The 57535-nt window shown below is 72.1% G+C and carries 51 protein-coding genes and 1 riboswitch (2 of these 52 running past the window's edge); of the genes, 19 read left to right on the plus strand and 32 right to left on the minus strand.

The window, feature by feature from the left end; genetic code table 11:
- The 4 genes from AB0I82_RS08280 to AB0I82_RS08295 form a co-directional block, all read right to left on the minus strand.
- Nucleotides 1–218, minus strand: partial view of a Na+/H+ antiporter gene (locus AB0I82_RS08280; protein WP_363256906.1) — the start only. It extends 1381 nt beyond the left edge of the window; only the first 218 of its 1599 coding nucleotides appear in the window; the start codon lies at nt 216–218; its stop codon lies off the left edge, out of view.
- A gap of 135 nt (nt 219–353) precedes the next feature.
- A complete protein-coding gene (locus AB0I82_RS08285; protein WP_363256334.1) occupies nt 354–1295 on the minus strand; it encodes an RluA family pseudouridine synthase in 942 nt (313 codons plus the stop codon).
- An 80-nt stretch (nt 1296–1375) separates the two neighbouring features.
- A complete protein-coding gene (lspA, locus tag AB0I82_RS08290) occupies nt 1376–1987 on the minus strand; it encodes a signal peptidase II (protein WP_363256335.1) in 612 nt (203 codons plus the stop codon).
- 164 nt (nt 1988–2151) lie between these two features.
- A complete protein-coding gene (locus AB0I82_RS08295; RefSeq protein WP_363256336.1) occupies nt 2152–3243 on the minus strand; it encodes a TraR/DksA C4-type zinc finger protein in 1092 nt (363 codons plus the stop codon).
- A 609-nt stretch (nt 3244–3852) separates the two neighbouring features.
- On the opposite strand from AB0I82_RS08295, the gene ileS reads away from it, so the two are divergent.
- A complete protein-coding gene (gene ileS / locus AB0I82_RS08300; RefSeq protein WP_363256337.1) occupies nt 3853–6996 on the plus strand; it encodes an isoleucine--tRNA ligase in 3144 nt (1047 codons plus the stop codon).
- 80 nt (nt 6997–7076) lie between these two features.
- On the opposite strand, the gene AB0I82_RS08305 is transcribed toward ileS, so the two are convergent.
- The gene (locus AB0I82_RS08305) at nt 7077–7712 is read right to left on the minus strand and encodes a TetR/AcrR family transcriptional regulator (protein WP_363256338.1); all 636 of its coding nucleotides are present in this window, start codon (nt 7710–7712) and stop codon (nt 7077–7079) included.
- Between the two features lie 97 nt (nt 7713–7809).
- Here AB0I82_RS08305 and AB0I82_RS08310 point away from each other — a divergent pair, with 97 nt between their 5' ends.
- Nucleotides 7810–8931 carry a Gfo/Idh/MocA family oxidoreductase gene (locus AB0I82_RS08310; RefSeq protein WP_363256339.1) on the plus strand — a complete coding sequence of 374 codons (1122 nt, stop codon included), beginning with the start codon at nt 7810–7812 and terminating at the stop codon, nt 8929–8931.
- Between the two features lie 113 nt (nt 8932–9044).
- Here the strand turns inward: AB0I82_RS08310 and AB0I82_RS08315 are convergent, their stop codons facing one another.
- The 16 genes from AB0I82_RS08315 to rsmH form a co-directional block, all read right to left on the minus strand.
- Nucleotides 9045–10175 (minus strand): DivIVA domain-containing protein, encoded by a 1131-nt coding sequence (locus AB0I82_RS08315; protein WP_363256340.1) that lies wholly within the window; start codon nt 10173–10175, stop codon nt 9045–9047.
- A gap of 49 nt (nt 10176–10224) precedes the next feature.
- Entirely contained in the window at nt 10225–10518 is a 294-nt protein-coding gene (locus AB0I82_RS08320) for a YggT family protein (RefSeq protein WP_363256341.1), read from the minus strand.
- A gap of 65 nt (nt 10519–10583) precedes the next feature.
- On the minus strand, nt 10584–11204 hold the full coding sequence (gene sepF, locus AB0I82_RS08325) for a cell division protein SepF (protein WP_363256342.1): 621 nt from the start codon (nt 11202–11204) through the stop codon (nt 10584–10586).
- A gap of 124 nt (nt 11205–11328) precedes the next feature.
- Nucleotides 11329–12048, minus strand: coding sequence for a YggS family pyridoxal phosphate-dependent enzyme (locus tag AB0I82_RS08330; protein WP_363256343.1), 720 nt, complete (start codon nt 12046–12048; stop codon nt 11329–11331).
- A gap of 3 nt (nt 12049–12051) precedes the next feature.
- Nucleotides 12052–12780 (minus strand): peptidoglycan editing factor PgeF, encoded by a 729-nt coding sequence (gene pgeF, locus AB0I82_RS08335; protein ID WP_363256344.1) that lies wholly within the window; start codon nt 12778–12780, stop codon nt 12052–12054.
- Nucleotides 12781–12814: 34 nt separating this feature from the next.
- The gene (gene ftsZ, locus AB0I82_RS08340; protein ID WP_363256345.1) at nt 12815–14038 is read right to left on the minus strand and encodes a cell division protein FtsZ; all 1224 of its coding nucleotides are present in this window, start codon (nt 14036–14038) and stop codon (nt 12815–12817) included.
- 275 nt (nt 14039–14313) lie between these two features.
- On the minus strand, nt 14314–15159 hold the full coding sequence (locus AB0I82_RS08345) for an FtsQ-type POTRA domain-containing protein (RefSeq protein ID WP_363256346.1): 846 nt from the start codon (nt 15157–15159) through the stop codon (nt 14314–14316).
- A gap of 26 nt (nt 15160–15185) precedes the next feature.
- Complete coding sequence (gene murG / locus AB0I82_RS08350; RefSeq protein WP_031056921.1) at nt 15186–16277, minus strand: undecaprenyldiphospho-muramoylpentapeptide beta-N-acetylglucosaminyltransferase; 1092 nt, start codon at nt 16275–16277, stop codon at nt 15186–15188.
- A gap of 6 nt (nt 16278–16283) precedes the next feature.
- Nucleotides 16284–17624 carry a putative lipid II flippase FtsW gene (gene ftsW, locus AB0I82_RS08355; RefSeq protein ID WP_363256347.1) on the minus strand — a complete coding sequence of 447 codons (1341 nt, stop codon included), beginning with the start codon at nt 17622–17624 and terminating at the stop codon, nt 16284–16286.
- A gap of 60 nt (nt 17625–17684) precedes the next feature.
- A complete protein-coding gene (gene murD / locus AB0I82_RS08360) occupies nt 17685–19100 on the minus strand; it encodes a UDP-N-acetylmuramoyl-L-alanine--D-glutamate ligase (protein ID WP_363256348.1) in 1416 nt (471 codons plus the stop codon).
- Nucleotides 19097–20161 (minus strand): phospho-N-acetylmuramoyl-pentapeptide-transferase, encoded by a 1065-nt coding sequence (gene mraY / locus AB0I82_RS08365; RefSeq protein WP_030256539.1) that lies wholly within the window; start codon nt 20159–20161, stop codon nt 19097–19099. The genes murD and mraY overlap by 4 nt, the downstream gene beginning before the upstream one ends.
- Nucleotides 20162–20166: 5 nt before the next feature.
- The gene (murF, locus tag AB0I82_RS08370; protein WP_363256349.1) at nt 20167–21594 is read right to left on the minus strand and encodes a UDP-N-acetylmuramoyl-tripeptide--D-alanyl-D-alanine ligase; all 1428 of its coding nucleotides are present in this window, start codon (nt 21592–21594) and stop codon (nt 20167–20169) included.
- 62 nt (nt 21595–21656) lie between these two features.
- A complete protein-coding gene (locus AB0I82_RS08375) occupies nt 21657–23357 on the minus strand; it encodes a UDP-N-acetylmuramoyl-L-alanyl-D-glutamate--2,6-diaminopimelate ligase (protein WP_363256350.1) in 1701 nt (566 codons plus the stop codon).
- Between the two features lie 11 nt (nt 23358–23368).
- A complete protein-coding gene (locus tag AB0I82_RS08380) occupies nt 23369–25138 on the minus strand; it encodes a penicillin-binding protein 2 (RefSeq protein WP_363256907.1) in 1770 nt (589 codons plus the stop codon).
- Nucleotides 25139–25678: 540 nt separating this feature from the next.
- Nucleotides 25679–26182: a hypothetical protein gene (locus AB0I82_RS08385; protein WP_363256351.1), complete on the minus strand. Its 504-nt coding sequence runs from the start codon at nt 26180–26182 to the stop codon at nt 25679–25681.
- Nucleotides 26179–27141 (minus strand): 16S rRNA (cytosine(1402)-N(4))-methyltransferase RsmH, encoded by a 963-nt coding sequence (gene rsmH / locus AB0I82_RS08390; RefSeq protein ID WP_363256352.1) that lies wholly within the window; start codon nt 27139–27141, stop codon nt 26179–26181. The genes AB0I82_RS08385 and rsmH overlap by 4 nt, the downstream gene beginning before the upstream one ends.
- Before the next feature lie 470 nt (nt 27142–27611).
- On the opposite strand from rsmH, the gene AB0I82_RS08395 reads away from it, so the two are divergent.
- From AB0I82_RS08395 to AB0I82_RS08410, 4 genes are all read left to right on the plus strand, one after another.
- Nucleotides 27612–28169, plus strand: coding sequence for a carbonic anhydrase (locus AB0I82_RS08395; RefSeq protein WP_363256353.1), 558 nt, complete (start codon nt 27612–27614; stop codon nt 28167–28169).
- A 287-nt stretch (nt 28170–28456) separates the two neighbouring features.
- Nucleotides 28457–29455 carry a MoxR family ATPase gene (locus tag AB0I82_RS08400; RefSeq protein ID WP_363256354.1) on the plus strand — a complete coding sequence of 333 codons (999 nt, stop codon included), beginning with the start codon at nt 28457–28459 and terminating at the stop codon, nt 29453–29455.
- Entirely contained in the window at nt 29455–30924 is a 1470-nt protein-coding gene (locus tag AB0I82_RS08405; RefSeq protein ID WP_363256355.1) for a DUF58 domain-containing protein, read from the plus strand. Before AB0I82_RS08400 ends, AB0I82_RS08405 begins: the two co-directional genes overlap by 1 nt.
- Nucleotides 30921–33395 (plus strand): DUF3488 and transglutaminase-like domain-containing protein, encoded by a 2475-nt coding sequence (locus AB0I82_RS08410; protein ID WP_363256356.1) that lies wholly within the window; start codon nt 30921–30923, stop codon nt 33393–33395. Before AB0I82_RS08405 ends, AB0I82_RS08410 begins: the two co-directional genes overlap by 4 nt.
- A 193-nt stretch (nt 33396–33588) precedes the next feature.
- Here the strand turns inward: AB0I82_RS08410 and AB0I82_RS08415 are convergent, their stop codons facing one another.
- From AB0I82_RS08415 to AB0I82_RS08425, 3 genes are all read right to left on the minus strand, one after another.
- Complete coding sequence (locus AB0I82_RS08415) at nt 33589–34002, minus strand: DUF3040 domain-containing protein (protein ID WP_363256357.1); 414 nt, start codon at nt 34000–34002, stop codon at nt 33589–33591.
- A gap of 292 nt (nt 34003–34294) precedes the next feature.
- Nucleotides 34295–35050, minus strand: a complete 756-nt coding sequence (locus AB0I82_RS08420; RefSeq protein WP_363256358.1) for a methyltransferase — start codon at nt 35048–35050, stop codon at nt 34295–34297.
- A 403-nt stretch (nt 35051–35453) separates the two neighbouring features.
- Nucleotides 35454–35945: an SAV_6107 family HEPN domain-containing protein gene (locus tag AB0I82_RS08425; protein ID WP_363256359.1), complete on the minus strand. Its 492-nt coding sequence runs from the start codon at nt 35943–35945 to the stop codon at nt 35454–35456.
- 197 nt (nt 35946–36142) lie between these two features.
- On the opposite strand from AB0I82_RS08425, the gene AB0I82_RS08430 reads away from it, so the two are divergent.
- From AB0I82_RS08430 to AB0I82_RS08445, 4 genes are all read left to right on the plus strand, one after another.
- Nucleotides 36143–36997, plus strand: a complete 855-nt coding sequence (locus tag AB0I82_RS08430) for an ATP-binding cassette domain-containing protein (protein WP_363256360.1) — start codon at nt 36143–36145, stop codon at nt 36995–36997.
- Nucleotides 36969–39179 carry a YhgE/Pip domain-containing protein gene (locus AB0I82_RS08435; RefSeq protein WP_363256361.1) on the plus strand — a complete coding sequence of 737 codons (2211 nt, stop codon included), beginning with the start codon at nt 36969–36971 and terminating at the stop codon, nt 39177–39179. Before AB0I82_RS08430 ends, AB0I82_RS08435 begins: the two co-directional genes overlap by 29 nt.
- A 32-nt stretch (nt 39180–39211) precedes the next feature.
- Nucleotides 39212–39865, plus strand: coding sequence for a TetR/AcrR family transcriptional regulator (locus AB0I82_RS08440; RefSeq protein ID WP_363256362.1), 654 nt, complete (start codon nt 39212–39214; stop codon nt 39863–39865).
- A gap of 460 nt (nt 39866–40325) precedes the next feature.
- Entirely contained in the window at nt 40326–41867 is a 1542-nt protein-coding gene (locus AB0I82_RS08445; RefSeq protein ID WP_363256363.1) for an NAD(P)/FAD-dependent oxidoreductase, read from the plus strand.
- Between the two features lie 101 nt (nt 41868–41968).
- On the opposite strand, the gene AB0I82_RS08450 is transcribed toward AB0I82_RS08445, so the two are convergent.
- From AB0I82_RS08450 to AB0I82_RS08470, 5 genes are all read right to left on the minus strand, one after another.
- Nucleotides 41969–43015, minus strand: coding sequence for a hypothetical protein (locus AB0I82_RS08450; RefSeq protein ID WP_363256364.1), 1047 nt, complete (start codon nt 43013–43015; stop codon nt 41969–41971).
- Between the two features lie 36 nt (nt 43016–43051).
- Complete coding sequence (metF, locus tag AB0I82_RS08455) at nt 43052–43969, minus strand: methylenetetrahydrofolate reductase [NAD(P)H] (protein ID WP_363256365.1); 918 nt, start codon at nt 43967–43969, stop codon at nt 43052–43054.
- A gap of 179 nt (nt 43970–44148) precedes the next feature.
- Complete coding sequence (gene thiE, locus AB0I82_RS08460; RefSeq protein ID WP_363256367.1) at nt 44149–44799, minus strand: thiamine phosphate synthase; 651 nt, start codon at nt 44797–44799, stop codon at nt 44149–44151.
- A gap of 84 nt (nt 44800–44883) precedes the next feature.
- Nucleotides 44884–45249: an Rv2175c family DNA-binding protein gene (locus AB0I82_RS08465; protein WP_363256368.1), complete on the minus strand. Its 366-nt coding sequence runs from the start codon at nt 45247–45249 to the stop codon at nt 44884–44886.
- Between the two features lie 91 nt (nt 45250–45340).
- The gene (locus AB0I82_RS08470) at nt 45341–46588 is read right to left on the minus strand and encodes an FAD-dependent oxidoreductase (protein WP_363256369.1); all 1248 of its coding nucleotides are present in this window, start codon (nt 46586–46588) and stop codon (nt 45341–45343) included.
- A 128-nt stretch (nt 46589–46716) separates the two neighbouring features.
- A riboswitch (TPP riboswitch) is annotated at nt 46717–46830 on the plus strand.
- Here AB0I82_RS08470 and thiO point away from each other — a divergent pair.
- The 6 genes from thiO (at nt 46828) to AB0I82_RS08500 (ending at nt 53045) form a co-directional block, all read left to right on the plus strand.
- The gene (thiO, locus tag AB0I82_RS08475; RefSeq protein ID WP_363256370.1) at nt 46828–48057 is read left to right on the plus strand and encodes a glycine oxidase ThiO; all 1230 of its coding nucleotides are present in this window, start codon (nt 46828–46830) and stop codon (nt 48055–48057) included. (Overlaps the previous riboswitch by 3 nt.)
- Nucleotides 48054–48302, plus strand: coding sequence for a sulfur carrier protein ThiS (gene thiS, locus AB0I82_RS08480; protein ID WP_363256371.1), 249 nt, complete (start codon nt 48054–48056; stop codon nt 48300–48302). Before thiO ends, thiS begins: the two co-directional genes overlap by 4 nt.
- Before the next feature lie 9 nt (nt 48303–48311).
- On the plus strand, nt 48312–49163 hold the full coding sequence (locus AB0I82_RS08485) for a thiazole synthase (RefSeq protein WP_363256372.1): 852 nt from the start codon (nt 48312–48314) through the stop codon (nt 49161–49163).
- Between the two features lie 149 nt (nt 49164–49312).
- On the plus strand, nt 49313–51295 hold the full coding sequence (gene pknB / locus AB0I82_RS08490; protein ID WP_363256373.1) for a Stk1 family PASTA domain-containing Ser/Thr kinase: 1983 nt from the start codon (nt 49313–49315) through the stop codon (nt 51293–51295).
- Nucleotides 51296–51566: 271 nt separating this feature from the next.
- Complete coding sequence (locus AB0I82_RS08495) at nt 51567–52448, plus strand: deoxyribonuclease IV (RefSeq protein WP_363256374.1); 882 nt, start codon at nt 51567–51569, stop codon at nt 52446–52448.
- 114 nt (nt 52449–52562) lie between these two features.
- The gene (locus tag AB0I82_RS08500) at nt 52563–53045 is read left to right on the plus strand and encodes a DUF4396 domain-containing protein (RefSeq protein ID WP_363256375.1); all 483 of its coding nucleotides are present in this window, start codon (nt 52563–52565) and stop codon (nt 53043–53045) included.
- A gap of 10 nt (nt 53046–53055) precedes the next feature.
- Here AB0I82_RS08500 and AB0I82_RS08505 read toward each other — a convergent pair whose 3' ends face one another.
- Complete coding sequence (locus AB0I82_RS08505; RefSeq protein ID WP_223733721.1) at nt 53056–53679, minus strand: sulfite oxidase-like oxidoreductase; 624 nt, start codon at nt 53677–53679, stop codon at nt 53056–53058.
- 155 nt (nt 53680–53834) lie between these two features.
- On the opposite strand from AB0I82_RS08505, the gene bfr reads away from it, so the two are divergent.
- The gene (bfr, locus tag AB0I82_RS08510) at nt 53835–54311 is read left to right on the plus strand and encodes a bacterioferritin (protein WP_223733720.1); all 477 of its coding nucleotides are present in this window, start codon (nt 53835–53837) and stop codon (nt 54309–54311) included.
- A 16-nt stretch (nt 54312–54327) separates the two neighbouring features.
- Here the strand turns inward: bfr and AB0I82_RS08515 are convergent, their stop codons facing one another.
- Together AB0I82_RS08515 and AB0I82_RS08520 are read right to left on the minus strand one after the other, a co-directional pair.
- A complete protein-coding gene (locus tag AB0I82_RS08515) occupies nt 54328–54633 on the minus strand; it encodes a (2Fe-2S)-binding protein (RefSeq protein WP_363256908.1) in 306 nt (101 codons plus the stop codon).
- Nucleotides 54634–54776: 143 nt separating this feature from the next.
- A complete protein-coding gene (locus AB0I82_RS08520) occupies nt 54777–56126 on the minus strand; it encodes a class II 3-deoxy-7-phosphoheptulonate synthase (RefSeq protein WP_363256376.1) in 1350 nt (449 codons plus the stop codon).
- Nucleotides 56127–56226: 100 nt separating this feature from the next.
- On the opposite strand from AB0I82_RS08520, the gene AB0I82_RS08525 reads away from it, so the two are divergent.
- Both AB0I82_RS08525 and AB0I82_RS08530 read left to right on the plus strand, forming a co-directional pair.
- The gene (locus AB0I82_RS08525; RefSeq protein ID WP_223733736.1) at nt 56227–56283 is read left to right on the plus strand and encodes a trp operon leader peptide; all 57 of its coding nucleotides are present in this window, start codon (nt 56227–56229) and stop codon (nt 56281–56283) included.
- 105 nt (nt 56284–56388) lie between these two features.
- Nucleotides 56389–57535 carry the 5' portion of an anthranilate synthase family protein gene (locus AB0I82_RS08530; protein ID WP_363256377.1) on the plus strand. 710 nt of this gene lie beyond the right edge of the window, so the window shows 1147 of its 1857 coding nt (coding positions 1–1147); it begins with the start codon at nt 56389–56391; its stop codon lies off the right edge, out of view.

Raw genomic sequence — 57535 nt, forward strand, 5'->3', positions numbered from 1 at the left:
CAGGACGTGCGCTGCACCGCCGCGTACAGCAGCGGTGGCAGCAGCAGCGGGAGGATGTACTCCGGCGGCACGTGGACGTTCGGTACGAACGGCAGCAGGGCCAGCACGGCGCCCGCGATCGTCATCAGCACCGGTGACGGCAGCCCCAGCCGGTCACCGAGCGGGACCATGACCACGGCCCCCAGCAGCAGGACGAACATCAGGGCCAGCTGGTCCACGGCAGGCACGCTCCGGAGCTTCGAAATCAGTCGATCACTGATCAAGCCTGCCACGAAGCGCGGGAAACGCCCGCCGACGCCTCCTCCGGTGGCGGCCGTCCGCGGGCCTCGGACCCGCGGGGCCGCCCGCGAACCTCAGGCGCTCTCGGCGCGCACCCGGTCCAGGGCGCGCTGCAGGTCCTCCGGGTACTCGCTCTCGAACTCCACCCAGCGGCCGTCCGACGGGTGCTCGAAGCCGAGGCGCACGGCGTGCAGCCACTGCCGGGTGAGGCCGAGGCGCTTGGCGAGCGTCGGGTCGGCGCCGTAGGTGAGGTCGCCGACGCAGGGGTGGCGGTGCGCGGACATGTGCACCCGGATCTGGTGCGTGCGCCCGGTCTCCAGCTTGATGTCCAGCAGGCTGGCCGCGCGGAACGCCTCGACGAGGTCGTAGTGCGTGACGGACGGCTTGCCGTCGGCGGTCACGGCCCACTTGTAGTCGTGCTGCGGGTGGCGGCCGATCGGGGCGTCGATCGTGCCGCTGAGCGGGTCGGGGTGGCCCTGGACGAGGGCGTTGTACCGCTTCTCCGGGACGCGCTCCTTGAACTGCCGCTTCAGCGACGTGTACGCACGCTCGGACTTGGCCACGACCATCAGGCCCGACGTGCCGACGTCCAGGCGGTGCACGACGCCCTGGCGCTCGGCTGCGCCGGAGGTCGAGATGCGGTACCCGGCGGCGGCCAGGCCGCCGATGACGGTCGTGCCGGTCCAGCCGGGGCTGGGGTGCGCGGCGACGCCGACCGGCTTCATGATCACCACGACGTCGTCGTCGTCATGGATGATCTCCATGCCCTCGACGGGCTCGGCGACGATCTCCACGGGGGCCGGGGCCTGCGGCATCTCGACTTCCAGCCAGGCGCCGCCCTGCACCCGCTCGGACTTCATCACCTCGGCCCCGTCGACCCGGACCTTTCCGGCGGCGGCCAGCTCGGCCGCCTTCGTACGGGAAAAGCCGAACATGCGGGCCAGCGCGGCGTCGACGCGCTCGCCCTCCAGGCCGTCCGGTACGGGCAGGGTGCGGATCTCGGGAATCGTGCTCACCCCACGAGTATGGCAGTCCCCGCGGACACGTCCGTCGGCCCCGTCCCTGCCTGTGGATAACTCCGCGGGGGCGGGGAGGATCAGTCCTTGTGGACGGTGCCGTCCGGGTCCAGGCCGCGGAAGGAGAGCAGCACGATCAGGATGCCGCCGCACACGATCCCGGAGTCGGCGAGATTGAAGACCGCGAAGTGCGCGGGGGCGATGAAGTCGACCACCGCGCCCTGGAAGACGCCGGGCGAGCGGAAGATCCGGTCGGTGAGGTTGCCGAAGGCGCCGCCGAGCAGCAGGCCGAGCGCGAGGGCCCAGGGCAGGCTGTAGAGCTTGCGGGCGATCCGGAAGATCACCACGATCACCGCGGCGGCGATCAGCGTCAGGAAGATGGTCAGCGCCTCGCCCATGCTGAAGGCGGCACCGCGGTTGCGGATCACCTCGAACTGCAGCAGCGTCCCGATCACCTGGACCGGCTCGTGGTGCTCCAGCTTGGCGACCACCAGCAGCTTGCTGCCCAGGTCCAGGAGGTACACGATCAGCGCGACGAGCAACAGCGTGCCGATCCGCCGCGGCCCGCGCGGCGCGGCGCTCGCGCCCGTCGCGCCCGTCTCCGTGGCGCCCTGCTCGGCGTCCCCGCCGTCCCCCTGCCCGGGCTCCGGTTCGTTGCCCGGCGTACCGGTGATGCGCTCCGCCTCTGCCACGTGTGAGTCCCTCAGCCCGTTCCGAGTCCGCGGCCAGGCCCCCGCCTGGCTGAGCTCCGAGGGTACGGCACCGGTGCCGAGCGCAGGTGAGTACGGGTGGGGGTACGCGTACCGGAACGGCGCGGGGCCGGGGCGGCGTCACCCCGGCCCCCGTCCGTCCGTTCCTACCGGCGCTCGGTCTTCTGCTTGCACTCCACGCAGAGCGTGGCCCGGGGGAACGCCTGCATACGGGCCTTGCCGATCGGCTTGCCGCAGTTCTCGCAGAGCCCGTACGTGCCCGCGTCCAGCCGCTCCAGCGCCCGTTCGGTCTGGTGCAGCATCTCGCGCGCGTTGGAGGCCAGCGCCATCTCGTGCTCGCGGGTGATGTTCTTCGAGCCGGTGTCGGCCTCGTCACCCGTGCTGTCGCTGGAGTCCCGCATCAGCCCCGCGATGGCGTCCTCGGAGGACCGGATCTCCTCGCGCAGCCGGTTCTCCTCCTCCCGCAGCATCGAACGGGCCTCGTCGGCCTCGGCCTCCGACCACGGCTCCTCGCCCGGCCGTACGGGCAGCTCGGCGGCGGTCGCCGGGCCGGTACGCGCCTTGGGCAGGGCCGTCGCGGCGGCCGTCTGCTCACTGTCGTCCACCGCAGCGGCCGGTGCCCCGCCCGGAGTCTTCTTCGCCACCACCGTCTTGGCTCCCGTCTTCTTAGCGGGCACCGCCTCTTCCGGCGGTGCAGCCTTGCTGGCCGTGCTCTTGCCGGCGGCCGTCCCGGCGGTCGTCCCCTCGGCCTCGGTGTCCCCGGCGGACGCCTTCTTCGCCGTCGTCCGCCGAGCAGGCGCCTTCTTGGCCGCGGCCTTCTTGGCCGCGGCCTTCTTGCCCGTGGTCTTCTTGTGCGCGCTCTCCTTGGGGGGCGGATTCCCGGTCGCGGTGCTGTCCGTCCCGGAGCCGTCGGCCTCTGTGGAGGCGTGTCCCGTCGCGGCTTCATGGGCCGCGGCGTCCTCGGGCGCGTCCTCCCCCGCCGGCGCGTTCCCGGTCGCCGTCTTCTTCGCCGCGGCCTTCTTCGCCGTCTTTCCGGCCGGCGATCTCTTCGCGGCGGGCTGCTGCGACTCGTCCGCCCCGAGGGGCGCTCCGCCGGCCCGGGACGCCTCGTCCGGCCGGCCCGTCACGGGGTCGGGTGCGGGGTCCGTCGCCGGCTCCCCGGCCGCGGCTCCGTCCGGCGGCGTGCCTTGTCCGTTCGCCGCCGTGCTGTCGTGCGCGGCGGTCTCTTTCGCCACCATGGCCGCGATCCCTTCACGTATGTGATCTTGCTCGCGAATCGTGACCGGAACGATAAATCGACTCACAGCACGCGGCAACGGGACGCACCGCCCTCCACCGTCCGGTCTCCCCGCACGGGAGCCCGGTCTGCAACCGTTGTGCCCCGCTCCCCGCCCGGTAATCCGGCAGCGATCCGGCAGCCCATCAGGGGCGCGGCGGCTCCTTCGTACGCCTGCCGCATTCCGTCGCGTTGCGTATCGCCATTCGGGTCAAGCTTCCCGCCGCCGGTACCTCAGTCGGCGCAGCCGGGAAAACCGGTCGGCCGTCCCGTCCCGCGCCCCGTACACTGGCCACAGCGAAAGGCGTGGATGGGACGAGTAGCGCCGTACGCAGCCAAGAGCGACCCGGGGACGGTGGGAGCCCGGGGGTGTGCGCGACGTGAAGATCATCCCGGAGCCGCCGGAAGAACGCCCCAGGAAGCCCCCTGGGTGTCACTAGACCCGGCATCGCGACCCCAATGAGGGGGCCGAGGAGTTCCTTCTCGGCCAAGGAGGGTGGTACCGCGGGAGCAGCAGCTCTCGTCCCTCCGGTCGGAGAACGCAAGCGGTGTCCGCCGGAGGAAGCCCCCGATGAGTCCCACGCCCCAGTACAACCAGGTGCCCGCGCAGGTGGACCTGCCCGCCCTTGAGCACGCCGTGCTCGACTTCTGGCAGGAACAGAAGGTCTTCGCGCGCACTCTTGAGCAGTCCGAGGGACGCCCGGAGTGGGTGTTCTACGAGGGCCCGCCCACGGCGAACGGCATGCCCGGCGCGCACCACATCGAGGCCCGCGTCTTCAAGGACGTCTTCCCCCGCTTCCGGACCATGCAGGGCTACCACGTCGGCCGCAAGGCCGGCTGGGACTGCCACGGCCTCCCGGTCGAGCTGGCCGTGGAGAAGGAGCTGGGCTTCAACGGCAAGAAGGACATCGAGGCGTACGGCATCGCCGAGTTCAACGCCAAGTGCCGCGAGTCGGTGACCCGGCACACGGACGCCTTCGCCGAGCTCACCACCCGTATGGGCTACTGGACCGACCTGGATGCCCCGTACCGCACGATGGACTCCGACTACATCGAGTCGGTGTGGTGGTCGCTGAAGGAGATCTTCAAGAAGGGCCTGCTGGTCCAGGACCACCGCGTCGCCCCCTGGTGCCCGCGCTGCGGCACCGGCCTCTCGGACCACGAGCTGGCCCAGGGGTACGAGACGGTCGTCGACCCCTCGGTCTACGTCCGCCTGCCGCTGACCTCCGGCCCGCTGGCCGGCGAGGCGGCGCTGCTGATCTGGACGACCACGCCGTGGACGCTGGTCTCCAACACCGCGGTCGCCGCGCACCCGGACGTCACGTACGTCGTCGCGACGAACGGCGAGGAGAAGCTCGTCGTCGCGGAGCAGCTGGTCGAGAAGGCGCTCGGCGAGGACTGGAGCACCACCGGGCAGACCTTCACCGGCCGCGAGATGGAGCGCTGGGCGTACGAGCGCCCGTTCGGCCTGGTCGAGCTGGAAGGCGCCAACTTCGTCGTCAACGCCGAGTACGTCACCACCGAGGACGGCACGGGCCTGGTCCACCAGGCGCCCGCCTTCGGTGAGGACGACCTCAAGACCTGCAAGGGCTACGGCCTGCCGGTCGTGAACCCGGTCCGCCCCGACGGCACCTTCGAGGAGGAGCTCGCCCTGGTCGGCGGGCAGTTCTTCAAGAAGGCCGACGAGGCGCTGGTCGCCGACCTGGACGCGCGCGGCCTGCTCTTCCGTCACCTCGCGTACGAGCACAGCTACCCGCACTGCTGGCGCTGCCACACCGCGCTGCTGTACTACGCCCAGCCGTCCTGGTACATCCGCACCACGGCCGTCAAGGACGCGCTGCTGCGGGAGAACGAGAACACCAACTGGTACCCGGAGTCGGTCAAGCACGGCCGCTTCGGCGACTGGCTGAACAACAACATCGACTGGGCGCTGTCCCGCAACCGCTACTGGGGCACCCCGCTGCCCATCTGGCGCTGCGCGGAGAACCACCTCACCTGCGTCGGCTCGCTCGCCGAGCTGACGGAGCTGACGGGCACGGACCAGTCGGGCCTGGACCCGCACCGCCCCTTCATCGACGACATCACCTTCACCTGCTCCCACGAGGGCTGCTCGGCAGAGGCCGTACGCGTCCCCGAGGTCATCGACGCCTGGTACGACTCGGGTTCGATGCCGTTCGCGCAGTGGGGCTACCCGTACCGCAACAAGGACCTCTTCGAGAAGCGCTACCCGGCGCAGTTCATCTCCGAGGCCATCGACCAGACCCGCGGCTGGTTCTACACGCTGATGGCGGTCGGCACCCTGGTCTTCGACAAGTCCTCGTACGAGAACGTCGTCTGCCTGGGCCACATCCTCGCCGAGGACGGCCGGAAGATGTCCAAGCACCTGGGCAACATCCTCCAGCCGATCCCGCTGATGGACCAGCACGGCGCGGACGCGGTCCGCTGGTTCATGGCGGCCGGCGGCTCCCCGTGGGCCGCGCGCCGCGTCGGCCACGGCACGATCCAGGAGGTCGTCCGCAAGACGCTCCTGACGTACTGGAACACCGTCGCCTTCCAGGCACTGTACGCGCGCACGACCGGCTGGGCGCCGAGCGCCTCCGATCCGGCGCCTGCCGACCGCCCGGTCCTGGACCGCTGGCTGCTCGGCGAGCTGAACTCCCTGGTCGAGGAGGTCACCACGGCCCTGGAGGCGTACGACACCCAGCGCGCGGGCAAGGCGCTCTCCGCCTTCGTCGACGACCTCTCGAACTGGTACGTGCGCCGCTCCCGCCGCCGCTTCTGGCAGGGCGACGCGGCCGCGCTGCGCACCCTCCACGAGGTCATCGAGACGGTGACCCGCCTGATGGCGCCGCTCACCCCGTTCATCACCGAGCGGGTCTGGCAGGACCTGGTCGTCCCGGTCAGCCCGGACGCGCCGGACTCCGTCCACCTGTCGAGCTGGCCGGTGGCGGACAAGGACGCCATCGACCCGACGCTCTCCACGCAGATGGCCCTGGTCCGCCGCCTGGTGGAGCTCGGCCGCGCGACGCGTGCCGAGTCCGGTGTGAAGACCCGTCAGCCGCTGTCCCGCGCGCTGGTCGCGGCGGCCGGCTTCGAGACGCTCTCCGACGATCTGCGCGCCCAGATCACCGAAGAGCTGAACGTCTCCTCGCTGGCGTCGCTCTCCGAGGTCGGCGGCTCCCTGGTGGACACCACCGCCAAGGCCAACTTCCGCGCCCTGGGCAAGCGGTTCGGCAAGGGCGTCCAGGCGGTCGCCAAGGCCGTCGCCAACGCGGACGCGGCGGCGCTGTCGCTCGCGCTGCGCGAGGGCACCGCCTCGGTCGAGGTGGACGGCGAGACGGTCACCCTGGCCCCGGACGAGGTCATCATCACCGAAACCCCGCGCGAGGGCTGGTCGGTGGCGTCCGACTCGGGCGCGACCGTCGCCCTGGACCTGGAGATCACCCCGGAGCTGCGCCGCGCCGGCCTCGCCCGCGACGCGATCCGCCTCATCCAGGAGGCCCGCAAGAACAGCGGCCTGGACGTCGCGGACCGGATCGCGCTGCGCTGGGAGTCCACCGACGAGGAGGTCCGGACGGCACTGGCCGACCACGCCGGGCTCATCGCCGATGAAGTCCTGGCGGCGGAGTTCGTCTCCGGCGAGGCGGACGACACCTTCGGCGAGCCGTTCACGGACGAGCCGCTGTCCCTGACGTTCCGTCTGCGGAAGGTGTAATCACAAGGGCTGCCGCCCGCACACCGTTCCGAGGTCCCCGGTACACCCGTACCGGGGACCTCGGCGTGTCTCGACTCGCCTCAGCTTGGCGGGCTGCCCGGCAGCGGGACCGGGTCCGGAGTGCGCAGTCCATCGAGTACGACCCGGAGATGGCGTTCCCACTGCCGCTCGCCCGCGGTCAGCCCGACCGTGCGGCCCGTGGTCGCCACGGCCGCCAGCAGGAACGGCACGTCCTGCCAGGCCACATCGGCCCGCAGGACACCGGCTTCCTGGGCGCGTGCCACCAGCGCGCGCACCCGCCCCCTGAGGTCGGCCAGGGTCTGCTCGAAGACCTCGCCGCACGCCCCGCCGAGCGCCTCCCCGATCCCGCAACTCTCGGTGCGCAGGCCGACGTAGGCGGTGGCGAACGTCGTGAAGCCGTGCCAGGGGTCCGGGTCGGCCAGCGCCCGGTCGGCCAGCTCCATGACCTCGGCTAGCACGTCCTCCAGTACCGCTTCCAGCAGCGCTTCCCGGGACGGCACGCGGCGGTAGAAGGTCCCGACCCCCACCCCGGCCCGGCGCGCGATGTCGTGCGCGGAGACCTCGACGCCCACCTCGGCGACGGCGGTACGGGCCGCGGCCACCAGGCGTTCGACGTTGCGCCGGGCGTCGGCCCGCGGCCGGTTCCCCGAGCCGTCCACCAGCAGGCGGTCGACTGCCGTACGCGGTGTGTCCATGGACCGGATCCTAGCAACAAGCGGACAGATCTTGTCCGGTTAGCTAGTCTGAGTAAACGGACAAGATCTGTCCGGTTACTGCCCTGGAGTGGCGTGCATGGACTTGAACTCGAAGAAGATCCGGGTGGGCATCGTCGGCGCGAACCCCGACCGCAGCTGGGCGGCCCGCGCCCACGTCCCCGCCCTGCAGGCGCTGCCGGAGTACGAGATCACCGCGGTCGGCACGACCCGCGCCGAGAGCGCCCGGTCGGCCGCGCGGGAGTTCGGCGCCGCGCACGCCTTCACCGACGCGGCCGAGCTCGCCCGGCATCCGGACGTCGATCTGGTGGCCGTCACCGTCAAGGTGCCCGCACACGCCGAGCCGGTTCGCGCGGCGCTGGCGGCCGGGAAGCACGTGTACTGCGAGTGGCCGCTGGCCCGCACGACGGCCGAGGCCGCGGAGCTGACGGCGGCGGCGGAGGCCGCGGGCGTCCACCACACGGTCGGGCTGCAGGCCCGGCTCTCCCCCGCGCTGCGGCACGCCCGGGAGTTGATCGAGAGCGGCCGCATCGGGCGGGTCGTCTCCGCGAGCGTCCACGCCACCCGCGGCAAGGGCGCGGGCCGCCGGGTGCCGGCCTGGGGCGCGTACACCTTGGACCGTTCCAACGGCGCCGGGACGCTGGAGGTGGCCGGTGGCCACACCCTGGACGCCCTGCAGTACCTGCTCGGCGACATCGAGGACCTCTCGGCCACGCTCTCCGTGCAGCACCCCGTCGCCGTCGTCGCCGAGACCGGCGCCGAGGTGGCGGCCACCAGCCCCGACCACCTCCTGCTGCACGCCACCCTCACCGGCGGCGCGTCGGCTTCCGTACACCTCCACGACGCCAGATCTTCCAACGCCGGTACCCGAATCGACATCTCCGGCACCGACGGCGACCTGGCGCTCGTCTCCGCGGGGCCGTACGCACCGGCCGGCATCCAGATCGGCGACCTGCGGCTGTGGGGCGCCGCGGCCGGGGAGCACACCTGGCAGGAGATCCCCGTTCCCGGCGCGCAGGACATACCCGGGCTCGCCGACGAGACCGAGGGTGCCAATGTGGCGCGCCAGTACGCACGGCTCGCCGCCGACCTGCGGAGCGGCACCCGCGGCGGCACGGACTTCGCCGCCGGACTGCGGCTGCACCGGCTGCTCGACGCGGTCCGGCGGTCCGCCGCGTCGGGGACGCGGGTGACCGTATGACGTACGCGGGGAACACCTGACCGTACGCACAAAAGGGCCGGGCCCCCGGGGAAAGATCCCCGGGGGCCCGGCCCTGATTGCCGACTAAGTGCGACGCTGCCGCGTCAGCCGCGTCAGTTGTCGTCCTCGTCGATGAGGAAGCCACGCATCGGCGACGGAGCCTGCTGCATCTGCTGCTGGCCCTGCGGCCGGACCGGCGCCATCGGCTGGGTCATGGCGGGCGACATCTGCTGCTGACCGCCGTACGACGGGGCATTGCTGCCGTTCGAGCCGCCGTGGCCGCCCATGGACTGGTTGCCGCCCATGGTGTGGCTGGAGCCGCCGCCCATGGAGCCGGCACCGGCCGACGCCATCGACGGGGACGCCGGCAGCGAAGCGGCGGCCGGGGTCCGCGGCGGGGCGAGCGACTCGTCGGAGGAGTTCTCCAGCTGGCGCAGCTGGCTCTCCAGGTACGACTTCAGTCGCGTGCGGTACTCGCGCTCGAAGCCGCGCAGGTCCTCGACCTTGCGCTCCAGCGTGGCGCGGGCGGACTCCAGGGAGCCCATCGCAACGCGGTGCTTCTCCTGCGCGTCCCGCTCCAGCGCGTCGGCCTTGGCGCGGGCGTCCCGCTCCAGGCCCTCGGCGCGGCTGCGGGCCTCGCCGACGATCTTGTTGGCCTCGGAACGGGCCTCCGCGATCGCCTGGTCAGCGGTCTGCTGCGCGAGCGACAGCACGCGCGCGGCGCTGTCACCGCCCGGGCCGCCCTGGCCGCCCGGCTGGGGCAGCTGCGGGCCACCCTGGGGGCCGCCCTGCGGACCACCCATCGGGCCGCCCATGGGACCGCCGGGGACCATCTGGCCGCCGTGCGGGCCCTGCGGACCGGGGCCGTGGCCACCGGGACCTGCGGGCAGCTGCGGTGCACCGCCGGGCAGCTGGGGCGGGCCACCCATCCCCTGCTGCTGGCCGGGCGGGACCGGCTGCGGACCCGATATGGCGGCGGGCACGGGGGCACCGGGCCGCTGCTGCTGCGGCGGACCGTCCTGCTGCTCCTGCTGCTTGCGCATGCCCTGCTGCTGCTGGCTCTGGGCGGCAGCACGAGTGGCGGCGGCCAGCTTGGCGCGCAGGTCCTCGTTCTCCCGGAGCAGACGGGTCAGTTCTGCTTCGACCTCATCGAGGAAGGCATCGACCTCGTCCTCGTCATAGCCTTCTCGGAGGCGGACGGTCGTGAACTGCTTGTTCCGCACGTCCTCGGGGGTCAACGGCATCTCTTCTTCACCTCAACGTAGTCGTCGGCAATCGGCAAGACCGTATCGTTCACACCAACAACACCGACCTGACGACGGTGATCAGGATGTAGACGATGATCATCAATACGAAGAAGGACAGGTCGAGCGCCACGCCCCCGAGACGCAGCGGCGGGATTACCCGCCGCAGAAGCTTGAGTGGCGGATCAGTGACAGTGTAGGTGGCCTCCAGTACGACCACCATCGCCTTGCCGGGTTGCCATGATCGGGCGAACTGGAAGACATAGTCCATCACCAGCCGGAAGATCAGTACGACCAGGAAGCAGTACAACGCGATGTAGATCACTTGGCCAGCGATACTCATCTCGCGCTTCCCTCTCCCCTTGCTTTCGTATCAGGTCTTCCGGGCGGTGTGCCCGGTGTTGCGTCTCAGCTCTGATTGAAGAACCCGCCCTCTGCGATGCGGGCCTTGTCCTCCGCCGTGACATCGACGTTAGCAGGAGACAGCAGGAACACCTTCTGTGTCACCCGCTCGATGCTCCCGTGCAAACCGAACACCAACCCGGCCGCAAAGTCGACAAGTCGCTTCGCGTCCGTGTCGTCCATCTCCGTCAGATTCATGATCACCGGAGTGCCCTCACGGAAGTGTTCCCCGATGGTACGGGCCTCGTTGTAGGTCCGGGGGTGCAGTGTGGTGATGCGGTACGGCTCCCGCTCGGACACAACCTTGGGCATGATCACCGGTGCGTTCTTCTCCAGGCTCGGACGTTCGGGTGTGATGGACGCCACGGGGGCGATTCGGGCGGGTCGTCCGTTTTCCGTGCCGACTGGCGGAGACTCGCGCTGCGCCGGTGGCGATACGACTCGTGCCGGTTCGTCCCGTTCGGGGCGTGCTTCGGTGGGCGGCTGGTGCTGCTGCCGCCTCTCCGGCTCGGGCTCCGGGTCGAGTTCGGGCTCGAAGTCGTCGTCGGGGTCGAAGCCCCGGCCGTCGTACCCATCGTCCTCCACGAGGCCGAGGTAGACCGCCATCTTGCGCATCGCGCCGGCCATTCTCTGCGTCCTCCGCTCTGTGGTGGATCGGCTCCGTCACCGGTCGCCTTGGATCCACTCGGCCTGCCCGTCTTTTGACGGTAATGACCATATTTTGTGCTGTGGTCCGACTTGCTTCGCGACGTTACCCGAGCCGTGGTCGGACTCCGAGTACCGCAGTGCCCACGCGGACATGTGTCGCACCGGCGGCCACCGCGTCCTCGAGATCCGAACTCATTCCTGCCGAGACCATTTTCGCAGCAGGATGACCTGCGCGCAGGCCGGATGCGATTTCCGTCAGCCGGTCGAAAGCCGCCCGCGGCCGGCCCGCGTACTCCCCCGCCAGCGGGGCGACCGTCATCAGCCCGCCCAGCCGCAGCCCTTCGGCCGCCGCCACCGCGTCGGCCAGCGCCGCCACCCCGTCCGGACCGACGCCGCCGCGGTCGCCGCGCTCCCCCGACTCGGCGTCAAGTGCCACCTGGATCAGGCAGTCCAGCTCGCGCCCGGCACGTACGGCCTCCTTGGAGAGCGCGGTGACGAGCTTGACCCGGTCCACGGACTGCACGATATCCGCGTAACTGGCCACAGACCGGACTTTATTTGTCTGCAATTGGCCGACGAAATGCCAAGTGAGCGGCAAATCCGAGCAAGCGGCCGCCTTGGGCGCCGCGTCCTGGTCGCGGTTCTCCGCGACGTGCCGGACGCCCAATTCCGAAAGGATACGGACATCGCTTGCCGGGTAGGTCTTTGTGACCACAATCAGGGTCACATCACCACGATTACGACCGGCTTTGGCACAAGCGGTGGAGATACGGTCCTCCACCCGGGCCAGGTTCTCGGCCAGTTCCGTTCTACGGTCCGTCACAGCTCAGCCGTCCAGCCATACATAACTCGCGAGCCGCCCCGTTGTGCGGTCGCGCCGGTACGAGAAATGGTCCGCCGATTCCAGCGTGCAGATGTGGGAATGTTCACGCACCCGCACGCCGCACCGGGCGAGTTGGGCGGCCACCCCGGCCGCCACGTCCACCGCCGGGGTCCCCCAGGAGGTGGTCGCGTACGCCTCGGGCACCACGGCGGCCACCTCGGCGCGCATCGCCTCCGGCACTTCGTAGCAGCGCCCGCACACCGCGGGGCCGGTGTACGCGGCGATCCGCTCGGGGTCGGCCCCGAGGGCGGTCATCGCCTCGACCGTGGCCGGCACGACCCCGGCGACCAGTCCGGGGCGTCCGGCGTGCGCCGCTCCCGCCACCCCGGCGACCGGGTCGGCGAGGAGGACGGGGGTGCAGTCGGCGGTGAGGACGGCGAGGGCGAGGCCCCGACGGGCCGTCACCACGGCATCCACGCACGGGACCTCGGTCCCGTCGCGCCACGGCCCGTCCACGACCGCCACGTCGCGCCCGTGCACCTGGTTCATCCAGACCACATCGGCCGGATCCAGTCCGAGGGACTTGGCCGCCAGTTCGCGATTGGTCCGTACCGCCTGGGGGTCGTCGCCCACGGCGCCGCCGAGATTGAGCTCGGCATACGGAGCGGCGCTCGCTCCGCCCCACCGGTCGGTGAAGGCGAAGCGCGCGCCGCTCGCATCGTTCGTCAGCACATCGTGCTGCTGCCCTATCACTTCAGGTCTTCGGCTACTTCAGGAAGTCCGGGACATCCAGCTCCTCGGCCGTGCTGTCCGTGTACGGACGGGCCGGGGGGACCTGCGGAGCGACCGGGGGCGGTGCCGGGGCCTCGCTGACCGGCGCCGGCTCGACCGGGGCCGGCTCCTCGTCCCGCACCGGGACGGCGCCGAGGCCGCCGAAGGCCGGGCGGGGCTCCGGGGGCGCCGGACGGCTCGCCGGGGCGGCCGGCTCCTCGCGCTTGCCGGAGGAGGACGAGCTGATGACGTTCTCGCGGCGGGCCGGCGGCTGACCGCCGTCGAAGCCCGCGGCGATGACGGTCACGCGGACCTCGTCGCCCAGCGCGTCGTCGATGACCGCGCCGAAGATGATGTTGGCCTCCGGATGGGCCGCCTCGCTGACCAGCTGGGCCGCCTCGTTGATCTCGAAGAGACCGAGGTCGGAGCCGCCGGAGATGGAGAGCAGGACCCCGCGGGCGCCGTCGATGGACGCCTCCAGCAGGGGCGAGGAGATGGCCATTTCGGCGGCCGCCACCGCACGGTCGTCGCCGCGCGCGGAGCCGATGCCCATGAGGGCCGAGCCGGCCTCGGACATCACGGACTTCACGTCGGCGAAGTCGAGGTTGATCAGACCCGGGGTGGTGATCAGGTCGGTGATGCCCTGGACACCGGAGAGCAGCACCTGGTCGGCGGACTTGAACGCGTCAAGAACGCTCACCTGGCGGTCCGAGATGGACAGCAGCCGGTCGTTGGGGATCACGATGAGGGTGTCGACCTCTTCGCGCAGCTGCGCGATGCCGTCCTCGGCCTGGTTGGCGCGGCGGCGGCCCTCGAAGGTGAACGGCCGGGTGACCACACCGATCGTCAGGGCGCCCAGCGAGCGCGCGATGTTGGCGACCACGGGCGCGCCGCCCGTGCCGGTGCCGCCGCCCTCACCCGCGGTCACGAAGACCATGTCGGCCCCCTTGAGGACCTCCTCGATCTCCTCGCGGTGGTCTTCGGCCGCCTTGCGACCCACGTCCGGGTTTGCGCCGGCGCCGAGGCCACGCGTCATCTCACGGCCGACGTCGAGCTTGACGTCGGCGTCGCTCATCAGCAACGCCTGCGCATCGGTGTTGATCGCGATGAACTCGACGCCCTTGAGCCCGACCTCGATCATCCGGTTGATGGCGTTCACGCCACCGCCGCCGATGCCGACGACCTTGATGACTGCGAGGTAGTTCTGCGGTGCTGCCACGTCGAAGGCCTCTCGCCTCGAGTTACGTGTCGGTGCCTCACATGTGCTGTGGACAACGACTGATGCCGATGGGACGGTCCGTATTGCCGACCCGAACCCTAACGTTGAAGTTTAGGGTTACCAGTGCCTGTGTTCCCTGGGTTCTTTGGAACGAGACACTAAGTCGACAAGCGGCGCACGTTCAACGAACACGCCGAACCTCCCGTTTTTCTTTTCACCCTATGTGATCACCCGTAGTGGTAGCCATCCAGGGTGCTGGCCTGCGCGTACGTACGTCAACTCCCGGACGCGGCAGGCGCACTGGGGACGCTCACGTCGAAGTGGTGCGCATCACGCGCCGCTTTCAGCAGCGCGCGGAGTACCTTGGCCTTTTCCGTGCCGTGTTCCTCGCTGCCCCACTCGACCCGGCGTCCGCCGGTCAGCTCCAGGGTGATGGAGTCGTACGAACGTACCCGGATCACGCGCACGTCCTTGCCGACCGTATCGGGAAGCGCGGTGGCGACCTTCACCGCCGCGCGGTTCAGAGCAGGGATACCGAAACGGCGCAGGCTCGGCGAATCGGCCGCGTCCATTTCCAGCCGGGGTACATCGCGCGGCGCGATACCGACGGTGGCGAAGGGTACGCCCCGGTCGTCCACTTCACGGAACTTTCCGGCCTTTTGGACGACCAGGACGGGCTGCCGCTCCGTCACGTTCAGGGAGATGGTGTCCGGCCACGAGCGCTCGACTTCGACCGACTTGATGCGGCGGAGCCGGTCGGCCAGCCGGGCGGCGATACCGTCGGTGTCCACGGAGGCGAGCGGGTCGCCCAGCGGTACGCCCGCCGCGGCCTCGACCTCACGCACCGTCAGGACATCGGTACCGCGCACCGTCACGCGCTCCGCGCGCAGCCAGTCCGAGCCGTACAGCACCCAGGTACCGAAGCCGACCAGCAGCGCTATGAGGACGGTGGCCGCGATGAGCGTGCGGCGCCGCGGCCGGCCGGGGCGGCGCTCCCCGGCCCACGGCAGCCGCAGCCGCCGCAGCACGGAGCCACGCCGCTCCTCCGGCCCCTCGGGGTCGGGCGGGCCGGCCGGCACTCGATGCTGCTCGCCGGGGCGCACAGTGCTCGGTCCGGCCACGGTTTCTCCCCTTCCCCCCGACCGAGTCAGCCCCGGCGGGAGGCGATTGCTTCGTACACCATGCCGACGAGCAGTTCGTCGGCGTCTCTGCGGCCGAACTCGGCGGCCGCGCGGGACATCTCGTACAGCCGGTGCGGGTCCGAGAGGACCGGCAGGACGTTGCCCTGCACCCACTCGGGGGACAGCTGCGCGTCGTCGACCAGCAGGCCGCCGCCGGCGTTGACCACCGGCTGGGCGTTCAGCCGCTGCTCGCCGTTGCCGATGGGCAGCGGGACGTACGCGGCGGGCAGCCCGACGGCGGACAGCTCCGCGACGGTCATCGCGCCCGCGCGGCAGAGCATCATGTCGGCCGCGGCGTACGCGAGGTCCATCCGGTCCACGTACGGTACCGGGACGTACGGCGGCATCCCGGGCATGTTGTCGACCTGCGGCAGTTCGTTCTTCGGGCCGACCGCGTGCAGCACCTGGATGCCGGCGCGCTGGAAGCTCGGCACCGCGGCCTGGATGACCTCGTTCAGCCGGCGCGCGCCCTGCGAGCCGCCGGAGACCAGCAGCGTCGGCAGGTTCGGGTCCAGGCCGAAGGCGGCGCGCGCCTCGGCGCGTACCGCCGCCCGGTCCAGGGTCGCGATCGTGCGGCGCAGCGGGATGCCGACGTAACGGGCGTCGCGCAGCTTGCTGTCGGGGGTGCTGACGGCGACGAACTTGGCGTACCGCGAGCCGATCTTGTTGGCCAGACCCGGCCGGGCGTTGGCCTCGTGCACCACGATCGGCACGCCGAGCCGCTTGGCGGCCAGATAGCCGGGCAGCGCCACGTAACCGCCGAAGCCGACGACGCAGTCCGCCTTCGTGCGCTCCAGGATCTGCTCGGCCGCCTTGATCGTGCCGCGCAGCCGCCCGGGGACGGTGATCAGCTCGGGGGTGGGCTTGCGCGGCAGCGGAACGGCCGGGATCAGCCCCAGTTCGTAACCGCGCTCCGGTACCAGCCGGGTCTCCAGTCCGCGCTCCGTGCCCAGTGCCGTGATCCCCACGGTCGGGTCCTGCCTGCGCAGGGCGTCCGCGAGGGCGAGCGCGGGCTCGATGTGGCCGGCGGTCCCCCCACCGGCGAGTACGACATGCACCGAAATTCACCGCTCTCCGGACGGCAGCTTCTTGACGCGCCGTCTCATCGTCTTCCGTCTCACCCCAGCCGGCATTCTCGCGAATACCGGCTGCCGCATGGCCAGCGCCGCCCGCGCCGCGGGCTCGTCACGCGCGAAGGCGATCAGGAGTCCGACGGCGAACATCGTCGGCAGCAGGGCGGAGCCTCCGTAGGAGAACAGCGGGAGCGGGACACCGGCGATCGGCAGCAGGCCGAGCACCGCACCGATGTTGACCACGGCCTGGGCCGTGATCCAGGTGGTCACGCCACCCGCGGCGTACCGTACGAAGGGATCCTCCGTGCGTCCGGCCACGCGGATACCCGCATAGCCTAGAGCCGCGAACAGGGCGAGTACCGACAGCGTCCCCGCCAGTCCCAGTTCCTCCCCGGTGATGGCGAAGATGAAGTCGGTGTGCGGTTCAGGGAGTTCACCCCATTTTTCCATACTCGCGCCGAGACCGGATCCGAAGAATCCGCCGGACGCGAGCGCGTATATCCCGTGCACGGCCTGCCAGCACTGGTCGCCCGGTCCCGGGTCGGTCGCGCCGATGCACGCGAGCCGGGACATCCGGTTGGCGCTCGTCCTGATGAGCAGCGCGCCGATGACGCCGGCCGCGGCCAGCACCCCGACGAACAGCCGGGTGGGCGCCCCCGCGAGCCACAGCAGTCCGAAGAGGATGGCCGTGAGAATGATCGCGGTGCCCATGTCCCCGCCGAGCATGATGAGCCCGAGCAGCAGGAAGGCGGCCGGAATCAGCGGCACGAGCAGATGCTTCCACTGCGTCAGCAGCCGCCGCTCCTGTTTGCGCGCGAGCAGATCGGCGCCCCACAGGACCAGCGCCAGCTTGCCGAACTCGCTGGGCTGCAGCTGGAAGGGGCCGCCGAGCGAGATCCAGTTCTGGTTGCCGTTGACCGCGACGCCTATCCCGGGCACCTGGACCAGGCACATCAGGAAGACCGAGGCGGCGATCAGCGGGTACGCCAGCGCCCGGTGCGCCCGGACGGGCAGCTTGGTCGCCAGCACCATCAGCCCGCCGCCGAGCGCCGCCGCGAGCAGCTGCTTGCGGAAGAAGTACGTGGGGGCCAGCCCGGACTGCAGCGCCTTGATCTGCGAGGCGGAGTAGACCATGACCAGGCCCAGCACCATGATCAGCAGGCTGCCGCCGAGGACGATGTAGTACGCCGTCAGCGGCCGGTCCCAGGCCCGCTTGAGCCGGGTGTACAGGCTCCGGGGGCCGCCCGGGCCGGCGGGCCGCGGCATCCGGGGAAGCGGCGGCGTCCGCCGCGCCGGGCGCGGCGGTGCCTCCTTCGCCGGTCGGGCCGTCATCCTCGTCCCCTCCACAGATGCGCCGGCCGCACGTCCACGACGCGGGCGGGGACGTACGGGTTACTGGTCCTGCGCGGCCAGCTCGCGGACCGCGTCGGCGAAGGCGTCGCCCCGCTTGTTGTAGTTCAGGTACATGTCCATCGAGGCGCAGGCCGGTGCCAACAGGACCGTATCGCCCGGCCGGGCCAGCCGGGTGGCCTCCCGTACCGCCTCGGACATCGCCCCAGTGTCGGTCCGGTCGAGGTCGACGACGGGCACATCCGGGGCGTGTCGCGCGAGCGCTTCGGCGATCAGCGCACGGTCCCGGCCGATGAGGACGGCGCCGCGCAGCCGCGCCGCCGACTTCTGTACGAGCTCGTCGAAGGTGGCCCCCTTGGCGAGCCCGCCGGCGATCCACACGATGTGCTCGTAGGCGGCCAACGACGCTTCGGTGGCGTGGGTGTTGGTGGCCTTGGAGTCGTCGACGTAGGACACGTCCGCGATGTCCGCGACGTGCTGGATGCGGTGCGCGTCCGGGTGGAAGGCGCGCAGGCCGTCCCGTACGGAGGCGGGCTGCACGCCGAACGCGCGTGCGAGCGCCGCCGCCGCGAGCGCGTTGGCGATGTTGTGCGGGGCAGGCGGATTGACGTCGGAGACCTCGGCCAGCTCCTGGGCCTGCTTCTGCCGGTTCTCGACGAACGCGCGGTCGACGAGGATGCCCTCGACGACGCCCACCTGGCCGGGGCCCGGCGTCCCGAGGGTGAAGCCGATGGCCCGGCAGCCCTCCTCGACGTCCGCCTCGCGGACCAGGTCCTCGGTGGCCTTGTCGGCCACGTTGTAGACGCAGGCGACGGTGTTGCCCTCGTAGATCCGGCCCTTGTCGGCGGCGTACGCCTCCATGGAGCCGTGCCAGTCGAGGTGGTCGGGGGCGAGGTTCAGCACGGTCGCGGAGTGGGCGCGCAGCGAGGGCGCCCAGTGCAGCTGGTAGCTGGAGAGCTCGACGGCGAGCACGTCGTACTCACCGGAGAGCACCACGTCGATGATCGGCGTCCCGATGTTGCCGACGGCCGCGGTGCGCAGCCCCTCGGCGGCCAGGATCGACGCCAGCATCTGCGTGGTGGTCGTCTTGCCGTTCGTGCCGGTGATCGCGAGCCAGGGGGCCGCGCCGGGGCCGCGGAGCCGCCAGGCGACCTCCACGTCCCCGATGACGTCCACGCCCGCCTCGGCGGCGGCCGCGAAGAGCGGGCTGCTCGGCTTCCAGCCGGGCGAGGTGACGACCAGGTCAGTGCCCTCGGGCAGCGTCTCGCCGTCCCCGAGGCGTACCGCGATACCGGCGGCCTCCAGCTCGGCGGCCGTGGCCCGCTGCTTCTCGCCGTCCCCGCCGTCCACGACGGTGACGGTCGCGCCGAGCCCGGCCAGGGCGCGCGCTGCGCTGATGCCGCTCACGCCCAGACCGGCGACGGTGATCCGCTGTCCGGCGAAGTCCTGCCCGGTCACTTGGCCGCCTGCCAGCCGCCGTAGAAGATGCCGAGGCCGACGATCACGCACATGCCCTGGATGATCCAGAACCGGACCACGACAAGGACCTCGGACCACCCCTTCAGTTCGAAGTGGTGCTGGAGTGGCGCCATACGGAACACGCGCTTGCCGGTGAGCCGGAAGGAGCCGACCTGGATGACCACCGACATGGTGATCAGGACGAAGAGGCCGCCGAGGATGGCGAGCAGCAGCTCCGTACGGGAGCAGATCGCCAGGCCCGCGAGCGCTCCGCCGAGGGCGAGCGAGCCGGTGTCCCCCATGAAGATCTTGGCGGGCGAGGTGTTCCACCACAGGAAGCCGAAACAGGCACCCATCAGGGCGGAGGCCACGACCGCGAGGTCGAGCGGGTCACGCACTTCGTAGCAGCCGGGGCCCGCGGTGATCTGGTTGGCGCAGGACTCCTGGTACTGCCAGATGCCGATGAACGTGTACGCGCCGAAGACCATCACCGAGGCGCCGGTGGCCAGGCCGTCCAGGCCGTCGGTGAGGTTCACGCCGTTGGACATCGCCAGGATCATGAACAGCGCCCAGATCACGAAGATCACGGGGCCGATCTGCCAGCCGAAGTCCTGGGTGAAGGAGAGCCGGTCCGAGGCCGGCGTCTGCCCCCGCAGGTCGGCGAACTGCAGGGACAGCACGGCGAAGGCGATGCCGACGATCAGCTGACCCGCCATCTTGGCCTTGGCCCGCAGACCCAGCGACCGCTGCTTGACGATCTTGATGTAGTCGTCGAGGAAGCCCACCAGGCCCATGCCGGCCATCAGGAACAGCACCAGCACACCGGAGAAGGTGGGGTCGCTGCTCGTGATCACCTTGGTCAGCGCGTACGCGATGATCGTGGCCAGGATGAACGCGATGCCGCCCATGGTGGGCGTACCGCGCTTGCTGTGGTGGTCCCGCGGTCCGTCGTCGCGGATGAACTGCCCGTAGCCCTTTTTGGCCAGCAGCTTGATCAGCAGCGGCGTGCCGATCAAGGTCAGGAAGAGCCCGATCATTCCGGAGAAGAGGATCTGCTTCATCGTGTTCATCGGGTGGCGGCCCCGCCCTGCGCACCGTTGCCTGCCGCATCGTCCAGCAATGCGGCCGCGACCCGCTCCAGCCCCTCCGACCTGGACGCCTTCACCAGCACCACGTCTCCCGGCTGCAGCTCACTGCGCAGCAGGTCGACCGCCGCCCGTGCGTCGGACACGTGCACCGACTCCTCACCCCACGAACCCTCGTTATAAGCGCCCATTTGCAGCCAGGCGGCTTCCCGCCCCCCTACTGCCACGAGCTTGCTGACGTTGAGCCGGACGGCGAGCCGCCCGACCGCGTCGTGCTCGGCGAGCGCGTCCTCGCCGAGCTCGGCCATCCGACCGAGCACCGCCCACGTACGCCGCCCCTTGCCCATCGACACGAGTGCGCGCAGCGCAGCCCGCATGGACTCGGGGTTCGCGTTGTAGGCGTCGTTGACGACCGTCACGCCGTCCGCGCGCTCGGTGACCTCCATACGCCAGCGGGAGAGCGTGCCTGCCTCGGAGAGCGCGGACGCGATCTCGTCTGCGGGCATGCCCGACTCATGGGCGACGGCGGCCGCGGCGAGCGCGTTCGACACGTGGTGCTCACCGTACAGCCGCAGGATCACGGCGCTGCACCCGGAGGGTGTGTGAAGCGTGAAGGCGGGGCGACCGTCGTCGGTGAGCCGGACATCCTCGGCACGGATGTCGGCTTCGGGGGACTCGCCGAAGAAGACCGTACGGGCCTTGGTACGCGACGCCATGGCCCGTACGTACGAGTCGTCGGCGTTGAGGATCGCGATGCCGCCCTCGCTCGCGTCGGGCAGCGACTCGACCAGCTCGCCCTTGGCCTCGGCGATCTTCTCGCGGCCGCCGAACTCGCCGATGTGCGCGCTGCCGACGTTCAGGACGAGCCCGATGCGGGGCGGGGTCAGTTCGGTGAGGTAGCGGATGTGGCCGACGCCGCGCGCGCCCATCTCCAGGACGAGGTGGCGGGTGCCGGACTCGGCCCGCAGCGCGGTCAGCGGCAGGCCGATCTCGTTGTTGAGGCTGCCCTCGGTCCACACCGTCGGGGCGCTGCGCTGCAGCAGCTGCGCGATGAGGTCCTTGGTGCTGGTCTTGCCCGCGGAGCCGGTGAGGGCGACGACGCCCACGCCGAGCCGCCGGACGACCTCGCGGGCCAGCGCGCCCAGCGCGGCCACGACATCGTCGACCACGATCGCGGGCACGCCGACGGGACGCGTGGCCAGTACGGCCGCCGCGCCGGACTCCACTGCCTGGACCGCGTAGTCGTGTCCGTCGACCCGCTCACCGGCGAACGCGGCGAACAGCGCGCCGTCGGTCACGGCCCGCGAGTCGATCACGACAGGACCGGTCACCAGGACCGAGCCGTCCGGTATGTCGTGCGGCCGCCCGCCGACGATGCCGGCGATCTCGGCGAGGGACAGGGAGATCACAGGTCACCTCCGGCCGGGGGCTGGAGATGCCGAGATGGGGGTTGTGCGCGCATGGCGGTGTGTCATCCCTGGTGATCGTGCTGCTGCTGCAACTTCAGTGAGCTCTCGATGGCCTCGCGCAGCACCTGGCGGTCGTCGAAGGGGCGAACCACTCCGGCGATGTCCTGGCCCTGCTCATGGCCCTTGCCGGCGACGATGACAGTGTCGCCGGGCTCCGCGCGGGCGACCGCGGCGGCGATGGCGGCGGCCCGGTCCTCCTCGACCAGTACCGTGCCGCGCTCGTGCGACGGCACGTCGGCGGCGCCCGCGAGCATGGTGGCGAGGATCGCGAGCGGATCCTCGGAACGGGGGTTGTCGCTGGTCAGGACCGCGGTGTCGGAGAGCCGCGCGATCGCGGCACCCATCGGCATGCGCTTGCTGCGGTCCCGGTCGCCGCCGCAGCCCAGTACGGCATGGATCTTGCCCTCGGTGACCTTGCGCAGCGCGCGCAGGACCGATTCGACAGCGTCCGTCTTGTGCGCGTAGTCGACCACCGCGAGGTAGTCCTGGCCCGCGTCCACCCGCTCCAGGCGGCCCGGGACGCCGGGCACGGCGGCCACGCCGTCGGCGGCGGTCTGCGGGTCGACGCCGGCCACCACGAGGGCCGTGATGGCGGCGAGCGCGTTGGCGACGTTGAAGGGGCCGGCGATCGGCGACGCGGCGCGTACGGTCACGCCGTCCGGGCCGTGCACGGTGAACGTCGAGCCCAGCGTGCCGACCTCGACGTCGGCGGCGCGCCAGTGCGCGTCCGGGTGGCCCTCGGCGGAGAACGAGGTGACCGGCACCTCGGACTCGCCCTCGATGAGCCGGCGGCCGTACTCGTCGTCGAAGTTCACCACGCCGGCCCGGGAGCGGGCCTTGGTGAACAGCTGCGCCTTGGCCTGGAAGTAGTCCTCCATGCCCGTGTGGAACTCCATGTGTTCCGGGCTGAGGTTGTTGAAGACCGCCACGTCGAACACGCAGCCGTCGACCCGGCCGAGTACGAGCGCGTGGCTGGAGACCTCCATGGCGACCGACCGGACGCCGCGCTCGCGCATCACCGCGAAGAGCGCCTGCAGGTCGGTGGCTTCGGGCGTGGTCCGCTCGGACTTCAGCCGCTCGTCGCCGATCCGGGACTCGACGGTACCGATCAGGCCGGTCAGTCCCCCGCCGGCCTTCTCGGCGGCGGCCCGCAGGCCCCCGTCGATCAGGTACGCGGTCGTCGTCTTGCCCGACGTGCCCGTGATGCCGATCTGCAGCAGCTCAGCGCCCGGGTCGCCGTAGATCGACACCGCCAGCGCGCCCATCCGGGCCCGCGGGTTGTCGACCGTGAGGACCGGCAGGCCCGTCGCGGCGGCCCGTTCGGTGCCGCCGGGGTCGGTCAGGATCGCGGCGGCGCCCAGCTCGACGGCCTGCGCGGCGAAGTCGGCGCCGTGGAAGCGGGCGCCGGGCAGCGCGGCGTAGATGTCACCGGGGCGTACCGCGCGGGAGTCGTGCGTGATGCCGGTGACCGCGGCCTCCGCCGTCGGCACGGCCGTGCCCAGCTGGTGTGCCAGCTCCGCGAGCGGGATGGCACGTACGTGCTCGGGGCGGGGCGGGCCGGGGTGTTTGCCGGGGCCGTCCTGCTGGGCATTGGGGGACTGATCAGCATGTGACACGGCGGTGAGCGTACCGGGCCCATGGGCCTCGGGGCGAAGCGAGGGACGCGGCGGTGGGCGGTTCCCCGCGTCGGAAGTGATGGTCATCACGAATCACCTCATTCACCCGGCTTGAAGCTGACCGGGAGTCGTGGTGCCTCGGCACCGGTGGGCGGCACCTGGAGCGACTTCAGTGCGAACTGCATGACCTGCTTGTAGATCGGCCCGCAGACCTGGCCGCCGAAGTAGCTTCCGCTGGTCGGATTCTGTACGGCGCAGTAGACGGTGATGCGGGGCTTGTCGGCGGGCGCGAAGCCCGCGAAGGAGGCCGTGTAGCCGTGGTACCGCCCGGTCTTCGGATCCACCCGGTTGGAGGTGCCGGTCTTGCCGCCGACCCGGTAGCCGGGGATCTTCGCGGCGGTGCCGGTGCCCTCCTGGTCGTCGACCACGGATTCGAGCATCCGGGCCAGCGTCTTCGCGGTCTTCGGGCTCACCACACGGGTCTTGTCGGGCTTGGGCGCGGCGACGTACCGGCCGTCGGGGCCCTTGGTGCCGCGGACGAGCGTGGGCGCGATCCGCTCCCCGCCGTTGGCGATCGTGGAGTACACGGACGCCGCCTGCACGGCGTTGAGCGAGAGGCCCTGCCCGAAGGGGATCGTGTACTGCTGCGAGGTGCTCCAGTCCTGCGGCTTGGCCAGAATGCCGGGGGTCTCGCCCGGGAAGCCCAGCCCGGTCGGCTGCCCGATGCCGAACTTGCGCAGGTAGGAGTACAGCACCTGGTTCGCCTCGCGCTGGGTCTTGCCCAGCTGTTCGACCGACAGGATGGTGCCGATGTTGCTGGACTTGGCGAGCACGCCGTTCAGCGTCAGGTGCCAGGTGGGGTGGTCGATGTCGTCGGCGAAGAGCCGGTCGCCGCGGTGCAGCCGGTTCGGGACGGTGACGTGCGTGGACGGCGTCGCGGCGCCCTCCTCCAGCACGGCCGCCAGCGACATCAGCTTGCTGGTCGAACCTGGCTCGAAAGCGTCGCTCAGCGCGGCGTTGCCGAGCGCGTCGGCGTCGGAGCGGGTGATGTCGTTCGGGTCGAAGGCAGGGGCGTTGGCCAGCGCCAGGATCTCGCCGGTCCGCGTGTCCTGGACGACGACGTAGCCGCGGTCCGCCTTGGACTTCTCGACCTGCTTGGTGATGGCCTCCTGGGCCGCCCACTGGATGTCCCGGTCGAGGGTCAGCTCGACGTCCGTACCGGGCACCGCGGGGTGCTCCTGGGTGTCGGCCGTGGGCACCCGACGGCCCCCGGACTGGGCGTAGACGAGCTTGCCGGGCTTGCCCGCGAGCTTCTTGTCCAGGCTCGCTTCGAGGCCGCCCGCGCCCTTCCCCTCGGAGTTCATGAACCCGAGCACCCCGGAGGCCAGCTCCTTGTTCGGGTACACCCGCTTGCTGTGCTCGTCCGCGAAGATGCCGAGCAGGACGTTGGGCCGCGGGTCGCTCTTGGGCGCGGCCTGCGCCTTGGTGTCCAGCGCGCTCCGCAGATCCTTGATCTGCTTCCAGACCTGGGGGCTCCGGCGGCGCGAGAGCAGGACGTAGCGGGAGTCGGACTTGGAGAGCTTTTCGGCCAGTTCCTTCTGGTCCTCGCCGAGGATCGGCGCGAGCAGCGCGGCCGCCTTCTCGGGCGCGTCATCGATCTTGATCTTGTCGGGCGCCAGCAGGCTCGGGTCGGCGGTGATGTCGTACGCGTCCACGGTGGTGGCCAGGTCCACGCCGTCCCGGTCGGTGATCGCGCCGCGCTCGGCGGCGAGCGTGACCGGCACGTACCGGTTGACGTTGGCCTTGGCCGCGTACGCGTCCGCGTTCACCGCCTGCACCTGGAACAGCCGTACCGCGAAGACCAGCATGACCAGCGTCAGCGCGACGGCCACGAGACGGAGCCGCGGGCGGGGATTGCCGAGGCGGAGGGGGGCGGGCGTGGGGGTACGCGGGCGGGGCGGCCGGGGCGGGCGCTTCGAGGCGGCGGGGCGCTTCTGGGCGGCGGACGGTCGCTTGGGGGCTGCGGCCGGGCGCTTCGGAGCGGCGGCCGGGCGCTTGTCTGCGGCGGCCGGGCGCTGGGGGGAGGAACGATTCGCGGAGGGGGCGCGCTTCGGGTCCCGGCGGGCGTCCGCGGGCCGCTCGGCTTTCGCCGGCCGCTCGGCTTTCGCCGGCCGCTCGGTGGCGGACGGGCGCTGCGGGCGGGCCTCTCCCCGGGGCGACGCGCCGCCCTGAGAGGGGCGCGGCACGCGGCGCCCCGGAGTGCCCGGGCGGGCGGGACCGCGCCGGGCCCTCGGGTCGCGTCGGTTCTCGGGGTCCCTGGGGTCCCTCGGTTCGCTCACTGCTCCCCCTCCGTCTCCGTCCGGTCTGCGGGCGATGCGTCCGCGAGCGCGGCGTCGTGCGTCACGAGGTCACCCGCCGACGGCCGTCGGGGAGGGCTTCGGAGAAGCGGTGGCGTGTGGGCTGCCGGACGGGCTTCCGGACGGCGTGCGCGTCCCGGAGAGGGCCGGCGGGCGGCTCTGCGGTGCCCGCATCACCGCGGGCTGTCCCGTGGCCTCGCTGGGCGCGCCGCGCACCGTGCCGTCCGGGCCCAGGAAGGCCGGGTTGCCGCCGGGCACCATGCCGAGGCCGCGGGCCCGCTTCTCCAGGGAGCCGGGTGCCGAGTAGCCGTCCACCTCCTGCTGGAGCGCCTGCTGTTCGTCCGTCAGTTCCGTGGTCTGCTTCTCCAGCCTGCTCAGCTCGAAGGAGCCCTGGTTGAGCGCGGAGTTCAGCAGCAGCAGCGTGATCAGACCGGATCCGAGCAGCACCACGACGAGCAGCACGAAGGGCGTGCGCGCCGCCGTGCTCGTACCGGAGGGCACCAGCGCGGCCAGCCGCCCGCCCCCCGTACCGCGAAGCCGCCCGGAACCCGTCACGCGTTGTCCTCCCGGATGCGTTCGGCGCCGCGCAGCCGAGCGGGCGCCGCCCTGCGGTTCTCCGCGATCTCCTCTTCCGTGGGCAGCTCGGCGCCACGGGTGAGCAGCTTCAGCCGCGGCTGGTACTGCTCCGGTACGACCGGCAGCCCGGGCGGCGCCGTGTTGGCGGCGCCCGCCGCGAACACCTGCTTGACCAGCCGGTCTTCGAGCGAGTGGTACGAGAGGACGGCGATCCGGCCGCCGACGGCGAGCGCCTGCACCGCGTTCGGTACGGCGCGTTCGAGCACCGACAGCTCGCCGTTGACCTCGATGCGCAGCGCCTGGAACGTGCGCTTCGCGGGATTGCCGCCCGTGCGCTTGGCGGCCTGCGGCAGCGCGTCCCGGATCAGCTCGACCAGCCGCGCGCTGTTCGTGAACGGCTCCTTCTCGCGCTCCCGGACGATCGCCGAGACGATCCGCTTGGCCTGCTTCTCCTCGCCGTAGGCCCGCAGGATCCGTACGAGCTCGCCCGGCGCGTAGCTGTTGAGGACCTCGGCCGCGCTCATCCCGGTCGTCTGGTCCATCCGCATGTCCAGCGGGGCGTCCTGGGCGTACGCGAAGCCGCGGTCGGCCTCGTCCAGCTGCATCGAGGAGACGCCCAGGTCGAACAGCACCCCCTGGACGCGCGGCACGTTCAGCCGCTCCAGGACGTCGGGCAGCTCGTCGTACACGGCGTGCACGAGGGTCGCGCGGTCCCCGTAGGGCGCCAGCCGCTCCCCCGCGAGCTTCAAGGCGGACGGGTCGCGGTCCAGGCCGATCAGGCGCGCGGCGGGGAATGTCGACAGCAGCGCCTCGCTGTGTCCCCCCAGACCGAGCGTGCAGTCGACGACGACCGCACCGGGCTCGGCGAGCGCCGGGGCGAGCATGTCCAGACAGCGCTGGAGCATGACGGGGACGTGGCGGGTATTACTGCTGCTCATGCGCCTTCCGATGAGGAGGGCGGCGGATACCGCCCCCTCGGGGAAGGTACCCACCTGCCGTTGGCCGACGGAGGCCGCACGTACTGTTTGGTCCCCGCCCGCTCTGAAGGGGAAGCGGCCGTCCGCCGACGGGGAAGTGACGTCGGATGGCCGGTGGAGCGGGAGGAGACCGAACCGCACGTGCGGTTCCCCGCGCGCGGGATTCGGGATCCAAGGAGAGTCTCACGCCTCCCACTTCGCGTCACTTTAGTCCACTCATCCCTTCGGTCAACCAACTGGTGGCGCGCGTCCTGAAGCGGCCGTCGGAGGTCTACGGAGGGCCGCCGTCCGGGGGTTGTGGATCACGGTTCTCACTCGTACGGGGGAACGCACCCCTTCCCTGTGGGTTACCTCACAGGAACGGGGCGTTGATCCGCTATGCCCGTCCTCACAAGCGGTGCTCCGGCGCCACAGCGGCTACTTTTATGGCTATGTCGATATCCGCTTCGCAGGCACCGTCCCCGTCCGACGACAACGCCGCCGCTTCGGGCGGTTCCGTCATCGACCACATCGTCGAGGCCAATGCCCGGTACGCCAACGAGTTCAAGGACCCGGGCCTGAGCGCCCGCCCTGCCCAGAAGGTCACCGTGGTGACCTGCATGGACGCCCGGCTCAACCTCCCCGAGGCACTGGGCCTGGAGGTCGGCGACCTGCACACCCTCCGCAACGCGGGCGGTGTGATCACCGATGACATCATCCGTTCCCTGACCATCAGCCAGCGCGCGCTGGGCACCCGTTCCGTGGTGGTCATCCACCACACGGGCTGCGGCATGCAGACCCTGACCGAGGACTTCCGCCAGGAGCTCGCCGACGAGGTCGGGCAGCGCCCGGCCTGGGCGGTGGAGTCCTTCAAGGACGTGGACGTCGACGTACGCCAGTCGGTGCAGCGCCTCCGTACGTCACCGTTCCTGCTCCACACGGACGACATCCGCGGCTTCGTCTTCGATGTGACGACGGGTCTGCTGCGCGAGGTCGACCCGCAGAACTGAGGCGGAGGCCCGCTGCCACCTCCACCGTTCGCCGGCACGTCGACGACGTGCCGGCGACTGTTCTTTCCGGCCGCCGCCCCTCCCGGTGACCGGTGCGCACCCTTCCGAGTTATCCACAGCCCATGACGCGAAGCCGCGCGGGCGGCAAGAATGCGTACGTGACGTTGTTTCCGGCCCCGCCGGGGACGGCGCGCCATCGGGGTGGGCCGGACCGGAAAAGCGGTTTCGGCCCAGTAATGGGGAACCCCCGCTTTTCGTGAGCGCGGGGCAGGGCCGAGGAGGGCCGGGTGACGACCTATGACGAGCGAGCGAGCCTCAGCGATCTGACCACCACAGCCGAGCGCGTCCGCCGGTCGGTGGAGGGCGTGATCGAGGGCAAGCCCGAGGTCGTACGCCTGGCGCTGACCGTGCTGCTCGCCGAGGGCCACCTCCTCATCGAGGACGTGCCGGGCGTCGGCAAGACCATGCTCGCCAAGGCGCTCGCCCGGTCCGTCGACTGCTCGGTGCGGCGCATCCAGTTCACCCCCGACCTGCTGCCCTCGGACATCACCGGCGTGAGCGTCTTCGACCAGCGGCAGCGCGACTTCGAGTTCAAGCCGGGCGCGATCTTCGCCCAGATCGTCATCGGCGACGAGATCAACCGCGCCTCCCCCAAGACCCAGTCCGCGCTCCTGGAGTCCATGGAGGAGCGCCAGGTCACCATGGACGGCCAGACCTATGCGCTGCCGAGCCCGTTCATGGTGGTCGCCACCCAGAATCCGCTGGAGATGGAGGGCACGTATCCCCTCCCCGAGGCCCAGCGCGACCGCTTCATGGCGCGCGTCTCGATCGGCTATCCGAGCGCCGAGGCCGAGCTGCAGATGCTGGACGTGCACGGCGGCACGTCGCCGCTGGACGACATCCAGCCGGTCGCGCACGCCCACGAGATCGTGAAGCTGGTCGAGGCGGTGCGCACGGTCCATGTCGCCGATCCAGTGCGCAGATACGCCGTCGAGCTGGTCGCCGCCACGCGCAACCATCCTGACCTGCGGCTCGGCGCCTCCCCGCGCGCGACGCTCCATCTGCTGCGGGCCGCCAAGGCCGCGGCAGCCCTGGCCGGCCGGGAGTACGTCCTCCCGGACGACCTCCAGTCGCTGGCCGGCGCGGTCCTCGCGCACCGCCTGCTGCCCACCGCCCAGGCCCAGCTGAACCGCCGCTCGGCCGAGCAGGTGGTCCTGGAGATCCTGCACCACACCCCGGTCCCCGATCCCTCGGCACAGTGGCCGCCGGCCTCCCGGAGCTACTGATGCGCGGCGGCGGGGGCGCCGAGGCACCGGAGGCGGCCGGCCGGGAGTTCAGCGCGCCCGGGGCGCCGAGGAGCGGCGGTTTTCCGGCTGCGGGGCTGCCGGAGGCCGGCGGGCTGCGGGCCGCGCTCGGCGGGCTGACGACGCGCGGGCGATCCTTCCTGGCCGCCGGCATCGCCGCCGCGGTGTGCTCGTACGTCCTGGGCCAGGCCGACCTGCTCCGGGTCGGGCTGCTGCTGGCCTCGCTCCCTCTCGTGTGCGTGGCCGTGCTGTACCGCACCCGCTATCGGGTCGCGGGCAGCCGCAGCCTCTCCCCCGCGCGGGTGTCCGCCGCCGCCGAGACCCGGGTCCGGCTGCGCATCGAGAACATCTCGCGGCTGCCCACCGGCGTACTGATGCTCCAGGACCGCGTGCCGTACGTCCTCGGGCCGCGGCCGCGCTTCGTCCTGGACCGGGTCGAGGCGGGCGGCCGCCGCGACGTGTCCTACCGGGTCCGCTCGGACCTGCGCGGCCGTTACCCCCTCGGGCCGCTGCAGCTGCGCCTGTCCGACCCGTTCGGCATGTGCGAGCTGACCCGCTCCTTCAGCACGCACGACACCCTGACGGTGGTCCCCCGGGTCGAGCCGCTGCCCCCGGTCCGGCTGGCCGGTGAGGCGGCGGGGTACGGCGACGGGCGCCACCGGGCCCTCGCGCTGGCCGGCGACGACGACGTGCTCCCGCGCGGATACCGCCACGGCGACGACCTGCGCCGGGTGCACTGGCGCTCCACCGCGCGCTACGGCGAGCTGATGGTCCGCCGCGAGGAGCAGCCCCAGCAGGCCCGCTGCACGATCCTGCTGGACACGCGGAGCGCGGCGCACCAGGGCTCCGGACCCGACTCCCCGTTCGAGTGGGCGGTCGCCGGTGCCGCGTCCGTCGCGCTGCATCTTCTGGAGCGCGGCTTCTCGGTACGCCTGCTGACCGACACCGGCAGCTCCGTGCCGGGCCCGGACGGCGCCGGCGGCTTCTCCGGCGGCGGCGCCTCGGCGGACGCGGCGGGCCTGCTCCTGGACACCCTCGCCGTCGTCGACCACTCCGAGGAGCCCGGCCTGTCCCAGGCGCACGACGTGCTGCGCGGGGGCAACGAAGGCCTGTTGATCGCGTTCTTCGGCGAGCTGGACGAGGAGCAGGCCGCGCTGGCGGCCCGGATGCGCCACCGCAGCGGCTCCGCCGTGGCCTTCGTCCTGGACGGCGACGCCTGGAGCGGTACGGCCGCGCCTGCGCAGTCCGGGACCGCGCCCGCCCCGCTCCCCCTGGCCGACCGCCTGCGACTGCTCGACGACGCCGGCTGGACGGCCCTCGCGGTCCGCCCGCAGGACACCCTGCCCGCCATGTGGCGGCTCGCCGACACCGCGCGCACCCGGCGGACGGCCGCGCGCGGCGGAGTGCCGCCCGGCGGCACCGCCTCCGGGCGAGCGGGGGCGGAGCGATGAGCGGCCGGGCGCGGCTCGCGGTGTGCGCGCTGGTGGCGACGCTGGGCGCCGCCTGCGCGCTGCTGCCGCTGGTGGAGCCGATCGGCTGGATGTTCCAGGCGGCGCTCCTGCTCGGGCTGGTGACCACGGTCGGCGCGCTGGCCCGCCGGGTCCCGCTGGCCCGCCCCCTGACGGTCGCCGCGCAGGCCCTGACCGGGCTCGTGCTGCTCACGCTGATGTTCGCCCGCGGTCAGGCCGTCGCCGGACTGCTGCCGGGCCCCGACGCCTTCCGGGAGTTCGGCCAGCTCCTCCAGGAGGGCGCCGACGACGTCGGCCGGTACGCGATACCGGCCCCGGTCACGACCGGCATCCGGCTGCTGCTGGTCGGCGGCGTGCTGCTGATCGGCCTCATCGTGGACGCGCTCGCGGTGACGTACCGCAGCGCGGCCCCCGCCGGCCTGCCGCTGCTCGCGCTGTACTCGGTCGCCGCCGGGCTCTCCAAGGGCGGCGCGGGCTGGCTGTGGTTCCTGGTCGCCGCGGCCGGCTATCTGTTACTGCTGCTCGCCGAGGGCCGGGACCGGCTGTCCCAATGGGGCCGGGTGTTCGGCGGCGGCCCGACGACGGAGGGCCGCCCGTACGCCTCCGGGAGCGCCGGATTCGCCGCTGCCGGCGGGCCCGCGCCGGCCCCGGTGCGCACGGGCCGCCGGATCGGCGCGCTCGCCCTGGGCATCGCCCTGGTCGTCCCGGCCGCGCTGCCCACGCTCGGCGGCGGGCTGCTGGACATGAGCGGCCGCGGCCGCGCCGGGGCCGACGGCGGCACGATCTCCGCGGTGAACCCTCTGGTGTCCCTGCAGAACAGCCTCAATCAGCCCGAGGACCAGGAGGTGCTGAACTACCGCACGACCACCCCCGACACCCGCGACCTGTATCTGCGGATCGTCGCGCTCGACCAGTTCGACGGGGCGGCCTGGAAGCCGTCGCAGCGCACGGTCGTGGACGTACCGGACCGGCTGCCCGATCCGCCGGGCCTCGCGCCCGACGTGGACACCACCGCGGTGAACACCTCCGTCTCCACCGCGAAGTGGTATGCGCAGAACTGGCTCCCGATGCCCTATCCCGCGTCCCGGGTCGGCATCCCGGGCCGCTGGCGCTTCGAGCCCGAGGGCCGCACCCTGGTCGGCGACCGGGGACAGAACACCCGCGGGGTGCGTTACGAGGTCGAGAGCCTGATCGTGCGCCCGACGGCCCGGCAGCTCGCCGAGGCACCGCCCCCGCGCCGCGCCCTGCGGCGCGAGTACACCCGGGTGCCGGACTCGCTGCCCCCGGTGGTCCAGCGGACGGCACAGCAGGTGACGCGGGGCGCCCGCTCGGCGTACGCCAAGGCGGTCCGGCTCCAGGACTGGTTCGCGCTGAACGGCGGCTTCACGTACAACACCGAGGTCCGGGCGGGCAGCGGCACGCAGGCCATCGCGCGCTTCCTGGAGCAGAAGGAGGGCTTCTGCGTCCATTTCTCCTTCTCGATGGCGGCGATGGCCCGCACGCTCGGCATACCGGCCCGGGTGGCGGTCGGCTTCACGCCGGGCGGCAAGCGCGCCGACGGCTCGTACTCGGTCGGTCTGAAGGACGCGCACGCCTGGCCCGAGCTGTACTTCGAAGGCGTCGGCTGGACGCGCTTCGAGCCGACGCCGAGCCGGGGCAGCGTGCCGGACTACACGATCTCCACGGACGCGCCGGACGAGGACGACCCCGGCCGGGCCGAGCCGCTGCCCGGCCGCACCGCGGCGCCGCGGCCCGAGCCGTCGGCGGACGGCGGGAGCTGTCCGCCGGACCAGCGGCGGGTCGCCGAGTGCGGGGCGCTGCCCCCGCAGTCCGGCGGCGGCCCGGCCGACGACGGACCGACGCCGGGGACGGTCGCGGCCGGTGTGCTCGCCGCCCTGCTGGTCCTGCTGCTGCCGGCGGTCCCGCTGCTCTGGCGGATACGGGCCCGCGCCCGCCGCCTCGGCGCCGCCCGGGGCTTCGGCGCGGGCCGGGGCTCCGGCGCCGCCCGGGGCCTCGGCGCGGGCCCGGGCCGGGCGGGGCGCGCCCGGAGTCGGGGCCCGGCGGCCGGCGCCCTCGGTCCCTGGCGGGAGCTGGTGGATTCGGGCTGGGACTACGGCATCGTGCCGGACGACGCGCTGACCCCGCGCAAGGCGGCCGCGCGGATCGTACGGATCGGCGAGCTGACGGGCCCGGCCGCGGAGGCTGCCCACCGGGTGGCCGGATCGGTGGAGCAGGCGCTCTACGCACCGCATCCGCAGGCCACGCCCGGCCTGGCCGACGATGTGCAGCGGGTGCGCGCCGGGCTGCGCGACGCGGCCTCCTGGCGGCAGCGGCTGCGCGCCGTACTGGCCCCGCGCTCCGCCGTCCGCCTGCTGTGGACCGTCTCGGCCCGCGCCTCGGCCGCCCTGGACCGGCTCCGCACGGCGATACCGGGCCGGTCGCCGGCCCGCTGAGGGTGCCCCGACATGAGTGAGTGGTGTGGGCCGGCCCCGGAAAACCGGGTCCGGCCCACACCACTCTCAAATCTCAGAATCCTCGGGCAGCTCTCAGCGGCCTCGGGCAGCTCTCAGACGCCTCAGGCTGATCTGAGAAGCCTCGGACGTCGAAAGGGTCCGGGGGACGTGGGGGGCGGGGCGCTCGGGGCGCTCAGTGCCCCTGTTCGTCCCTGCGACGCTGCCAGCGCTCTTCGATGCGCTCCATCATCGAGCGCCGCTGCCGGGACGTACGGCGTGACTGTCCGCCTCCGCCGCCTCGGGCGTCCCCCGCACCGGCCTGCTGCTCGCCGGGTTTGGGCGCCTTGCGCCAGCTGGTGACGGCCAGGACCGCGCAGCCGAGCATCACGAGGAAGCCCACCACGCTGATCCAGATCTGCTGCGCGACCATTCCGGCCATGAGGAGCGCGATACCTACCAGGAAGCCCGCGACCGCTTGGTAGACCCGTCGCCGGGTGTACGTACGCAGCCCGCTTCCCTCAAGCGCTGTCGCGAACTTGGGATCTTCGGCGTACAGCGCTCGCTCCATTTGCTCGAGCATGCGCTGCTCGTGCTCCGAGAGCGGCACGGAGTCCTCCTACTCGTCGGTCGCGGGGGGCGACCGGGTGCGACCCTTTCAGGATAGGCAGGGAATCGCCCCCGTGAAACCCGCCCCTCTACGCCAATTCACTGTCCGCGCCACCATGGTGGCCGATGGTGATGCACCCTGCATTCCCCATCCGACCTCCCGCCATGCCGGACGTGGTACCTCCGATCATACGGGGCGAAGCGGCTGATCGGGGGCCCTGTGGCCGACTGCACCCGGCAGCCGGGCGTTCGCCTCGCGGCGCGCGCCCGACTGATGTAGGGGCCACGGCCCGTCAGCCGCGCTCGGCGAGGACGTGCAGCTGGGTGGCGACGGAGTGGAAAGCGGGGAGCTCGGCGGCCGCGGCCTCCAGCTTCAGCAGCGCGTCCATGGCACCGGGCTCGGTGTCGACGAGCACGCCGGGGACCAGGTCGGCGAAGACCCGCACGCCGTGCACCGCGCCGACCGCGAGGCCGGTACGGGTCACCAGCTCGGTGAGCTGCTCGGCGGTGAAGCGGCGGGGCACCGGGTCGCCGTCGCCCCAGCGGCCCGCGGGGTCGCTCAGGGCGCGCTGCGCCTCGGTGAAGTGGCCGGCCAGGGCGCGCGCCAGCACGGCGCCGCCCAGGCCCGCGGCGAGCAGGCTCAGCGTGCCGGCGGGGCGCAGCGCCTCCACGGCGTTGCGGACGCCCTCGGCCGGGTCGTCGACGTACTCCAGGACGCCGTGACAGAGGACCGCGTCGTAGCCGCTGCGCTCGACGACCTCGAAGAGGCCGTGCGCGTCGCCCTGGACGGCGCGCACCCGGTCGGCCACGCCCTCCTCGGCCGCCCGGCGCTCCAGGGCGAACAGCGCGTTGGGGCTGGGGTCGACCACGGTGACGCGGTGGCCGAGCCGGGCGACGGGCACGGCGAAGTTGCCGGTGCCGCCGCCGGTGTCCAGGACGTCCAGGGCGTCGCGCCCGGCGGCCTTGGCCCGGCGCTCCAGGGCGTCCTTCAGGACCTCCCAGACCACGGCGGTACGAAGGGATGCGCGCGGGCGCAGCGGGTCAGACACGGCGGGTGGCTCCTCGCGGGGGCATGTACTGAACAGTCGCCTCCCACCCTATGGGGTCGCGCGCCCTCCGCCACGCCCGAGCACCACCGAGCCGTGGCCCGGGGGCGGATCCGGGCCTTTCCCGGACGGCCCGGACGGATTGCGGCCGCCCGTACTGGGGCGCGCTCCCCCGCTATTTCCATTAAGGCCGGGCGGGGAAGGAAAGGCGGACGCGGGCGGGAACTCCGCGCAATGCGGGGAACGCGGAAGCGCGGGGAATGCGCCCCTGCATTTCCGGCGACCGCCCGTCCGGGAACGGCGCGCTTCCCGGCTCACCTCCTTCCGACCCTGCCCCCCTTCCAGTCCGCCCGCTTTCGGACACCCCGTTTTCAGCCATGCCGCCTCCGGCCACGCGCCCCGCCCGTCACCCCGCGCGCGTCCGGGGCGGCGGGAGCAGCGGTTGCAGGGCCAGCAGGCGTTCGACGAGGCGGAGGAAGTGGGCGGCGGCGCGCAGGAGGTCATCGGCCTCCCGCGGGCCGGCCGCCCCGGGTATGCCCGCTTCGGCGCGGGCCCGGCGCTCGGCACCGGCGGCGAACAGGGCGCTCCACTCCGATAATTCGGGCGCGACCTCGGGCAGCACCTCCCAGGCGCTGCGGATGCGCTGCCGGCGGCGGAGCGTCGGCTCGGGCCGGCCCCGTACCGCCAGCACCGCGGCGGCGGCGCGCAGGGCGGCGAGGTGAGCGGTCGCGAAGCGCTCGTTGGGGGCTTCCAGGGACGCCGCCTCTTCCAGGCCGCGCTGGGCCTTGGCCAGCAGGTCGAGGGCGGCGGGCGGGGCGGCCGTCCGGCGCAGGACGGGGTGGACATCGCTCGGGGGACCGTACGCAGCGGAACCTGCCCCACTGGGACGAGTTGCCATGACGAACCTCCTGTCGTCGCATAACGGCTCGGAACCGCACAACCCATCGTGAGGCACACCACTGACAATCGCCCTGACCTGCACTTTCTCCCTGTAGTCCAGATCACACCAGGCTTCCGCGCGGCCGACTTGCGCCCACCCGGGCACCGTGCGGCATACTTTTTGCACTGACTGGTCAGTTCAAGAGGGAGGGAACGTTGGACAGCACCCCGCACGGGGCGGCGGTCAAGGCCCAGGGCCTCGGAGTCAAGGGACCTCGCGGCTGGGCGTTCCAGGACGTCGACATCACGGCCGAGCCCGGCGCACTGATCGCGATCGAGGGGCCGTCCGGCTCGGGCCGCACATGTCTGCTGCTCGCGCTCACCGGACGCATGAGGACGGCCGCGGGCAAGGCCCGGGTGGGCGGCCTGTCGCTGCCCAAGAAGATGGCCGCCGTACGGGCGGTCACGGCGCTGGCCCACGTGCCCGGTGTCGCCGAGCTCGACCCGGCCTTCACGGTCGCCGAGCACCTGCACGAGCGCGCTCTGCTGCAGCGCCGCTTCGGCAGCCCGGTACGCGCCCTGCTGCGCCCGCGCCGCGAGCGCCGCACCGAGGCCCGAGCCAGAATCGACGCCGCACTGGAGGCCGCCGGGCTCGACCCGGAGACGCTGCCCAAGGGCGTACGGACATCCGTACGGGACCTGGAGCGGCTGGAGGCACTGCGGCTGTCCGTCGCGCTGGCACTCATCGGCGCGCCGCGGCTGCTGGCCGTCGACGACACCGACCTGAAGCTGTCGGACGAGGAGCGCGCGCAGGCGTGGGCGCTGCTGCGCGGGCTGGCCGCCGCCGGAACGACGGTACTGGCGGTGTGCAGCCAGGCCCCCGAGGACGCACTCGTGGTCTCCACGGCGCGGCGCCCGGAGAAGCCGCAGCCCGAGCCGGAGCAGCAGCCCGAGCCGAAGCAGCAGCCCGAGCCGGACTCACCGGCGGCGAAGCCGGAAGCGGGCAGCGAGAAGAACATCGACAACGAGGAGGGGGCGGCGGATGCGCTCGCCGAAGCTGGCCGCGCTTGAGCTGAAGCGGTTCGGCAGGGGGAAGCTGCCGCGCGCCGCGCTGGTGGCCCTCCTGCTGCTGCCGCTGCTCTACGGGGCGCTGTACCTGTGGTCCTTCTGGGACCCGTACTCGCGCCTGGACAAGATCCCGGTCGCGTTGGTCAATGCCGACCGGGGCGCCTCGGTGAAGGGCGAGCAGGTCAACGCCGGCGACGACCTCGTCGAAGGCCTCAAGGACAGCGACACGTTCGACTGGCACCCCGTGAGCGCCGCCGACGCGGCCAAGGGGGTCGAGTCGGGCACGTACTACCTCTCGCTGACCGTCCCCGACGACTTCAGCACGTCGATCGCGTCCAGCTCCGGCGACCACCCGGAGGCCGGCGAGCTGACGGTCCGTACGAACGACGCCAACAACTACATCGTCGGGCAGATCTCCAAGACGGTCTTCTCCGAAGTGCGCGCCGCGGCGTCCGCGAAGTCCTCGCGCGGCTTCCTGGACAAGATCTTCGTGTCGTTCTCCGATCTGCACGACGCCACCCAGAAGGCGGCCGACGGCGCGTCCGAACTGAAGGGCGGCATCGGGCAGGCCAAGAAGGGCACCGGTGACCTGAAGGACGGCCTGGACAGCGCCAAGAAGGGCAGCGGCGACCTGGCCGACGGGATCGACACCGCCAAGAAGGGCAGCCACGACCTGGCGAACGGCCTGAAGGACCTCGACTCCGGGGCGGGCAGGCTCGACACGGGGGCCGGCAAGGTCTCCACGGGCGCGGGCCAGGTGGCCGACGGCACCCAGAAGCTCGCCGACAAGGTGAACGCGGCCAACAAGGCCGTGGGCCCCTTCGTGCACGCGCACGGCAAGGAGATCGGCGACGCCGCGCGTCTGGTGGCCGACGGTTCGCAGGCCATCCGGGACAACCTCGACAAGCTCCCGAAGGCCGCCTCGGACGGCGCCACCACCTCCCGGGCGCTGGCCAACCAGGTCGCGGCCTTCTACAAGCTGCGCTGCGAGAACGCCCTGACCGACCGCGACCCGTCCTGCACCGAACTCAAGGACATGCGGGACAAGTCCGATGCGGCGGCCGACAAGGCCGAGGAGGTCAGCGGCCTGGTCCGGAACGAGAAGAACCTGGCGCAGCTGGGCAAGGACCTGGACCGGGTGCACCGGCTCGCGAGCGCGCTGGCCGAACACGGCCCCACGCTCGGCCAGGACCTGGACACCGCCGTCAAGCAGATCAACGACCTCAACAAGGGCGCGCACGCGGTGGCCAAGGGCGCCGACGAGCTGGCCACCGGAACGGGCGATCTGCACAAGGGAACCGGCACCGCCAAGAAGGGCGGCACCGACCTGGACAGCGGTCTGGGCAGGCTGCAGACGGGGGCCGGCGACCTGGACGAGGGCGTGGGCAAGCTGAAGAACGGCGCCGAGACCCTGAACGGCGGCATGTTCAAGCTGTCCGACGGCTCGGCGAAGCTAGCCGGCGGGCTGCACGACGGCGTCAAGCAGATCCCGGACTACGACAAGGACCAGCGGGACGCCCGTACGGGTGTGATGTCCGACCCGGTGCAGCTCGCCTCGGACTCGGCGCACAAGGCGCCCAACTACGGGACGGGCTTCGCCCCGTACTTCATCCCGCTGTCCCTGTGGGTCGGCGCGATGGTCGCCTATATGCTGATCCAGCCGCTGAACCGGAGGGCGCTGGCGGCCGGCGCGAGCGCCTTGCGGACCGCGGTGTCCGGCTGGCTCCCGGTGTTCGCCATCGGGGTGCTGCAGATCGCCGCCCTGATGTCCGTGCTCCACTTCGGGCTGGGCCTGGAGATGGCGAACGCGGCGGGCACGATCGGGTTCCTGGTACTGGCCACGGCCTGCTTCGCGGCCATCGTGCAGTGGCTGAACGCCCAATTCGGCGCTGCGGGCCGGATCCTGGTGCTGGCACTGCTGATGCTCCAGCTGACCTCGGCGGGCGGCACGTACCCGGTGCAGACCAGCCCCGGCTTCTTCAACGCGCTGCACCCGTACCTGCCGATGACGTACATCGTGGAGGGCCTGCGCCGCCTCATCACGGGCGGTGACCTGACACCGGTGTGGCAGGGCGGCCTCGTGCTGGCGGCCTTCACCGTGGGCGCGCTCGCGCTCACCACGTGGACCGCGCGCGGCCGTCAGGTCGTACGGATGAAGGACCTGCACCCGGAGCTCAGCTTGTGAGCAGGCATGCCGCAGGGGGCACAATCGCCTCCATGGACAGCTCCAACACGCGTCGTGAGGCGACCCGGCGCAAGCTCTTCGAGGCCGCGGTGACGCTCATCGCCGAACAGGGTTTCTCCTCCACCACGGTGGACGAGATCGCCGAGCGGGCGGGTGTCGCGAAGGGCACGGTCTACTACAACTTCGCGAGCAAGAACGTGCTCTTCGAAGAGCTGCTCCGGCACGGCGTGGAGATGCTGGCCGCCTCGCTCCAGAACGCCGCCGACGAGGTGGCGGAGCGGGGCGGCTCCCGGGTCGACGCGCTGGACGCGATGATCCACGCGGGGCTGTACTTCATCTCGCAGTACCCGGCGCTCACCCAGCTGTACGTGGCCGAGCTGTGGCGCACGAACCGGACGTGGAACTCCACGCTGATGCTGGTGCGGGAACGGGCCGTCTCCGTGGTCGCCGACGTCATCCGGGACGCGGTGGCCGGCGGCGAGCTGAGCGAGGAGATCGACATCCCGCTGACGGCTTCCGCGCTGTTCGGGATGGTGCTGGTGGCGGCGCTGGACTGGCAGTCCTTCCAGCCGGACCGGTCGATCGACGACGTGCACGCGGCGCTCTCCCGGCTCCTGCAGGGGCGGGTGAGCGGCCATCAGGGCGCGGGCGGGGCAGGCGCCGAGGCCGGTACCGGCGGTTCCTGAGGATGAGCACCCAGCCCTGAGTACACGTACTCAGAAGGCGAGATGAGTAGGTACGCGGATGGGCCGCGACCTGCGCGGACGGGAAAGTGGAGGCCACGGAGGGGAAGCCGGCGCCGGTACCGCCGACACGGGGCGGCGGAACGGTGCGGCCTCCCCGACGTGGCAGGGGGAGCCACGGGGGAAACGGGGCTCCACGGGGGAGCCACGGGGGAATGGGGCTCCACGCTCCACGGGGGAGCACGGGGGACACCGGGGAAACCCGGTGGTACGGGGGAAGAAGGGGGGAAGTACGGGGGAAGCCGGGGCAACCCGGCGGAACGGGGGAAGTACGGGGGACGCGCTGTCCTGGTCGGATCGAAGGGGGAACGATCCGCGCCAGGGCAGCGCGTTTTTTCGTGCCCGGCCCCAGGTCGCAGGCCGCCCCGCGGCGTTGTCAGTGGTCGCCGATAAAGTTTCGTACATGGCACGGATTGCGGTGATCGGCGCCGGGACGGGCGCGATGGCGGCCGCTGCCCGGCTGGCCGTCGCGGGCCACCAGGTGGCGGTATGGGAGCGCGGCGAGACGTACGGCGGCTCGCTGCGGCGGTTCGAGCGCGCCGGTTTCGGCTTCGACACCGGGCCCGGGCTGCTGCATCTCCCGGCCGTGCAGCGCGACCTTTTCGTCAAGACCGGCCGCGAGCCGCTGGAGAAGCTCGTGGACCTGGTCCAGGTCGACCCGGCGAGCCGCCATGTCTTCCCCGACGGCACCGATGTCGCCCTGCCGAACGCCTCGCGGGCCGGCGTCACCGAGGCACTGGACCGGGCGCTCGGCGGGGGCGCGGGCGAGCGCTGGAGCGCGCTGCTGGTCCGCGCCAGGGAAGCCTGGGACCGGACCCGGCGGCCGCTGCTGGAGGAGCCCCTGTGGCCCGACTGGCGGGTGCTGGGGCGCGAGCCGTATCCGGCCGTCGGCCGCAAGGGCCTCCTCAAGCGGCGCCCGGCGCGCACCCTCGCCGAGGTCGCCGCCCTGGAGCTCAAGGACCCGCGGCTGATCGCCCTGCTGGAGAGCCACGCGCTGGCGTACGGCTTCGACCCGCGCACCGCCCCCGCGAGCGCCACGGTCCTGCCGTACATGGAGCAGACCTTCGGCTCGTGGTACGTCGGCGGCGGGCTGCGGGCGCTGGCCACGGCGCTGTACGAGCGCTGCCTGGCCAGGAAGGTGGAGTTCGCCTTCGGTGCCGAGGTGCGGCGGCTGATCGTCAAGGACGGCCGGGCGGCCGGGGTGGAGCTGGCCGACGGGCGGGTGGCGGACGCCGACATGGTGGTCGCGGGTGTCGACCCCTGGACGCTGGCCGGGCTGACCGGCGACTCCCCCGGCGCGGCCGGGCAGGTCCGCGGCGCGGACGACGTGCTGCCGCCGGCGACGCCGCCGAGCGGGCGGTTCAGCGTGCTGCTGGCGCTGCGCGGCGCCCGGGAGGCGGGCGCGGCGCACCGTACGGTCGTGCACGCCGCGGACCGGGAGGCGGAGCTGACGGGCGTCTTCGGGGGCGGCGGGCTGCCGCAGGCGCCCACGGTGACGGTGCTGCGCCCCGACGACCCGGCGCAGCGGCCCGACGAGGACCACGAGGCGGTGACGCTGACGGTGACGGTCCCGGCGCATACGGAGGGCGGCGCGGGAGGCGTCGACTGGGCGGCGGACGGGGTGGCCGAGGCATTCGCCGACCGGGTGGTCGCGACGGCCGCCGCCGCGGTGCCGGACCTGGTCGACCGCGTCCTGTGGCGCGAGATACGGACGCCGGCGGACACCGCCGCCGACACGGGCGCGCGGGGTGGCGCGGTGCCCGGCCCCGCGCTGGCCGGCCTGGACGGCCAGGCCCTGCACCCGGCCAACCGTACGCGGATACCGGGTCTCTACACGGCCGGTGGATGGTCCCACCCGGGCGGCGGCCTGGCGCATGCGGGCATGTCCGGCGCGCTGGTGGCGGGCCTCGTCGTCAACGGCGACGACTGGCGCGGCTCGCAGTAGCGGGACCGTCCGTCGCGGCTCGCGGCACGTCCGACGTGCCCGCCGGACCGCCCCGGGCTGCGCCTCAGTACCGGCGCCCGGCAGCAGGCCAGTACCGCCGCTCAGTACCGGTACTGCTGCTCGTCGTACCCCTGCTGCGGATAGCCGTAGCCCTGGTGCTCGGGCTGGTACTCGGGCTGGTGCGGGGGCTGTTCGGGCGGGAGGTCGCCGCCCGCGCGCTGCTGGGGGACCCAGACGCCGCCCGGCGGGGTCTCCGGGCCCGCGCCGTAGTACTGGCCGTCGTAGCCCGCGCCGTACTGCTGCGGGGTCTGGCCGCCGTGACCGTAGGGGTCCTGCCCGCCGTAGGGGTCGGCGGGCGGGTACTGCGCATAGGCGTCGTACGGCGCGCCGTACGGGTCCTGGCCCGCGTAGGGATCGGCGTAGCCGCCCGGGCCGCCGTCGTAACCGCCGTAGGGATCGGCGGCATAGCCGTCGTGGGCGGCAGCGGGCTCGTAGTGGCCGCCGTAGGGGTCCTGCGGATGCTGTCCGGGCCGGGCGTCGGTGCTGTAGATGCCGTACTGGCCGGTCTCGTCGGGCAGCGGCTGCGGGGCGTAGACCGGCGTGACCCGGGTGGCGTCCGTGCCGTACGGGTCGTAGCCGTCCGGGCGGGCGTCGTAGGCGTCCGTGTACGAGGCCGCGACGGCGTCGGGCGAGTAGCCGCCGGGACCGGCGTACCCGGCCTGCATGCCGTAGTCATCGGCGCCGTGGCCGTCAGCGGCCTCCTGCGGGCCGTGCCGGTCGTCGTCCGGGAACGGGCCCGCCGCCGGGCCGCCGGCCGCACCGACGGCCTCCGGGGCCGGTTCAGCGGCGGCTCCCCGGCCGCCCGAGCGCCGTCTGCCGCTCACCCGGGGCCGCCCTGCCTCCAGCGCCCAGCCCATCGTGAAGCCGCGCCGGAAGGAGAGCGTGACGTAGGTCTGGCCCACCGCGAAGGCGATCGCGCCGATCGCGATGACCACGATGGACGGGAGGACCACGCCGATGACGACGCCGAGGAAGCCGAAGAAGGCCAGCAGCCGCCAGCGGAGCCGGGCCTTGTACTGCAGCAGGACCTCGCCCAGCAGCCAGAGCGCCACGACGCCGAAGGCGATGTAGAGGATCGTCCAGCCCATGTACGCCCCTGTTTCCGCCGCTGTGGGCCACCGTCGTCAGGTCTGCTGGTGCAGACCCAGATTCTCGTAGATTTCCAGCGTCGCCGTGGAGTGGTTCAGGGTAATGAAGTGCAACCCCGGAATGCCCTCGGCGGTCAATCGTGCACACAGCTCCGTGGCGTACTCGATACCAATGGAGCGTACCGCCGCCGGATCGTCCCTGACGGCCAGGATGCGTTCCGCCAGCTCGGGCGGGAAAGCCGCATTGCTGAGCTGCGCGAACCGCTCGATCTGCCGGACGTTCGTGACCGGCATGATCTCCGGGATGATCGGCGTTTCGCAACCGGCGGCGGCCACCCTGTCACGAAGGCGCAGATAGTCCTCCGCGTAGAAGAACATCTGGGTGATCGCGAAGTCGGCGCCCGCACGGCACTTGTCCACGAAGTGCCGGATGTCGGTGTCCCAGTCGGTGGAGCGCGGGTGCATCTCGGGGAAGGCCGCGACGCCCACGCAGAAGTCGCCGGACTCCTTGATCAGCCGGACCAGGTCGGCGGCGTACGCGATGCCCTCGGGGTGGCGCACCCACTCGCCCATCGGGTCGCCGGGCGGGTCGCCGCGCAGCGCGAGCATGTTGCGGATACCGGCATCGGCGTACTGGCCGATGATATTCCGCAGGTCGGCGACGGAGTGGTTGACCGCGGTCAGGTGGGCGACCGGGGTGAGCGTGGTGTCCGTGGCGATCCGCTCGGTCGCCCGGACGGTGCCCTCACGGGAGGTGCCGCCGGCGCCGTAGGTCACCGACACGAAGGTCGGGGCGACGGCCTCGATGCGGCGAATGGCCTTCCACAGGGTCCGCTCGCCCTTCTCCGTCTTCGGGGCGGCGAACTCGAACGAATAGGACCGCTTGCCGGAGGCGAGCAGTTCGCGCACCGTACGCGCGCGGTCAGTCCTGGTGGAAGCTGTACCTAGGGCCATACCGGCAGGTTAACCACCGGCCAGGCAGGCCCCCAACCACGTACGGCCCTATGCCCCGGTTTGCCGGTTTCCTGTTCACCAGTCGGACACTTCACGTCAGACCGCTGATCATCGGCCCGGTACGCCGCGACCCGCTGTACGCAGGGCCTCACAGGGCGTACACCCCGTACGCCCTCGCGTCACGCGTCGTACGCGCGGATCCGCTTCGCCAGCTCGGCCGCCGCCGCGCCCGGGTCCGCCGCCTCGGTGAGCGCGCGCACCACCACGACCCGGCGGGCGCCCGCCGCCAGCACCTCGTCCAGATTGCCCGCGTCGATCCCGCCGATCGCGAACCAGGGGCGCGCGGGCTCCTGCGCCGCCGCGTACCGCACGAGGTCCAGGCCGGGGGCGTGCCGGCCCGGCTTGGTCGGGGTGGGCCAGCAGGGGCCCGTGCAGAAGTAGTCCACGCCCGGCTCGGCGAGGGCGGCGTCCACCTCCGCCTCCGCGTGCGTGGACCGGCCTATCAGGACGCCCTCGCCGAGGATGGCGCGCGCCGCGGGGACCGGCAGGTCGCCCTGTCCGAGGTGAAGCACGTCGGAGCCGATGGCGTGCGCGACGTCCGCCCGGTCGTTGACCGCGAGGAGCTTGCCGTGCCGCCGGCAGGCGTCCGCGAAGACCTCCAGGTGCGCCAGCTCCTCGCCGGCCTCCATGCCCTTGTCGCGCAGCTGCACGATGTCCACGCCCGAGGAGAGCACCGCGTCCAGGAACTGCGGCAGATCGCCCTGCTCCTTGCGGGCTCCCGTGCACAGGTAGAGGCGGGCGTCGGACAGGGCCTGTCGTGCGGTGCTCATCGGGTCTCCCCCAGACGGGGCGTACGGACCGGACCGGGCCGGCCGGTCCGCACGCCCTTCGGTTGCGACGGTGTGGCGGGTGGGTCAGACGGCGAGCGCCTGTGCCCGGCGCTTCACCTCCGTGCCGCGATTCTCGCGCAGCGCCTGCGCGGGCGTCCCCGGCAGGGTCTCATCCGCGGTGAACAGCCACTCCAGCATCTCTTCGTCGGTGAAGCCGTCGTCCCTGAGGAGCGTGAGCGTCCCCACCAGGCCCTTGACGACCTTGCCTTCCTTGATGAACTCGGCCGGCACCTGGAGGGCCCTGTTCTCACCGCGGCGCACCGCGATCAGCTGGCCCTCCTTGACCAGCTGCCTGACTCGCGTCACCTCGACGCCGAGTTCCTCGGCGATGTCGGGGAGGGTGAGCCAGGCGGAAACCAGTCCATCGATCTTTGCGTCAATCTCGGTCACACCCCCAAGCGTGCCATCCCCCACTGACAGTCGGTAGCCGGGCATCGCCATCAGTGCACACCACCGGCCACAGCCGGCGGCCGCGCCGCCGCTAACGCACCTGCGCCGCAGCCGATTTCAGCGGTACCGAGGCGTCCGCCGCGGCCGTCCGGTCCAGCAGCGCGCCCCGCTCGATGAGCTTGCGTCCCTGCGCCAGGTCGCGCGGCCGCCCCACGGCCAGCAGCGCCACCAGCGCGCCGTCCCGCAGCCACAGCGCCGTCCACGCCGCGCTCCCGGGGTCGCCGCGCCAGACTAGCTCGTCGGCCACACCGTGGTACCCGGCGCACTGCACGAACCGGCCGAACTGCTCCGACCAGAAGTAGGGCACGGGGTCGTACACGGTGCCCTCGACCTCGCACCGGGCGATGTTCGAGGCGACCGTGCGCGGCCCCTGAAGGGCGTTGTCCCAGTGGTGCACCAGGAGCCGGCGGCCGTAGCGGGCGGACGGGAAGGAGGCGCAGTCGCCGACCGCGTACACATCGGGCACCGAGGTGCGCAGCCGCTCGTCGGCCCGTACGGAGCGGTCCTCGCACAGCTCGACACCGGAGCCGGCCAGCCAGTCCGTGGCGCAGCGCGAGCCGATGCCGATCACCACGGCGTCCGCGGGCAGGGACGTGCCGTCGGCGAGCAGAACGGCGCCTTCTTGCACTGCGGCGACTCTGGTCCCGGTACGGAGCGTGGCCCCCGCGTCGGCGTACCAGCGGGCCATGTGGGCGGCGACCTCTTCGGGCAGCGCGCCGGCCAGTGGGCGGTCGGCGGCCTCCACGACGGTGACCTCGCAGCCGGTCTCGCGGGCCGCGGTGGCGAACTCCGCGCCGATCCAGCCCGCGCCGACGACCACGATGCGCTGCTGGGCGGCCAGTACCGGGCGCAGCCGCTCGGCGTCGTCCAGGGTGCGCAGCACGTGCACACCCGGTACGCCCTCGCTGCCCGGGAGGGTCATGGCCTCGGCCCCGGTGGCGATGACCAGCCGGTCGTAGGGCACCGGGCCGGCCTCGGTCAGCACCTCATGGGCGTCGGCGTCGAGTCCGGTGACACTCGTGCCGAGCTGCAGCTCGATACCCAGGGAGGCGAAGTCGACGTCGAAGGCCGAGCCGTCCGCCTTGCCGAGCAGCACCGCCTTGGAGAGCGGCGGCCGGTCGTAGGGCGGGTGCGGTTCGGCGCCGAGCAGGGTGATCGTGCCGCGCCAGCCCTGTTCGCGCAGGGCAACGGCGGTCTGCACGCCCGCCATCCCCGCGCCGGCGATGACGACGCGGCGCGAGCGGTCGGGGGTCCGCGAGTACTTGCTCTGCTGGCTCACCTGATCACTCTAGGACGCACCCCTTCGGGGGGCTTAGCACCGCGCGACGAGATCTCTGACACAGGGTCACGCTCCGGCCGCGCAGAGCACCCTTACGGCGAGTGTCGCGCGCGTACTACTCTGACGGCACTTGTACTCGCGGGAGCCCGGACGCACCGGGCTGAGAGGGAGGCTGCGGCGGCCTCCGACCGTACGAACCTGATCCGGGTCATGCCGGCGAAGGGAGGGGCTGGAAGCCCATGCATCCACCTGCACGTACACCGGCGGAGACAGCTGCCGGGCGGCCCGACGCGGTGATCGTCGGGGGCGGTCTCATGGGGCTCGTGACGGCCTGGCGGGCGGCCCAGCGGGGCCTGCGCACCGCCGTCGTGGACCCGGAGCCGGGCGGCGGCGCGGCGCGCGTCGCGGCCGGCATGCTGGCCGCCGTCACGGAGCTGCACTACGGCGAGGAAACGCTCCTGGGGCTGAATCTCGACTCCGCGGCGCGCTATCCGGCGTTCGCCGCCGAGCTGGCCGAGGCGAGCGGCCAGGACCTGGGACACCGGCGGTGCGGCACGCTCGCCGTGGCTCTGGACGCCGACGACCGCGCCCACCTGCGGGAGCTGCACGCACTGCAGCGCCGCTGCGGCCTGGACTCGGAGTGGCTGACCGGCCGCGAGTGCCGGAAGCTCGAACCGATGCTGGCGCCGGGCGTGCGCGGCGGTCTGCGGGTGGACGGTGACCACCAGATCGACCCGCGACGGCTCGCCACGGCCCTGCTGACGGCCTGCGAGCGGGCCGGGGTGGAGTTCGTACGGGAGCGGGCCGCGCGGCTCACAGTCGCCGGGGACCGGGCCACCGGCATCGAGCTGGCGGACGGCACGGCGCTGCCGGCCGGGCAGGTCGTGCTGGCGGCCGGCAGCTTCAGCGGACGGCTGGCCGGGGTGCCCGAGCACGTACGGCCGCCAGTACGGCCGGTCAAGGGCCAGGTGCTGCGGCTGCGGATTCCCGCCGCGTACGGCCCCTTCCTGTCCCGCACCGTGCGCGCCGTGGTGCGCGGCGGCCCGCTCTACCTGGTGCCGCGCGAGAACGGCGACATGGTCGTCGGCGCCACCAGTGAGGAGCTGGGCTGGGACACCACGGTGACCGCGGGCGGCGTCTACGAGCTGCTGCGCGACGCGCACGAGCTGGTGCCGGGCATCACCGAACTGCCGCTGGTCGAGACGATCGCCGGGCTGCGCCCCGGGTCGCCCGACAACGCGCCGCTCCTCGGGCCCAGCGCGCTGCCCGGCCTCCTGATGGCCACCGGCCACTTCCGCAACGGTGTGCTGCTCACCCCCGTCACCGGTGACGTCATGGCGCACGCGCTGACCACCGGGGAGCTGCCCGAGGAGGCGCGGCCCTTCACGCCGCTGCGCTTCGGGCCCGCAGCCGCCGCTTCCCCCGATCCGGCGCCGCAGCGCGCCGCACTCCAGGAGCAGACCGCATGACCGCCTCGAAGGCACCCGACCCCGCCGCCCCCGTTGCCGCGCCCGTCACCGTCTCCGTGAACGGCGAGCCGCGCGAGATCCCCTACGGCCAGCCGCTCGACCAACTCGTGGCCACTCTGACCACCGCCTCCAGCGGAGTCGCCGCCGCCGTCAACGAAGAGGTCGTCCCGCGCAGCCAGTGGGCGGCGACCCCGCTCGGCAACGGGGACCGCGTCGAAGTTCTCACCGCAGTCCAGGGAGGCTGATCCGTACAGATGGCCGATACGTACACCATCGAGGAGACCGCCCCGGAGGCGGCGACAAGCGCGGCTCCCGAAGCCGACCCGCTCGTCATCGCCGGCACCGCCTTCCGATCCCGGCTGATCATGGGGACCGGTGGCGCGCCGAGTCTGGACATCATGGAGCGCGCGCTGCTGGCCTCCGGTACGGAGCTGACCACCGTGGCGATGCGGCGGCTGGACCCGACAGTGCAGGGCTCGGTGCTCTCCGTACTGAACAGACACGGCATACGGACGCTGCCGAACACCGCGGGCTGCTACACCGCGGGCGAAGCGGTGCTGACCGCCCGGCTGGCCCGTGAGGCGCTCGGCACGGACTGGGTGAAGCTGGAGGTCGTCGCCGACGAGCGGACCCTGCTGCCGGACCCCGTGGAGCTGCTGGACGCGGCCGAGACGCTGGTCGACGACGGGTTCACGGTCCTGCCGTACACCAACGACGACCCGGTGCTCGCGCGGAAGCTGGAGGACGTGGGGTGCGCGGCGATCATGCCGCTGGGCTCCCCCATCGGCTCCGGGCTCGGCATCCGCAACCCGCACAACTTCCAGCTGATCACCGAGCGGGCCGGGGTGCCGGTCATCCTGGACGCCGGCGCCGGCACCGCCTCGGACGCCGCGCTGGCCATGGAGCTGGGCTGCGCCGCCGTCATGCTGGCCTCGGCCGTCACCAGGGCCCAGGAGCCGGTCCTGATGGCGCACGCCATGCGGCACGCGGTCGAGGCGGGCCGGCTGGCGTACCGGGCGGGCCGCATCCCGCGCCGCCACTTCGCCGAGGCGTCCTCCCCGGCCGCTGGAATGGCCGAGCTGGACCCGGAGCGGCCCGCCTTCTGAGGCATCTCGGCAGGGGCGCCGGAAGGCCCGCCTCCGGCGCCCCGGCCTGCGCCTCGTACCCCTCCGCCCGTTACCGTTCGGCTGCAGTCCGGCCCGTACGGCACGGAGGGCATGAGGGCGGTGGACAGCTGCTCGTAGACTCGTCTGCCGTGGATACCACCCTTCAGGACCCCCTGGTCGGACAGCTGCTCGACGGCCGCTACCGCGTCCAGGCGCGCATCGCCACCGGCGGGATGGCGACGGTCTACCGCGCCGTCGACACCCGGCTGGACCGTGTGCTCGCCCTGAAGGTGATGCACCCCTCACTGGCCGCCGACGCCTCCTTCGTCGAGCGCTTCATCCGGGAGGCGAAGTCGGTGGCCCGACTGTCGCACCCGAACGTGGTCGGCGTGTTCGACCAGGGCACCGACGGCACGTACGTGTACCTCGCCATGGAGTACGTCGCGGGCTGCACCCTGAGGGACGTACTGCGCGAGCGCGGCGCCCTGCAGCCGCGCGCCGCGCTGGACATCCTGGAGCCGATCCTCGCGGCGCTGGGCTCGGCGCACCGGGCGGGCATGGTGCACCGCGACATGAAACCGGAGAACGTGCTGATCGGGGACGACGGCCGGGTCAAGGTCGCCGACTTCGGCCTGGTCCGCGCGGTCGACACCAACACCACGGCCACCACCGGCACGGTGCTGGGCACCGTCTCCTATCTGGCGCCCGAGCAAATCGAGGACGGCAGCGCGGACACCCGCGCGGACGTCTACGCCTGTGGCGTGGCGCTCTACGAGATGCTCACCGGCAGCAAGCCGCACGGCGGCGGTACGCCGGCCCAGGTGCTCTACCAGCACCTCCACGAGGACGTGCCGGCGCCCTCCGGGCTCGTACCGGGGCTGCCACCCGAGCTGGACGACCTGGTCGTCGAGGCCACCGCGCGCAACCCCGAGGTGCGCCCGCAGGACGCCGTGACGCTGCTCGCGCTGGCCCGTAATGCGCGCGCCGCGCTTACGGACGAGCAGCTGGACGCGGTACCGCCGCAGGCGAAGGCCGCGACCGGCCCGGCCGGCGCGGAGGACCGTACGAGCGTGATCCAGCGCGCGGCCGCGGTGCAGCTCTCGCTGCCCGAGGTGGCCGACGCCGCCGACGACACGGCGGGCCACACCACGCGCCTCGAAGTGCCGCCGGCCGCGGACGGGACGACGGGCCGGCTGCCCACGGGGGCGGCGGGCGGCGCACGGCGCGCGGAGACCGCTCGGGCGCCGCGCCGCAGGACGCTCTTCGTCGTCCTCGCGCTGCTGGCCGCGCTGCTCGCGGGGACCGGTGTCTGGTACGTCACCACCGGCCAGTTCACGACCGTGCCGGCGGTGCTGGACATGACGCAGGCCAAGGCCGAGCGGACGCTGCACGACGCGGGGCTGGACGTGAAGGTGCGGCGGGCGTACAGCTCCACCGTGGAGCGCGGGCACGTGATCTCCACCGACCCGGAGAACGGGCAGCGCATCCGGGGCACCGGCACGGTCACCGTCACGCTCTCCAAGGGCCCCGACATCGTCTCCGTACCGGACCTCTCCGGCACCCCGGTCGCCGACGCCCGGCGCAAGCTGCGCGACCAGGGACTGACCCCGGGGACCGAGCGCAGGGCGTTCAGCGACGAGGTGGCCAAGGGGTCGGTGATCCGTACGGACCCGGACTCGGGGGCCAAGCGGCGCCCCGGTACGGCGGTGGCGCTGACCGTCAGCCGGGGCAGCGCGATCGACGTGCCGGACGTGGTCGGCGACGACCGCTCGGACGCGGCGGCGGAGCTGCGTGAGGAGGGCTTCCGCGTGAAGTTCGCGGCGCAGCCCGTGTACTCGGAGGAGGACAAGGGCGCGATCGCGCGGCAGTCCCCCGGGGCGGGCGAAACGCTGGGCGAAGGGGACACGGTGACGCTGACCCTGTCCAAGGGGCCGCAGATGGTCGAGGTACCGGACGTCGCGGGGCAGAACGTGGACGACGCGAAGCAGGCGCTGACCGCCGCGGGCTTCGAGGTCGAGGTGAAGAAGCCGTTCTTCTTCCCGACGGACACGGTCGAGAGCCAGTCCGTGGACGCCGGTGACACCGCCCCGAAGGGCAGCACGATCACCATCACCCTGGAGAGCAAGATCTAGGAGTTATCCACAGGGGGCGGCGGGTGTCGGTGAGGGGCGCTACCTTCGCAGGTGTGTGGTGGAGGTGGGGGAGGGGCCTTGCTGCATCGCCTCACCACCGTCACCGGCCGTGGGGAGAGGGAGGGGCCCTGCCCTCAGCGCAAGTGGCCCGCGGGGGCCCTGCCCTCAGCGCAAGTGACCCGCAGGAGACCTGCCCTAAGCGCAAGTGGCCCGCAGGAAAGGCCCCGCCCTACCCGCAAGCCCCCCACCCCCGCCTGGCACCCTAGAAGGTGTGAGTACTCCCCCGCAGCGCCCCCGTGAGCGCAATCCGATCGGCGGTCACGTCCCCGTGGCCGGCGGTCTCGCCAAGGTCGGCCTCCCGTATGCCCAGGAGATCGGCGGCGAGTCCGTGCAGGTCTTCGTCGCCAACCCGCGCGGCTGGGCCGCCCCGCCCGGCAATCCGATGCAGGACGAGGCGTTCCGCGCGGCCTGCGCGGAGCGTGACATCCCCGCGTACGTGCACGCGCCGTACCTGATCAACTTCGGGTCGCACAACCCGGTGACGGTCGAGAAGTCGGTGGAGTCGCTGCGGCACTCGCTGCGGCGCGGCCGGGAGATCGGGGCGCTCGGCGTGGTCGTGCACACCGGCTCGGCGACCGGCGGGCGGGAGCGCGCCACGGCGCTCGCGCAGGTACGTGAGTACATGCTGCCGCTGCTGGACGAGCTCACGCACGACGACGACCCGTGGCTGCTGCTGGAGTCGACGGCCGGGCAGGGCGCTTCGCTGTGCTCGCTGGCGGAGGATCTCGGGCCGTACCTGGACGCGCTGGACCGGCACCCCCGTGCGGGCCTCTGCCTGGACACCTGCCACGCGTTCGCGGCCGGGCACGACATGGCGGCCCCCGGCGGCATGAAGGCGCTCCTGGACGAGCTGGTGGACGTCGCGGGCGAGGGCCGCCTGAAGCTGATCCACGCCAATGACTCCAAGGACGTGGCCGGAGCGCACAAGGACCGCCACGAGAACATCGGTTCCGGCCACATCGGCGCCGAGCCGTTCCGCGAGCTGTTCCGGCACCCGGCGACCGCGGGCGTGCCGCTGGTGATCGAGACGCCGGGCGGCAAGGAGGGCCACGCGGCCGACGTGGCGCGCCTGAAGGAGCTGCGGGACGCCTGAGACACGGCCCTCGCGGGACGCCTGAGACACGCCCGGAGATCCCTTGAGGAATACCCCAGGGGGGTATACGTTTCCTGTTCTCGGCAGGAATCGTTCCTCTGGATGGGGGCTCCCATGCAGCACCAGCATGCACACGCCGAGCACGACCATATGGCGCACGCACCGGCCGGCTGGGCCATGGCGGCCAAGGCCACCCTGCACTGCCTCACCGGCTGCGCCATCGGTGAGGTCCTCGGCATGGTCATCGGCACGGCGCTGGGCTGGCACAACGCGCCGACGATGGCCCTCGCCATCACCCTGGCGTTCCTCTTCGGCTACTCGTTCACGCTCCGCGGCGTCCTGAAGGCCGGGCTGGGCTTCCGGGCCGCCGTGAAGGTCGCGCTGGCCGCCGACACCGTCTCGATCGCGGTCATGGAGCTCATCGACAACGGCGTGATCGCCCTGATGCCGGGCGCGATGGACGCCCACCTGTCGGAGTGGCTGTTCTGGGGAACGCTGGCGTTCTCGCTGGTCATGGCCTTCCTGGTGACCACGCCCGTCAACCGGTGGATGATCGGGCGCGGCAAGGGCCACGCCGTGGTGCACCAGTACCACTGAGGGGTACGGCTCAGAGCTCCGGGCCGTCGCCCGGCTCCTCCTGGTACGAGTAGCGCTGCTCCCGCCAGGGATCACCGAGGTTGTGGTAGCCGCGCTCTTCCCAGAAGCCGCGGCGGTCCGCCGTCATGTACTCGATGCCGCGCACCCACTTGGGGCCCTTCCAGGCATAGAGGTGCGGCACGATGAGCCGTACGGGGAAGCCGTGCTCCGCGGTGAGCAGTTCGCCGTCCCGGTGGCAGGCGAACAGGCAGCGCTCGTCCGCGAAGTCCGCCAGCGGCATGTTCGAGCTGAATCCGTACTCGGCCCAGACCATCACATGGGTGACGTCCGGGGCGGGCGGTGCCAGGTCGAGCACCGTACGCGTCAACACCCCGCCCCATTCGGCACCCAGCATGCTGAACTTCGTCACGCAATGCATGTCGGCGACGACGGTGGCATACGGCAGCGAGGTGAATTCCTCGTGCGTCCAGCAGTGCTTGTCACCGTCGGCCGTGGCGCCGAACACCCGGAATTCCCAGCGTTCTGGGCGGAACTTGGGAACGGGTCCGTAGTGCGTGACCGGCCATCCGCGCTGCAGACGCTGCCCCGGAGGCAGCTGAGGAGGCTCCTCTTCGCGGCTATCCGGCTGACCCATGCCTCCATGGTGTCAGACCGGAAGGGGTGCTGATGACCAGGGAGAGGCCGATTCGGGCAACTCCCACTAAGCGTGCACTTACTGGACGCTCGGCGCGCCCCGGTGCAAGGATGCCCGGCACCTGTTAGTCGACGTGTGGAAGGAGCCCCGCAGTCATGCAGGGAGACCCCGAGGTCATCGAGTTCCTCAACGAGCAGCTGACCGCCGAGCTGACCGCGATCAATCAGTACTTCCTGCACGCCAAGATGCAGGAGAACAACGGCTGGCCGAAGCTCGCCAAGTACACCCGGTCCGAGTCGTTCGACGAGATGAAGCACGCGGAGGTCCTCACCGACCGGATTCTCTTCCTGGAGGGCCTGCCCAACTACCAGCGGCTCTTCCACGTCCGCATCGGCCAGACCGTCACCGAGATGTTCCAGGCGGACCGGCAGATCGAGGCCGAGGCCATCGACCGGCTGCGGCGCGGCATCGAGGTCATGCGGAACAAGGGCGACATCACGTCGGCCAATATTTTCGAGAGCATCCTCGAGGACGAGGAGCATCACATCGACTATCTCGACACCCAGCTGGAGCTGGTGGAGAAGCTCGGGGAGCCGCTGTACATCGCGCAGCTCGTCGAACAGCCGAGCTGACGGCCCACGGAAGCGCTCAGGCGGCTTCGGGGTACTGGGCGGGCGGCTCGACGATCTCGGGCGCGGCCGGCTCGGCGACGGACGTCCCGGACACGGCCGGTTCCGCCGGATCGGCGGCCAGCGGTGTCGCGTCCCCCTGGTCGATCAGCGTGCGGCGGGGGCAGCTGCCCCGGCCGAGGAGGGCCTGTATGCGGCGTACGCAGCCGCCGCAGTCGGTGCCGGCCTTGCAGGCGGAGGCGATCTGGCGCGGTGTGCAGGCGCCCGTCCCCGCGTGCTCACGCACCTGCTCCTCGGTGATGCCGAAGCACGAGCAGACGTACACGCGGTTCACCCCCGTACCTTTCCCGTAGCCTTCGATGATCTTGAGTGAGGTTACCCTTACCTTACCCGTCTTAGTGGGCGCTTAACAACGCAGTGGGGCGCGGATCACGTGATCCGCGCCCCACTTTGCGTCTACGCGCCCGTCTACTGGTCCCGGTACATCTCCGCGACCAGGAATGCCAGGTCCAGCGACTGGCTGCGGTTCAGCCGGGGGTCGCAGGCCGTCTCGTACCGCTGGTGGAGGTCATCGACGAAGATCTCGTCGCCGCCGCCCACGCACTCCGTGACGTCGTCACCGGTCAGCTCGACGTGGATGCCGCCCGGGTGCGTGCCGAGCGCCTTGTGGACCTCGAAGAAGCCCTTGACCTCGTCCAGCACGTCGTCGAAGCGCCGCGTCTTGTGGCCGGAGGCCGCCTCGTAGGTGTTGCCGTGCATCGGGTCGGTGATCCACGCGACCTGCGCGCCCGAAGCGGTGACCTTCTCCACCAGCGTGGGCAGCTTGTCGCGGATCTTGTCCGCGCCCATCCGGGTGATGAAGGTCAGCCGGCCCGGCTCGCGGTCCGGGTCCAGCCGGTCGATGAGCGCGAGGGCGTCCTCGGGCGTCGTCGTCGGGCCGAGCTTTACGCCGATCGGGTTACGCACCTGGGCGGCGAACTCGATGTGCGCGTGATCCAGCTGCCGGGTGCGCTCGCCGATCCACAGCATGTGGCCGGAAACGTCGTACAGCTTGCCGGTGCGCGAGTCCGTACGGGTCAGCGCCGTCTCGTAGTCCAGCACCAGCGCCTCGTGCGAGGCGAAGAACTCGACGGTCTTGAACTCCTCCGGGTCCACCCCGCAGGCGTTCATGAAGTTCAGCGCCCGGTCGATCTCGCGGGCCAGCGCCTCGTAGCGCTGCCCCGAGGGCGAGGACTTCACGAAGTCCTGGTTCCAGGCGTGCACCTGGCGCAGGTCCGCGTAGCCGCCGGTGGTGAAGGCGCGCACGAGGTTCAGCGTCGCGGCGGAGGCGTGGTACATCCGCTTGAGGCGCTGGGGGTCCGGGATGCGGGCCGCCTCGGTGAACTCGAAGCCGTTGACGGAGTCGCCGCGGTACGTCGGCAGGGTCACGCCGTCGCGGGTCTCGGTCGGCTTGGAGCGCGGCTTGCTGTACTGGCCGGCGATCCGGCCGACCTTGACGACGGGCACGGACCCGGCGTAGGTGAGGACGGCGCCCATCTGGAGCAGCGTCTTGAGCTTGTTGCGGATGTGCTCGGCCGATACCGCGTCGAATGCCTCGGCGCAGTCGCCGCCCTGCAGCAGGAACGCCTCACCACGGGCGACGGCTCCCAGGCGCTCACGCAGCTGGTCGCACTCGCCCGCGAAGACGAGCGGCGGATAGGACTCGAGCTCCGCGATCACATCGCGCAGAGCCTCTTGGTCCGGCCAGTCAGGCTGCTGCGCCGCGGGCAGGTCTCGCCAGGTGTTGCCACCGGCGTGGATTTCAGCGTTCACGGTCACCTCGTCAACATTACGGGGTCTTCGTCGCCGTCCAGAACGCCGACCGCAGTATGAGACAGGAGCCACAGGGCCCGCCGCACCATCGGGTAGGGTGCACAGCATGTTCGCGCAGACAACCATGAACTGGTGGTGGACCGCTCATCCGGCGGCCCACTGATTCGCGCGCACACCACAGACTTCGCGAAGGCCGCCCGAGGGGCGGCCTTCCTGCGTATTACGGGCCGTTCCTCTCCCCAGACCCTGTGTGAGAAGGACGAGGACCATGCACCTGCCCGAGCTGCTCGCCGATGACCGGCCCTTTGCGCTGCTGCGCCGCCGTACCCCCGGCCACGACCAGGACACGGTCGAAGTACTGATCGGCCCGGTCGCCTCGTACGACCGGCTCGCCGACCTCCCCGAGGGCCTGGCCCTGGTGCCGTTCCGGCAGATCCGCGAGCGCGGCTTCGACGTGCGCGACGACGGCACGCCGCTGGTCGCGCTGGTCCCCGAGGAGCGGTACGAGCTGCCGCTCGCCGACGCGCTGGCGCAGCTCCCGGACCACTCGGTGGACGTGCGGGGCGGCGGCTTCGACGTGAGCGACGAGGAGTACGCCGGGATCGTCGGGCGGGTGCTGGACCAGGAGATCGGCCAGGGCGAGGGCGCGAACTTCGTGATCCGGCGGACGTACGAGGGCGAGATCCCGGACTTCGGGCGGGCCGACGCGCTGGCCCTGTTCCGTCGGCTGCTGGCCACGGAGCGCGGCGCGTACTGGACGTTCGTCGTGCACACCCCGGAGCGGACGCTGGTCGGCGCGAGCCCGGAGGTGCATGTCCGGATGAGCGGCGGCACGGCCGTGATGAATCCGATCAGCGGGACCTACCGCTACCCGGCCGGCGGCCCCACCCCCGAGGACCTGCTCGACTTCCTCGCCGACGGCAAGGAGATCGAGGAGCTCTCGATGGTCGTCGACGAGGAGCTCAAGATGATGTGCACCGTCGGCGACAAGGGCGGCGTGGTGATCGGGCCGCGCCTGAAGGAGATGGCGCACCTCGCGCACACCGAGTACGAGCTGCGCGGCCGGTCGTCGCTGGACGTGCGGGAGGTACTGAAGGAGACGATGTTCGCGGCGACCGTGACCGGGTCGCCCGTGCAGAACGCGTGCCGGGTCATCGAGCGGTACGAGCCGGGCGGGCGCGGGTACTACGCGGGCGCGCTCGCGCTCATCGGCCGGGACGCGGGCGGCGCGCAGACCCTGGACTCGCCGATCCTGATCCGCACCGCGGACATCGACGCGGGCGGGAAGCTGCGGGTGCCGGTCGGGGCGACGCTGGTACGCGGCTCGGACCCGGCGAGCGAGGTCGCCGAGACGCACGCCAAGGCCGCGGGCGTGCTCACCGCGCTGGGCGTACGGGAGGCACCGGCCCGCCGCG

The sequence above is a fragment of the Streptomyces sp. NPDC050315 genome, from assembly GCF_040655775.1.
GTDB lineage: Bacteria > Actinomycetota > Actinomycetes > Streptomycetales > Streptomycetaceae > Streptomyces.

What these genes read in the sequence shown, in the direction of transcription:
- AB0I82_RS08295 (WP_363256336.1), bottom strand. Translation starts at nt 3,243, where the DNA reads ATGGTGGCGAAAGAGACCGCCGCGCACGACAGCACGGCGGCGAACGGA.
- ileS (WP_363256337.1), top strand. Translation starts at nt 3,853, where the DNA reads ATGAGTCCCACGCCCCAGTACAACCAGGTGCCCGCGCAGGTGGACCTG.
- AB0I82_RS08305 (WP_363256338.1), bottom strand. Translation starts at nt 7,712, where the DNA reads ATGGACACACCGCGTACGGCAGTCGACCGCCTGCTGGTGGACGGCTCG.
- AB0I82_RS08310 (WP_363256339.1), top strand. Translation starts at nt 7,810, where the DNA reads ATGGACTTGAACTCGAAGAAGATCCGGGTGGGCATCGTCGGCGCGAAC.
- AB0I82_RS08315 (WP_363256340.1), bottom strand. Translation starts at nt 10,175, where the DNA reads ATGCCGTTGACCCCCGAGGACGTGCGGAACAAGCAGTTCACGACCGTC.
- AB0I82_RS08320 (WP_363256341.1), bottom strand. Translation starts at nt 10,518, where the DNA reads ATGAGTATCGCTGGCCAAGTGATCTACATCGCGTTGTACTGCTTCCTG.
- sepF (WP_363256342.1), bottom strand. Translation starts at nt 11,204, where the DNA reads ATGGCCGGCGCGATGCGCAAGATGGCGGTCTACCTCGGCCTCGTGGAG.
- ftsW (WP_363256347.1), bottom strand. Translation starts at nt 17,624, where the DNA reads ATGACGGCCCGACCGGCGAAGGAGGCACCGCCGCGCCCGGCGCGGCGG.
- mraY (WP_030256539.1), bottom strand. Translation starts at nt 20,161, where the DNA reads ATGAAGCAGATCCTCTTCTCCGGAATGATCGGGCTCTTCCTGACCTTG.
- AB0I82_RS08375 (WP_363256350.1), bottom strand. Translation starts at nt 23,357, where the DNA reads ATGACCATCACTTCCGACGCGGGGAACCGCCCACCGCCGCGTCCCTCG.
- AB0I82_RS08380 (WP_363256907.1), bottom strand. Translation starts at nt 25,138, where the DNA reads ATGCTGGTCTTCGCGGTACGGCTGTTCCAGGTGCAGGCGGTGAACGCG.
- rsmH (WP_363256352.1), bottom strand. Translation starts at nt 27,141, where the DNA reads ATGAGCAGCAGTAATACCCGCCACGTCCCCGTCATGCTCCAGCGCTGT.
- AB0I82_RS08395 (WP_363256353.1), top strand. Translation starts at nt 27,612, where the DNA reads ATGTCGATATCCGCTTCGCAGGCACCGTCCCCGTCCGACGACAACGCC.
- AB0I82_RS08405 (WP_363256355.1), top strand. Translation starts at nt 29,455, where the DNA reads ATGCGCGGCGGCGGGGGCGCCGAGGCACCGGAGGCGGCCGGCCGGGAG.
- AB0I82_RS08410 (WP_363256356.1), top strand. Translation starts at nt 30,921, where the DNA reads ATGAGCGGCCGGGCGCGGCTCGCGGTGTGCGCGCTGGTGGCGACGCTG.
- AB0I82_RS08425 (WP_363256359.1), bottom strand. Translation starts at nt 35,945, where the DNA reads ATGGCAACTCGTCCCAGTGGGGCAGGTTCCGCTGCGTACGGTCCCCCG.
- AB0I82_RS08435 (WP_363256361.1), top strand. Translation starts at nt 36,969, where the DNA reads ATGCGCTCGCCGAAGCTGGCCGCGCTTGAGCTGAAGCGGTTCGGCAGG.
- AB0I82_RS08440 (WP_363256362.1), top strand. Translation starts at nt 39,212, where the DNA reads ATGGACAGCTCCAACACGCGTCGTGAGGCGACCCGGCGCAAGCTCTTC.
- AB0I82_RS08445 (WP_363256363.1), top strand. Translation starts at nt 40,326, where the DNA reads ATGGCACGGATTGCGGTGATCGGCGCCGGGACGGGCGCGATGGCGGCC.
- AB0I82_RS08450 (WP_363256364.1), bottom strand. Translation starts at nt 43,015, where the DNA reads ATGGGCTGGACGATCCTCTACATCGCCTTCGGCGTCGTGGCGCTCTGG.
- metF (WP_363256365.1), bottom strand. Translation starts at nt 43,969, where the DNA reads ATGGCCCTAGGTACAGCTTCCACCAGGACTGACCGCGCGCGTACGGTG.
- thiE (WP_363256367.1), bottom strand. Translation starts at nt 44,799, where the DNA reads ATGAGCACCGCACGACAGGCCCTGTCCGACGCCCGCCTCTACCTGTGC.
- thiO (WP_363256370.1), top strand. Translation starts at nt 46,828, where the DNA reads ATGCATCCACCTGCACGTACACCGGCGGAGACAGCTGCCGGGCGGCCC.
- thiS (WP_363256371.1), top strand. Translation starts at nt 48,054, where the DNA reads ATGACCGCCTCGAAGGCACCCGACCCCGCCGCCCCCGTTGCCGCGCCC.
- AB0I82_RS08485 (WP_363256372.1), top strand. Translation starts at nt 48,312, where the DNA reads ATGGCCGATACGTACACCATCGAGGAGACCGCCCCGGAGGCGGCGACA.
- AB0I82_RS08500 (WP_363256375.1), top strand. Translation starts at nt 52,563, where the DNA reads ATGCAGCACCAGCATGCACACGCCGAGCACGACCATATGGCGCACGCA.
- AB0I82_RS08505 (WP_223733721.1), bottom strand. Translation starts at nt 53,679, where the DNA reads ATGGGTCAGCCGGATAGCCGCGAAGAGGAGCCTCCTCAGCTGCCTCCG.
- bfr (WP_223733720.1), top strand. Translation starts at nt 53,835, where the DNA reads ATGCAGGGAGACCCCGAGGTCATCGAGTTCCTCAACGAGCAGCTGACC.